This window comes from Pseudomonas sp. TWR2-1-1 (assembly GCF_049897045.1).
Classification (GTDB): domain Bacteria; phylum Pseudomonadota; class Gammaproteobacteria; order Pseudomonadales; family Pseudomonadaceae; genus Aquipseudomonas; species Aquipseudomonas versuta.
In genome coordinates this window covers 570816-626704 of the sequence record NZ_JAFCVM010000001.1, presented here as the reverse complement: position 1 = coordinate 626704, position 55889 = coordinate 570816, and the positions used below count along the sequence as shown (strand labels likewise).

Sequence of the window (55889 nt, the reverse complement as noted above, 5' to 3'; positions counted from 1 at the left end):
GACCATCACCTACGACCGCAACCAGGCGCTGTCGCGCGAAGACATGCAGTTCATCACCTGGGAACACCCCATGGTGCAAGGCGGCATGGATCTGGTTTTGTCGGGGTCGATGGGCAACACCGCGGTCGCACTGATTAAAAACAAGGCACTCAAGCCCGGGACCGTACTGCTCGAGCTGATTTACGTCAGCGAAGTGGTTGCCCCGCGGGCGCTGCAATTGGGCCGTTACCTGCCGCCTGCCGCCCTGCGCTGCCTGCTCGATGCCAACGGCAACGACCTGTCATCACGGGTGGCTTTCGAAACCCTGAACGAACAGCTGGAAAGCGTGCCTCGCGCCAGCGCCAACAAGTTCATTCAGGCGCAGCGTGACAACCTCACGCCGAAGATCAACGCCGGTGAAGCCAAGATTGCGCCACGCCACGCAGAACGTGTGGCCGAAGCACAGCGCCGCCTGGCCGCCGACACAGAAGAAGAACTGGCACGCCTGACCGCCCTGCAAGCGGTTAACCCGAGCGTGCGTGACAGCGAACTGGTTGCCTTGCGCAAGCAACGCGAACAAAGCCTGGCCATGCTTGAGAAAGCGGCCCTGCGCCTTGAAGCAATTCGTGTATTGGTCGCTGGCTGATTGAAAAACCCGCTTGCGCAACGCAAGCGGGTTTATTAACGCTTCAATCCCTGTGTAGCGATAGCATCGCCACTCAACGTGCTTAAGCCTTGTGATCGTTACTGCGAGACGGGGCTTATGCGGATATAACGTTAACGGGAATAACGACTGTTCCCCTAATAACAAAATGATAAGCATCATCTTGCCATCACTGCTGCACCCTAAAATCCAGCTTCTATACTTGAGACCGAGCTAGCGCCTGACGACTAGCAAATCTGGACTCAGTGCCGAGGCGCGCGATGGAATGGCTGGGCTTGCAGTTTTTTGCTCCGCACCTGGATAACGGACAACAACTGCTTAACAGCAGTCATAACCCGTATTTGGTATTTCTCGCTTGGCTGGTGGCCTGTGCAGCTGTTTTAGCTGTACTGCACATGGTTGAACGTGCCGCCAATGGCGAAAAAACAGTCGCCAAAAACGTATGGCGATGGCTTGGGGCCAGCTGCCTGGCGGGCGGTATCTGGGCCATGCACTTCATCAGTATGCTGGCGTTTGAATCCCGGTCCGAGACTCACTACGACCTTGGCATCACCATCGTCTCGCTGCTCGTTGCATGGATTGGCGCCCTGATTGCCATGCAAATCCTCAATCGCCCAGCGTCCACCCGTACTCGGCTGCAACTCTCGGCGCTGGTTTTTGGGGTGGGTATTTGCAGCATGCACTATGTCGGCATGTCGGCCATGCATTCCAACCATCTGACGCATTACCAACCGCTATTGATCGCTCTTTCATTGCTGACGGCAATCGCGGCAAGCTATGGCGCGCTGTTGATGACCTCTTGCCTGCGTTCAGCCAGTGGCGTGTCCCACCAGCTTTGCATCGGCGCCATCAGCGTTGTTGCAGGCGCCGCTCTGATGGGCGTGCACTTCATCGGCATGTGGGGGATGCACCTCTACTCGCCGACTGGAGAAACCAGCCAGGTGCTGATTGAAAACAACCACTGGCAATTGGCCTTGATGGTGGCCCTGATCAGCCTGTTACTGATTGGCTGCAGCATCAGCGCAGCGCTGGTGGACAAGAAACTGCAGCACAAAGAGCATGACCTGAAACGGGTCAACGCCCTGCTCTCCCAGCTTGATCAGGCCCGTATGTCCTTGCAGCAAGTAGCGCATTACGACCCATTGACCAACCTGATCAACCGGCGCGGCTTTAACCAGATCTTTGCCGAAAAGCTGATTGAACACACCGCACAGAACGGCAAGCTGGCGGTGATGTTTCTCGACATCGATCACTTCAAGCGCATCAACGACAGCCTGGGCCACGATGCCGGGGACCAGCTGCTCAAGACCATCGCAACTCAAATCAAAAGCGCCACCCGCAGCCATGATGATGTGGTCGCACGATTCGGCGGCGATGAGTTCTGCATTTTGGTCGGCCTCAAACACCGTGATGAAGCACAGACCATGGCCCAGCGCATCATGCACAAACTCAAGGAGCCTATCGAATTGGCCGGCAGACGCATGGTAATGACCACCAGCATCGGTATCAGCGTATTTCCGGACGATGGCACCACCAGCACCGAATTGCTCAAACACGCGGATCTGGCGCTCTACCAATCCAAAGGTAATGGTCGTAACGGCCTGACCTTTTTTAGCTCGAACCTGAAAGCCCGTGCGTCACTGGAACTTCAGTTAGAGGAAGAACTGCGTAATGCGCTAGTGGATGGTGCTGGATTACTTGTGCATTACCAGCCCATCTTTGATCTTAAAACGGGCCGCGTCGCCAAGCTCGAAGCCTTGGTCCGCTGGCAGCATCCCGAGCATGGCTTGCTCGCCCCGGACCGTTTTATCGGTATCGCCGAAGCCAACGGACTTATCGCCGAACTGGATCACTGGGTGTTACGCAAAGCCTGCCAGGACCTGGCCGCCTTATCCCACTTGGGCTGGCAGCAACTAGGGGTCGCGGTAAATTGCTCGGCACTGAATCTTGGACGAGTAGAGCTGGCCGACGAAATTGAAAATGCCCTGCGAACATCCGGCATTGCCCCGTATCGACTGGAACTGGAAGTCACAGAAAACGCACTGATGGGTAATATCAACACTACCTCGCAACTGCTTCGTCAAATCCGCGCCCTTGGCGTATCGCTGTCAATTGATGACTTCGGCACCGGGTATTCATCCCTCGCCTATTTAAAGCGCTTGCCTCTCAACACGTTAAAAATCGATCGTTCATTTATTCAGGAAGTCCCGGCCTCCAGCCAGGACATGGAAATCGTCCAGGCCATTATCGTCATGGCCCATACACTGCATTTACAGGTCGTTACCGAAGGGGTTGAGACCCATCAGCAATTCGAATTCCTGAGCCAGTACGGCTGCGACTATATCCAGGGTTTCCTGCTAAGCCGCCCGGTGCCTTTTGAGGCCCTGCACGAGTTGCTAGAGGAGCTGAACCGGCGCCCGCTGTCTGAGCCCGGTTACGCGACACTTCAACTTTCGGGCCAGTAGGTCAGGGGCTGTCTGCAGACAAAAAAAAGCCACAGCGCAGACTGTGGCTTTTCTCTACGGCAACTGGCCACTATGCCGGGGCGAGTTACTGCCCTACACACTCACGGCCGAAATCAGCCAGGGCTAAAACGCTCTTATTTGGTGCGCGAAATTAATTTCCTGCCCTTTCCTGGACCATAACCCAAGGCGAAACAACCACTGCCCACAACTGCGGGTCACGTTCAAGAACGTCTAGCGCCTGCGCCTCAGTCATCTTGCCAAGCACTCCGGATGCCATCCAGCCGGCCACTTTCTCTGCATCATCCTGAGTCACCGCCTGCGCCGCTTCGATCAGGTCCAGTGCAGGATCAACCCACAACAGATCGCCTTTGGCGAAGAACGGCTGCAACGCTTGCCATTCAATTGTTGAGGTCTCGCCAAGCAGCTTGGCATAGAGGGTGCTAGGTTCTTGGTTCATGGGATTCACCTGGTAAAAAATCGGCGCAATGATAGCGCCGCTCACCCGGTAGAAAAACCCGAATAAAGGTACAGGCGCCAAGAAAGCGGAAGGAGACAAGGACAGCAAGGCTGAGCTGGCAACATTCTGATAAAAAACATCAGTATATTCCGCCGCCATTCTGTCTCTTTCTTTCGTTTAGGCGACATTTCCTGCTTTTTCCCTCGGATACACGCTATTCAAGCGCTAAACCGGCGCTCTACACTGTACCGGTACAGTTGCAGGGGGGATTGGCCGGGAATTTCGCTAGAAAACACCCGGTCCGGCTGCCTTGGCTTCCAGGACTATAAAAATTACAACAGAAGAGTGGAGCACCAATAGAGATGGCTACTAAGCAAATTACCAAATTGTTTGCCGCTATGGTTTTGGCCGGGGTTGCCAGCCATTCGTTTGCAGCAGACACCATCAAGATCGGTATTGCGGGCCCTAAAACCGGCCCTGTAACTCAGTATGGCGACATGCAGTTTACCGGCGCCAAACAAGCTATCGCAGACATCAACGCCAAAGGCGGAGTAGACGTCGACGGCAAAAAGCTCCTGCTTGAAGCCAAAGAATACGACGATGCCTGCGATCCAAAACAAGCGGTTGCCGTAGCCAACAAAATCGTCAACGACGGCGTCAAATTTGTAGTCGGTCACCTGTGCTCCAGCTCCACCCAGCCTCCTTCGGACATCTACGAAGACGAAGGCATCATCATGATTACCCCCGCCGCTACCGCGCCGGAAATCACCGCCCGTGGTTACAAGAACATCTTCCGCACCATCGGTCTGGATAGCGCTCAAGGCCCTGCAGCCGGTAACTACATCGCCGATCACGTCAAACCGAAAGTTGTCGCTGTCCTGCACGACAAGCAGCAGTACGGTGAAGGCATCGCCACCGCTGTAAAACAGACTCTGGAAAAGAAAGGCGTCAAAGTCGCTGTCTTCGAAGGCGTCAATGCTGGCGATAAAGACTTCGCTGCCGTCATTGCCAAACTCAAGCAGGCCAATGTCGACTTCGTTTACTACGGCGGCTACCACCCTGAGCTGGGCCTGATCCTGCGCCAGGCCAAGGAAAAAGGCCTGAACGCCAAGTTCATGGGCCCGGAAGGTGTGGGTAACGACTCCATCTCGCAAATCGCCCAAGGCGCTTCCGAAGGTTTGCTGGTGACCCTGCCACAAGCATTCGACCAACAGCCTGAAAACAAGGCACTGGTAGCGAAGTTCGTCGCAGACAAAAAAGACCCGACTGGTCCGTTTGTATTCCCTGCCTACACCGCAGTTGAAGTCATTGCCCAGGGTATTGAACAAGCCAAAAGCGAAGACACTGCAAAAGTGGCCAAAGCCATCCATGACGGGACATTCAAGACCCCGATGGGCGACCTGACCTTTGATGACAAAGGCGACCTGAAGAACTTCAAGTTCGTGGTCTATGAATGGCACTTCGGCAAGCCTAAAACAGAGGTTAGCCCTCAGTAAGTAGCGGTTCTTGATCTGATAACAAAGCCCACTGCGCAAGCAGTGGGCTTTGTTTTACGAACCTTAGGTTCACAGAAAAGGGGCCGCACTTTCGTGATCCGAAAGTCTGCCCACCTGAAAATCTTTAAAACCGTCACCAGCGGTTCGCTGGCAGAAGACTTGCGCTCAAAGCGGGTAAAAACCCCTGCAGCCCAGGCCGGAAAATGACTCCACCAGTGAAATGCGTCTCAGGTTTTTAGGAGCTTTGTAATGCCTGACATCTATCACTTCTTCCAAATGCTGGTTAACGGCCTCAACGTTGGCAGCACGTATGCCCTGATCGCCATCGGCTATACGATGGTCTACGGCATTATTGGAATGATCAACTTCGCCCACGGCGAGGTGTACATGATTGGTTCCTATATTGCGTTTATCGCCATCGCCGGCCTGACCATGATGGGTCTGGACAGCGTGCCATTACTGCTGACCGGGGCGTTTATCGCCAGCATCGTGGTCACCAGTGCATATGGCTACAGCATTGAACGGGTGGCTTACCGTCCTCTGCGTGGCAGTAATCGCCTGATCCCCTTGATTTCTGCCATCGGCATGTCGATCTTCCTGCAAAACATGGTGCTGTTGTCCCAAGACTCGAAAGACAAATCGATCCCTAACCTGATCCCTGGCGGTTTCACATTCGGTCCGGGGGGGGCTAGCGAAGTCGTTGTCTCCTACATGCAAATCGTCGTCTTCGTCGTCACTCTCCTGGCAATGCTCGGCCTGACCCTGTTCATCTCCCGTTCACGCCTGGGTCGCGCCTGCCGCGCCTGCGCCGAAGACATGAAGATGGCCAACCTGCTGGGCATCAACACCAACAACGTGATTGCCCTGACGTTTGTGATCGGCGCCGCACTGGCAGCCGTTGCAGCCGTACTGATCAGTGTGCAGTACGGTGTGATCAACCCCGGTTCAGGCTTCCTTGTGGGGCTTAAAGCCTTCACTGCTGCAGTATTGGGCGGGATCGGCAGTATCCCCGGCGCAATGCTCGGTGGGCTGGTGCTCGGTGTGGCTGAAGCCTTTGGTGCCGATATTTTTGGCGACCAGTACAAAGACGTGGTGGCTTTCGGCCTTCTCGTATTGGTACTGCTGTTCCGTCCGACCGGCATTCTGGGACGTCCGGAGATTGAAAAAGTATGACTAGAAATCTTAAATCGGCGTTCTTCAGCGCCCTGTTGGTCTGGGCCGTCGCCTACCCGGTACTCGGTCTGAAACTGACTATCGTCGGGATCAACATCGAAGTTCACAACACCAGCACCTTTACGCTGAGCGTGATCGCGATCTGTTCGCTGCTGATGTTTGTGCGCGTGTTGTTCAACCAGCAACTGAGCGAGGCGTGGAAGGCTTCGCCCAACATGCCAAAAGTACCGTCCAAAGCCACTGAGTTCCTGACCCTGCCCAGCACACAACGCTGGATCATTCTCGGTCTGGTGGTCGTTGCCCTGATCTGGCCGTTCTATGGTTCACGGGGTGCAGTAGACATTGCCACGCTGATCCTGATCTACGTGATGCTGGGCCTTGGCCTGAACATCGTGGTTGGCCTGGCCGGCCTGCTCGACCTGGGTTACGTGGGCTTCTATGCCGTGGGTGCCTACACCTATGCATTGCTGGCGCACTACTTCGGCCTGAGCTTCTGGATCTGCTTGCCGCTGGCCGGCTTGATGGCTGCCACTTTTGGCTTCCTGCTTGGCTTCCCGGTCTTGCGCCTGCGCGGTGACTATCTGGCCATCGTGACCCTGGGCTTTGGTGAAATCATCCGTCTGTTCCTGCGTAACCTGACAGACATCACCGGCGGGCCAAACGGCATCAGCAACATTCCGAAGCCGACGCTCTTCGGCCTGAGCTTCGACAGAACCGCAGCCGAAGGCGTGCAGACGTTTCACGAATACTTTGGCATCGCTTACAACTCGATCAACAAGGTGATTTTCCTTTACCTGATCGCGCTGGTACTGGTGCTTATCGTACTGTTCGTGATCAACCGTCTGCTGCGCATGCCGATCGGTCGTGCGTGGGAAGCCCTGCGTGAAGACGAAATTGCCTGCCGTGCGCTGGGCTTGAATCCGACCATCATCAAGCTTTCGGCCTTTACCCTGGGTGCCACCTTTGCAGGCTTTGCCGGCAGTTTCTTTGCCGCTCGCCAGGGCCTGGTGACCCCGGAGTCGTTCACCTTCCTCGAGTCGGCGATCATTCTGGCCATCGTGGTATTGGGGGGCATGGGCTCGCAACTGGGCGTGATTCTGGCTGCCGTGGTCATGATCCTGCTGCCGGAAATGATGCGTGATTTCAGTGAGTACCGGATGCTGTTGTTCGGCGCCCTGATGGTGCTGATGATGATCTGGCGTCCACAAGGACTGCTGCCAATGCAACGTCCTCATCTGGAGCTGCGAAAATGAGCCGCGAGATACTGAAAGTCAGTGGCCTGTGCATGCGCTTCGGCGGCTTGTTGGCGGTGAACGGCGTTGCGCTGACCGTCAAGGAAAAACAGGTAGTGTCAATGATCGGCCCTAACGGCGCCGGCAAAACCACGGTGTTCAACTGCCTGACCGGTTTCTACAAGCCATCGTCGGGCAGCATCCTGCTGGATGGCGAACCCATTGAAGGGCTGGCAGGTCATGAAATTGCCCGCAAGGGCGTAGTGCGCACCTTCCAGAACGTGCGCCTGTTCAAGGACATGACCGCGGTTGAAAACCTGTTGATTGCCCAGCATCGCCACCTCAACACCAACTTCCTGGCAGGCCTGTTCAAAACCCCGGCGTTCCGTAAAAGCGAGCGCGATGCCATGGACTACGCAGCGTATTGGCTGGACAAGGTCAACCTGACCGAGTTTGCCAACCGCCCGGCGGGGACCCTTGCCTACGGCCAGCAACGACGCCTGGAAATCGCCCGCTGCATGATGACGCGTCCGCGCATCCTCATGCTCGACGAACCTGCAGCCGGGCTTAACCCCAAAGAAACCGAAGACCTCAAGGCGCTGATCAGCGTTTTGCGCAACGAGCACAACGCCACGGTGCTGTTGATTGAACACGACATGAAACTGGTCATGAGCATTTCTGACCATATCGTGGTGATCAATCAGGGCACACCTTTGGCCGACGGGACCCCGGAGCAGATCCGCGATAACCCTGAAGTGATCAAAGCCTATCTGGGGGAAGCGTAAATGCTGCAATTTGAAAACGTCTCTACCTTCTACGGCAAGATCCAGGCGCTGCACGGCGTGAATGTCGAGGTGCGTCAGGGCGAGATCGTGACCCTGATCGGTGCCAACGGCGCGGGTAAATCGACCTTGATGATGACTCTGTGCGGCTCGCCCCAGGCACACAGCGGCAGCATCCGCTACCTGGGCGAAGAGCTGGTCGGGTTGAGCTCTGCGCAAATCATGCGCAAAAGCATTGCCGTGGTGCCGGAAGGTCGGCGGGTATTTGCCCGTCTGACCGTGGAAGAAAACCTCGCCATGGGCGGGTTCTTTACTGAGAAGCACGAATATCAGGAGCAAATGGACAAGGTCTTGCACCTGTTCCCGCGCCTGAAGGAACGCTTCAACCAAAGGGGTGGCACCATGTCCGGTGGCGAGCAGCAAATGCTTGCGATTGGCCGGGCGCTAATGAGTAAGCCCAAGTTGTTGTTGCTAGACGAGCCATCACTGGGGCTTGCCCCGATCATCATTCAGCAGATTTTCGATATTATTGAACAACTGCGCGATGAGGGCGTGACCGTGTTTCTGGTGGAACAAAACGCCAATCAGGCGCTGAAAATTGCTGACCGCGCCTACGTGCTGGAAAACGGCCGTGTAGTGATGCAAGGCACCGGAGAGCAATTGCTCAACGATCCAAAAGTACGTGATGCCTATCTGGGCGGCTGATACTGCCTGCGACATGGAACGGCCCTTCGGGGCCGTTTTTAATTGGCGTTAACGAAGGCTGCATGGCTCCACGTGGGCTGTCATCCCTTCGGTTCGCGTGTCACCACCGAAGATCAACAACCCTTGATAAATCGAAATTTTATTTAGTCGCCTGTAACAAACCCCCGCCTCCCCTCTCTAGTGGAATAAGCCGGCAGCAATCCGCTGCAGCCTTACCAAATCCCCCCTGGAGATTCACCATGAACAACAACACCAGCCGCACTCTTTGCACCGCTGCCCTGGCTCTCGCACTTGGTTCTGCCTTGACTGTTGCCGCTTTGCCCGCCCGGGCTGCGGGTGATATGGATAAGTGTTTCGGGGTTGCCTTGAAAGGCCAAAACGATTGTGCAGCAGGTGCTGGCACCACCTGCGCGGGCACCGCTAAAACCGACTACCAGGCTAATGCCTGGAAACTCGTCCCCAAAGGTACCTGCAATAAAACCGCCAGCAGTACCTCACCTACCGGCTTCGGCCAACTGACAGCCTTCACGGCCAAATCCTGATCTCCTCCCTTGAGTCCTGATGATGAACAGTTCAACTGCTTCGCTCATCGCGCCTCATTCGCCCCTGCTCCCGCCGCGTGCGGGGCTGGGGCTCAAGGCCGAACACTTTAAGGAAGTACTGCAGACCCTGCCTGACGTCGGGTTCTTTGAAGTACATGCCGAAAACTACATGGTGGCAGGAGGCCCTTTTCATCATTATCTGGGTCTGATCAGTGAGCGCTACCCGTTGTCCATCCATGGAGTCGGCCTGTCAATTGGCAGCGAAACCCCACTCAATATTGAGCACCTGCAACGTTTGAAAACATTGCTTGCGCGCTACCAGCCCAAGATGTTTTCAGAACACCTGGCCTGGTCCAGCCACGGGCCGTACTTTCTCAACGACTTACTGCCTTTACGCTATGACGCGAGCACGCTAGAGCGAGTCTGCAACCATATAGACCAGGTGCAAAACACACTACAGCGCCAAATACTGCTCGAAAATCCCGCGACCTATATCGAGTTCGACCAAGCTCATTTCGACGAAGCCAGCTTTATTCACGAAGTCATTACCCGTAGTGGCTGTGGCCTGTTACTGGATGTGAACAATGTCTACGTTACCTGCGTAAACCATGGCCGCGATCCCTTGGCCTACATCAACGCACTGCCCTTGCACGCGGTGAGCGAGCTTCATCTGGCTGGTTTTGCAGAAGATGTCGATAAATCCGGACAGCGCTTGTTGATCGACAGTCATGGAGCACCCGTCGACCAAGCTGTGTGGGCGCTGTATCAACAGGTGCTGGAATGTATTGGCCCTGTGGCTACTTTGATCGAGCGCGACAATCAACTGCCCGTGTTCAGCGAGCTCCTTGCGCAAGCCCGGCTCGCTGACAGTTACCTGCTGACGGCTCAGGTGCAGCCATGAAACTACAAGAAGTATTCAGCTCAGCCGTACTTGACTCGCAACAGCCATGCCCCGGAGGGGTGGTATCCCGTAACGGGCACGTTGAGAGCCGTTTCGCGGTGTATCGCAACAATGTTCAAAGAGGGTTAATCAATGCGCTGGCATTCAGCTACCCCGTTGTGTCCATGCTGGTGGGCAAAGATTTTTTCCAGGAAATGGCACGCTTATTCATTAAACACAGCCCGCCCGACAATCCGGTCATGAGTACCTACGGCATCCGCTTGGCCGACTTCATTAGCAATTTTGCTCCCGCCAGTAGCCTGCCCTACCTGGCCGATATCGCACGTCTGGAACGTTTGTGCGTGGACGCCTATCACGCAGCAGACGCCAGCGCAGTGAACCCGCAGGCACTGGCGCAGATGCTCCACGTTCCAGAAAGTCTCGAGCAATTGCACCTGCAACTGCACCCCAGCGTAGCAACCCTGGACTCCCCTTACGCCGTAGCCGACTTATGGGCCACACATCAAAGCGAAGGGCAGTGCCATGGATTTGACCTGAACCTCCCACAAAGCACGGTGGTGCTGCGTTACGGATTGTCCGTAGAGGTGTTTGCAGTCAGACCGGGTTACACGGCCTTTATCAACCATCTGCAGGGCGGTTATGCCTTGGGGCCTGCTGCTGAACACGCCCTGCACGTCGATCCTTATTTTGACTTGAGCAAGGCCCTGGCGCTGCTGATTGCACATGGCGCCATCACTGATTTATCCCTGCCCCCAGAGATTTCGCCATGAACACCACCGCCGCAACTTCATGCTTGCTACGCCGTGGGGTCGAGTATGCAGTTGGACTCATGAAACGCATCCCCCAAAGTTTGATAGCTTTTATCGCCCGCTTTTCCATTGCCGCCGTATTCTGGAAATCAGGCCAGACCAAAGTCGAAGGTTTTTCTATCGATTTGGTTGGCGGCACGTTTCAGTTCGGCATCCCGCACTTGGCCGGATCCACGGTGTACCTGTTCCACAACGAATACCCGCTTCCACTGCTGTCTCCTGAGGTGGCTGCATATGCAGCGACTGTCAGCGAACACCTGTTCCCGGTGCTGATCCTGCTGGGTTTCGCTACCCGCTTTTCGGCGCTGGCCCTGCTAGGGATGACGCTGACCATTCAGTTTTTCGTCTACCCCGATGCTTACCCGACCCACGGCACCTGGATCGCAATTCTTTTGTATCTGATGGCCAGAGGTCCGGGCACGCTCTCAATTGACCATCTGATTGCCCGGCGCTTTTGCTAAAGCAGGTCTATTGCCTCACCGCTACGCCGGAACCAGCCCACTAGATAATCGGCCAGAACCTGCGTGCGTCTGGGCAGCCCGCCCTGATAAGGGTGCACCAAATACATCGGATTGCTTCGGGTTTGATAATCGCGCAGCAGCCCGCGTAAACGCCCATCCGCCAATTCGGCCTGGAGCATGTAAGAAGGCAGGCGGGCGATACCCGCACCTATCACGGCGGCCTTTTTCAGCAGACTGTAATGATTACTGGCAAACGGCCCCGATACCCGCACCCGATGCAGCTCATGCTGGCGGTGGTACAGCCACTCCTCGCGACCACTGTAATGACTGTTGAGCAAACACTGATGCTCGACCAATTGCTGCGGCGTACTCGGCTCGCCGTGTTGCTCAAGGTAGGCAGGGCTGGCGCAAGTGATCTCGTGCCAGTTCAGAACGGGCTTGGCCACCAGCCGCTCGTGATTGCCCACTTGTGAGCGGATAGCCAGGTCAAAGCCGTCCCGGGCCATATCGCGATAGCTGTTATTGAGTTCAAGTTCAATCTGCACCTGCGGGTAATCGCGGGAGAACTCCAGCAGCAGTGCATCAAAAAACGTTTCGCCCAGCGACACGGGTACGGTCATACGCACCGGGCCCGCCATGTCGTCCTTGAGCCGGGCCAGCGCCTGACGTGCATGCTCCACCTGTACCACCAGCGCCCGGGCTTGTGGCAATAACGCAGAACCGGCGGCGGTCAAGCTCAGGCGCCTGGTGGTGCGGTGCAGCAACACCACCGAAAACTGGGCTTCAAGCTGGCTGATACGTTTGGACAACTGCCCCTTGCTACAGCCCAACTGCTGCGCCGCCAACGTAAAACTACCGGCATCGATCAACACTGCGAACGCCGCCAGGTCATCCATTTCGCTCATCGATTGTTTCCATATGAAAACCAAAGGTTGCCTATTAGTGCGCTTATCGCTTTAAAAAACCAGCACTAGACTCAACCCACACCTCATCACTGTAGGAACTTGGGAATGAAGATTCTGTTGATCGGCGCAACGGGCACCATTGGTTCAGCCATTGATCGCGAGTTGTCACCCCGCCATGAAATCGTGCGTGTTGGCCGCAAAAGTGGCGATTTTCAGGTGGATATCAGCGACAGCGCCTCGATTCGAAACCTGTTTGAACAAACCGGGCGTTTCGACGCCCTGATCTGCGCGGCAGGCAACGTCAACTTCGTCGCACTGGGCGAGATGAGCGAAAAGGACTTCGCCCTGGGCTTGCAGGACAAACTGATGGGCCAGGTCAATTTGCTGCTGATCGGTCGTGAATTTGCTAACGACGGCGCTTCGTTCACCTTTACCAGCGGCGTCATCAACCGCGAGCCGATTCGCACTGGCAGCTCGGCAGCTCTGGTGAACGCCGCGCTGGATGGATTCGTAAAAGCCGCAGCCATCGAACTGCCACGCGGGCTGCGGGTGAACTCGGTGAGTCCTACCGTGCTGACCGAAGCCATGGGGAAATATGCGCCGTACTTCCGTGGATTCAAGTCGGTAGCCGCGGCGGACGTTGCATTGGCCTACGCCAAAAGTGTCGAAGGCCTGCACACAGGACAAACCTATCAGGTGGGTTGACCGACGAGTCCCCTCCGGCAGGAACGAGCTTTGCCGATCAAAAGATTGCGGGCAAGCTCGCTACGGCAGGAAGTCCCCGGCCAAAAAAAAGATCGCCCCTTGTGCGGCACTTCGCGCCTAAGTAACGTGGCGGCACTAGTCAGGAGTCTCAATGATGCGTGCTGCTCGTTCCTTGGTTTTGTTCGCTCTGCTGCCCGTTTTCGCGGGCTGCCAAATGTTCAACAGTAAACCCGCTGACAGCAACGCCGGCTTGACACGCTTGCAGGGAGAGCTGGTCTCGGCCAATGGCCAGCTGGTTTTTCAACCGTGCGTCGGACAACAGCGCTATGTGGTGCGTGACAGCGCCAGCACTACGCTGGTGCAAGACGCTGCGGATATGCCTGACAAGCCAGGCAAGTTGTTCGCCGACATTCGCGGCAGCTTTACCAGCGCCAAAGTGCCCGGCACTGATGGCGAAGTTCAGTTGCAACAACTGTATCGCCTGGAGCGCAGCAGCTCAGCCTGCCAGGACCCCAACTTCAAACAAATGACGGTACACGCCAACGGTAACGGTCCCGCTTGGGAAGTTCAGGCAGGTGCCAAGGGCATGATGCTCAAACGCGATGGCCAGCCTGAACTGGCCCTGCCTTTTGTTGAAGAACAAGTCGGTAACGGTCGCTTTTCCCTGTCCACAGAGGCCAACAATCAACACATCGAACTGTGGGTGGCCCCTCAACGTTGCACTGACAGCGCCAACGGCAGCATCCAGCACCTGGGTGCAGAACTTCGGGTCAATGGTCAGGTACAGCGTGGTTGTGGTTACTTCGGTGGCGCACGTAACGACTAAACGACGAATGTTGCTGACGGTCTGACCTCCAGGCAGCTTATAATCGCCGGTTCGCGTTAAGGCTGCCGGGGTTTGCCTGGCCCCTATATTGGACACTGTCATGTTACGAATTACCGAACTCAAGTTGCCGATCGACCATCCCGAAGAAGACCTGCGCCCTGCCATCCTGCAGCGCCTGGGCATCGCCAGCGATGACCTGCTCGATTTCACCTTGTTCAAGCGCAGCTACGATGCGCGCAAAAAAACCTCCGAATTGTGCTTCATCTACACCATCGATCTGAGCGTGCGCGACGAAGCGCCACTGTTGATCAAGTTCTCGGATGATCGCAACGTCAATCCTGCGCCGGACATCAGCTACAAAGTGGTCGGACAGGCCCCCCAAGACCTGAACGAACGCCCGATTGTGGTCGGCTTTGGACCCTGCGGTATTTTTGCTGGATTGCTGCTGGCACAAATGGGCTTCAAGCCGATCATTCTTGAGCGCGGCACTGAAGTTCGCCAGCGCACAAAAGACACTTGGGGCCTATGGCGCAAAAACGTCCTGAACCCGGAGTCAAACGTGCAGTTTGGCGAAGGCGGTGCCGGTACGTTCTCGGACGGCAAGCTCTACAGCCAGATCAAAGACCCGAAACACCATGGTCGCAAGGTGCTGCACGAGTTTGTCAAAGCCGGTGCGCCAGAAGAAATCCTCTATGTCAGCAAACCGCACATCGGGACGTTCCGTCTGACCGGCGTCGTCGAAAACATGCGCCAGCAAATTGAGGCGCTTGGCGGTGAGGTGCGTTTTCAACAGCGCGTGACCGACGTTTTGATCGATGACGGACAATTGACCGGTGTGGTGCTGGCCGATGGCGAGCAACTGAAATCACGCCACGTGATCATGGCCCTGGGCCACAGCGCCCGTGACACATTCCGCATGCTCCACGACCGTGGTGTGTACATGGAGGCCAAACCTTTCTCGGTGGGTTTCCGTATCGAACACCCGCAATCGTTGATCGATAGCGCACGCCTGGGCAAATACGCCGGTCACCCGAAACTGGGTGCCGCCGATTACAAACTGGTCCATCACGCCAAAAACGGCCGCTCGGTCTACAGCTTCTGCATGTGCCCGGGCGGCACCGTAGTCGCAGCCACCAGCGAACCTGGCCGCGTCGTGACCAACGGCATGAGCCAGTACTCGCGTAATGAACGCAATGCCAACTCAGGCATCGTGGTCGGCATTACCCCCGAGGACTATCCGGGTGGACCATTGGCCGGTATCGAGTTGCAAGAGCGTCTGGAGGCTCACGCCTATGTGTTAGGCGGCAGCAACTACGAAGCACCGGCGCAATTGGTTGGCGACTTTATTGCCGGCAAGCCGTCGACGGCACTGGGCAGTGTTGAACCTTCCTACAAGCCGGGCGTGTCCCTGGGTGATTTGGCCCTGGCGTTGCCGGACTACGCCATTGAAGCCATCCGCGAAGCCTTGCCGGCCTTCGAGAAACAGATCAAAGGTTTCTCGATGCATGACGCGATCCTCACCGGGATCGAAACTCGCACGTCATCGCCACTGCGCATGACCCGCGACGGGTCGATGCAGAGCCTGAATGTCAAAGGGCTGTTCCCGGCTGGCGAAGGCGCAGGTTATGCCGGTGGAATTCTATCGGCTGGTGTGGATGGCATCCGCATTGCCGAAGCAGTGGCCCGCGATATTCTCGGTATCGAAGCCTGATCTTTTAGCCGCTGCTGGCTGGTCTTGTACCTTCAGGCAGCGGCTACAGACTTTGATTCGCATGACACTCCTGCAGTCTGTTCTGACTCGATACGCTCTGTTTGACACGCAACTGCTAGGCTCCTTGTCGATGTGAGATCAAAAGGTTGTTTATTACAAAAGCTAATATGGCTTTTGTAGTAATAACCATGCTCACAATTTAGGGTATTGCCCCCTATAACCACCCGATGGAGAGCCCCCTTGCTTCTGCGTAGCACTTTCACTCGTTTCTTTCAGTTGGAAGCTGCCAGCGGTCTGTTATTGATTGCGGCTGCGGCTCTGGCATTAATCATCAACAACTCACCGCTGTCCCACTACTACACAGCCTTCCTTGACGTGCCGGTGGCCGTGCAGATCGGTGCCTTGCAGATCGCCAAACCTTCGCTGCTGTGGATCAACGATGGTCTGATGGCCTTGTTCTTCCTGCTGATTGGCCTGGAGGTCAAACGCGAATTGCTCGATGGACAACTGTCCAGGCCTTCCCAGGTGATACTGCCCGGCGCAGCCGCCATCGGCGGCATGGTAGTGCCCGCACTGATCTACTGGTACATCAATAAAGACTTCCCGGACGCCCATGGCGGCTGGGCAATCCCCATGGCCACTGACATAGCCTTCGCCCTGGGCGTACTGGCCCTGCTTGGCAAGCGCGTCCCGGTGTCGCTCAAGCTGTTCCTGATGACCCTGGCGATCATTGATGATCTGGGCGCAATCATTGTGATTGCGGTGTTCTACTCCAGCGAGCTGTCAGGCGTTTCACTGATGCTGGCGGCTGCCTGTCTGGTGGTTTTGATCGCGATGAACCGCATGGGCGTGGTCAAGATCGCGCCGTACATGATTGTCGGATTGATCCTCTGGGTCTGCGTACTAAAAAGTGGCGTGCATGCCACTCTGGCGGGTGTGACCCTGGCCTTCTGTATCCCACTGCGGACACGGAACTCCGAACCATCCCCGTTGATGGGCATCGAGCATGCGCTGCACCCTTGGGTGGCTTACGGGATTTTGCCGTTATTTGCGTTCGCCAATGCCGGCGTGTCACTGACGGGCGTAAACCTGCACAGCTTTACTCACCATGTACCGATAGGGATCGCCGCAGGCTTGCTGATCGGGAAAACAGTGGGTGTGTTTGGCTTGACCTGGATCGTCATCAAAACCGGCCTTGCAGCATTACCCACAGGCGCTAACTGGGGCCAGTTATTTGGCGTAGCAATTCTGTGCGGTATAGGTTTCACCATGAGCCTGTTCGTGGGCTCGCTGGCATTTGTGTCGGGCAGTAGTGATTACGTGGGGATGGACCGTATGGGCATTCTGACCGGTTCAATTCTGGCAGCGCTGATTGGCTACGCAGTAACGGCATTCTTTAGCCGTAAGCAACAGGCTGCCTGATTGAGTGGAGTCCGCCTTGCCGACGATGAAACCGGCGCGTAGGTCAGGCTGGCAAACCAGTTCCCACCGGGATGTCATAGATAAATAAAAACCCCGGCCAGTTCGCACTGGCCGGGGTTTTGTTTTTAGCGCTGTTGCACAAACTTACTGGGTAACGCGGCTAGTACCGTCAACGGTCATGATGCGTACACGCTCGCCGGTACGGAACACCTGGTTCGGCTCGACTTGCTGTACATAGGCACGGGTGCTGCCGTCGTCTTCACGTACGGTGATTTCTACACCTTGGGTCTTGGTCAGGCCAGATTCGGCTGCCGAGCCCAGCAAGCCACCGGCTACTGCACCGATTACCGCGGTTACGATGCTGCCACGACCGCCGCCGATTGCGCTGCCGCCAACACCGCCGATAACTGCACCTGTTGCAGCACCGATTGGTGTCTTGGTGCCTTCAATCTGTACCGGGCGCAAGGCAACGATGGTGCCCATGCGAACGGTTTGTACACGGCGCGCTTCATCGCGCGAGTAGGTGTCGCCGGTCAAGCTTGAGGTGCAGCCGCCCAACAGAACTGTCATGGTCGAAAAAGCAGCAACTAACAGTACGGACTTACGCATAGAATCAACTCCAAAAGATCAGGGAAACATTAAACTCCGCTGCCGGGGGCCTGTCACCGCACGGCGCAGATAAACAGCCTTTCTTCAGCACCTGTACAGCCTGGACAGAACTGATAGCCATCTAAAAACTTCTGTAAAGGGTAGCGTGTAATTGCTGTTTTGCATTGCATGCCATCAGCCGCTGTCGAAGTTAGGGCGCCAACCGTTCACGGGTCCAGCGAGTACCATCAAAACGATAGTTAAGCCGGTCATGCAAACGGCTTGGGCGGCCTTGCCAGAACTCGATACGCTCGGGCAACAGCCGGTAGCCGCCCCAGTGTTCAGGGCAGTGTGGCTGGGTATCACTGAAGCGCAACTCTGTCGCTTCAAGCAGCTCGGCCAACGCTTCACGGTCAGCAATCACCTGACTTTGCGGCGAAGCCCAGGCACCAATCCGGCTACCCAAGGGGCGAACCTGATAGTAGGCATCGGACTCTTTAGCCGAAACCTTGACCACCCGGCCCTCGATACGCACCTGACGCTCCAGGGTTGGCCAGAAAAAGGTCATGGCAGCAAAAGGACGTGCTGCCAGTTGCTGCCCCTTGGCGCTGGTGTAGTTGGTGAAAAAGGTAAAACCCTGTTCATCCAGCCCTTTAAGCAAGAGCACCCGGCAGTGCGGGCGACCTTGCTCATCAACCGTTGCCAGGGTCATGGCATTGGCCTCGACCGGTGGCTGTTCGGTGCTCACCGCATCGTTGAACCACTGGTGAAACAGCGCGAAAGGCTCGCCCGGGGCCTGAGCCTCGGCCAGCCCGTCGCGGGTGTAATCACGGCGCATATCTGCCAGCGCTTGAGTCATGCCCCAATCCTTTCCTGAATCAATCAGTTCTTGGCCTGATCGTTAGCAACCACTTTTTTAGCGGTGTTCGCTTTGGCCACTACCGGTTTTTTGGCTGGAGCAGGCTTCGCTGCTTTTTTAGCCGGTGTGCCTTTTTTAGCGACAACCGATTTTTTGGCAGGAGCAGCGGATTTTTTGATAGCCGATGGCGCAACAGCCGGTTGCACCGCAACCAGATCTGCAGGGGACAAGGCAGGCTGGCTGTACTTGCTGACCAACGCGACCATGGTGGCTTGAGGCGTCATCAGGATTTCAACCCGGCGGTTCAGTGCACGACCTTCATTGCTGTCGTTAGCCGCACGTGGCATTACCGAACCCATGCCACGCAGGGTCAGGCGATTACTTTGCAAACCGCTCATACGGAAGATCGCCGCTACTGATTTGGCACGATCCAGGCTCAAGCGTGTATTGGCAGCCATGGCGCCAGTGGCATCCGCATGACCCAGTACCAGTACGGCAGTCTTGGGATCACCTTCAACCACTTTAGCGACACGGGTGAACGGGCCAAGCATGGATGGCATCAACAAATCCGGGCGCGTCGCCTTGAAAGAGCTGTCTGCCGAAGCCACGATTACCAGCAAGCTTTCGCGACGTTCCAGTTGCAGGTTGGTGTCCTTGATTGCTGCACGCAGGCGAGGTTCGTACTCGTCCAGCCAGGCCTGAGTGATTTTCGGGTCCGGCATTGGAATCACGCCGACCGTTGCGGCCTTGGTATCTTTGGCATCGCTACCAAACGGCCACCACCAGTTCTTGGTAGAGGCCGCAGCCGGAGCCACAACCGCGGCGGCCACAACTTTGTCTTTATCCGCCGGCGCATCTTTTTTGGCCGAGTCAGAACCAAATGGCCACCAGCTGGAACCGCTGTCTTTGGCTTCGGTCACGACTGGAGCACCAGCATGGGAAGCAGGAGCAGGCGCTGCGGCGACTTTGGCAGCCGGCGCAGTTACTTTAGTGTCTGCAGGCTTGGAAGGTGCGCTAACGCTTTTATCGGAAGGCGTCGACGCTTGGTCGGAAGAGCCCAGCTGCCACCATTTGTGGCCACCTGCGGCGTCATTCTGTGGAGTTTGTGCGCAACCGGTAATAGCCAGGCAAAGAGCCAGAGCGAGGGTCTTATTAGATGACATTGAATATCCACACAATGAATTAAGAATAAAAAGGCGCTATGCCCATATAAAAAAACGTATTGAACGCATAAAAGCTACAGGGTTCCGACCTACGGCCTACTAAAACCCGGTCATAGACACTGTGCCAAGACTTTCACCAGCTTTTGCGCCCGAGGATCCATCAATACATAAGGTCCCAGTGTATTGGTAACAAATCCAAAAGCCACATCCCTATCCGGGTCGGCAAAACCTATCGACCCGCCCGCTCCTGGATGACCAAACGCCTTTGGCCCCAGGCCATAGGTCGCGTTGGCCACATCCGGCTGATCCAGCATGCAGCCCAGCCCAAAGCGGGTCTGGGTCAACAAGGTTTTATCCGGCCCAACACTGTGCTCGCGGGTCAGTTGCTCGAGCATTTCGGCTTCGAGCAAACTGCCATCCAGCAAACCGCTGTAGAAACCCGCCAGACTCCTGGCATTGCCGTGGCCATTGGCTGCTGGCTGCTCCATCCGGCGCCACTCCGGTTTATTGGTACTGGTCATGATAGACGGTGGGTTGGTGAATGCCCGAGTGCTGATTGAAGCGGGTTCATTCATCATCGCTTTCAACAGACGCTGCGCTGCCGCATCGCCCATCGTGCCCTTGCTGCGAGCGATATGGGCCACCCGATAAAACTCTTCATCCGCCAGCCCGACATGAAAATCCAGCCCCAAAGGCCTGGCGGTACGCGCCATTATCGATTGGCCCGCACTGCGCCCGTCGGCCCGGCGAATCAACTCGCCCACCAACCAGCCATAAGTGATTGCGGCGTAACCGTGCCCTTCGCCAGGCGTCCACCACGGGGCTTCAGCAGCAAGTGCATCCGCCATGGTCTGCCATTCATACAAGGCAGCCGCCGGCATTGACTCACGCAAGGCTGGCAAGCCGGCACGATGGCTCAGCAACTGACGTAATGTGATCGCGTCTTTGCCCGCAGCAGCGAACTCCGGCCAGTACCGGGCTACCGGCACATCAAGCTCCAGCTTGCCTTCCTCCACCAATTGCAATGCAGTCACGGCAGTGAAGGTTTTGGTACAGGAAAACAGATTGGCGATGGTATCGGTGTGCCAGGGCTGCTCGCCATCCTTGTCAGCCGTTCCGGCCCACAGGTCGAGCACGGTTTCACCACCGATCTGGATACACAGTGCCGCACCGCGCTCTTGCGGATCACTGAACAGATCGGCAAAAGCCTCACGCACTGCTTCGAACTTAAGGTCGTGAAAACCCTGAATCTGCACCCCTACCTCCTGGATCAAGCATGGCTCTACAAGGCATGCATTGTTCCAGTCCCTGTGAGATTTTGAAACAGAGCAAACCGCTACGAACGCACAATTTTTGTGCATTACGCAGTCGGCGCAGAAGGTATCAGCCCGAGAGTGGATTTTTTGTGAAATTCCTCGAGATCTACGGCAGCACGTTTGCTCGCGATAACAGGCTGCGCCCGGGCGGAGTTCACATAATTAGTGGCCTTTACCCGAATGACCGCCTGCATGACCCGGGCCAGAGCCTCCGGCACTCCCTTCCTGAGGAGTATGCACCGGAGCCCTGGTGGCTTGATCTGCATCAACCTGCGCCTTGGCGGCTTCTTGGGCGAGCTGATCGAGGGCCTGCAAGTTGGTCTTGCGAACGCTGTCGACAAAGCCGGTAAACGGCAGGTCGGTGATACCGATCATGCCGAAGTGGCCATTCTCGCCATCAAGCAGGCGGCCGGTCACAGGCTGATCCAGGTACTGAAACCAGTGCACGCCGACAATCGAAGGTTCAACTACTGCCTGCTTGAGAAACCTGGCGTAGGCCGGCCCGCGAGCTTCTTCGTTGGCCACCTCGGTCATGCCCCCCCAGAACGGACCACGGTCGCGGGAGCCAAAGTTGAACTCAGTGATCATCACCGGCTTGTCCAGTTCGCGCAGTTTGGCGAAGTCATAGCCGTCCTGCGGCTGCAGGGTGTAGAAGTTGAAACTCAGCACGTCGCAGTACTTGGCGCACGAAGCGACTGCTTCGGGCGTGCTCACGGCAAAGCGTCCGCCCAACAACAAGTGGTTGGGTGCATGCCACTTCAGCGAGTCGGAAATGGTCTTGAAATAGGTATCGGCGAAGACTTTCTGGAAGTACTGATAGTCCGCTTCAATTTCCGGATGTTCGGCGTTGGGCAGCGGCGCCTCGAAACCCGGGTCTTCCATTAACTCCCACGCCGGGATCTCGACACCCCAGGCTTTGGACAGGCCTTGCTGGTTACGGTACTTGTCGCGCAACTGCTTGAGAAATGCGCGCTTGGCCGGCACGTCAGTGGTCAGGCGCAAGGTGCCCAGGGCCAGTGCATAGCGCGATGCAGGATCATTACCGGGGCCGGCCCAGGCCAGTTCGTTGTCAGCAAAATAGCCGATCAGCCATGGGTCATCCCGGTGATCACGGGCAGCAATGGCCACGGCACGCTCGGTGGCCATGGCAAAGCGTGGATCAAACGGATCAGGCATGCCGCCCCACCAGTCGGCACCGGTGCTGATGCTGGCATAGTCACCGACAATCGACAGCGGCAAGGTATAAGGCACGCGATCGTTGAGCCCCAGTTGCGGGTCGCTCCAGTTGCCAATGGTGTTAAAGCCCCAGGCTTGCAGGCGATCCAGGGCGTGCTCCTGCCAGCGCTTGGCATCAATGACTTCTGGCGCACACGGCATAACAGGATCAGCACCGGGAACTGTTTTGCCGCCAACGCAGGGCTCAGCATAAATCCGTTGCAGGTTGGCGCCATAGAAGTTGTACCAGCGCCCTACGTTGTAACCTCGCCCCTGCGCGGAGCCATTACCGTTGTTACTGTTCGATGAACCGTAATAACCAGCCAGAGGAGCGCCTTGTTCAGGCAGATCGGTGAACATCCATTCACGCCCGGCAACGTAGGTCTGGCTGTCGTTGGCCGTCACGGCATTGAGCCCCAACGAATAGAACGGATGACCTTCAGGCGTCACCAGGTTCCAGCGACCATTGCGTTTTTCGGTATAAAAAAAGCCGGTTGCCTTGAACGCTGGACCTTTCAGCGAACCACCAAATTTGTCCTGATCCGCCCGCTTGGCCAGCCAGCCCTTGAGAAGCTGCTGTTCTTTGGCAGCGGCGGCCTTGAGCTGTTCGTCATTGGCTACCCGCTCCGGCCATTTGGCCCGGGTCGACTGGCCGTAACCATCCACGATCGAGCCGTACACCGTTTTGATCACCCCGGCGCCGTCCTGCACACCAAAGCGCTCGAGCAAAATGCTTTGCGCGGCGTTCGGTTGCGGGATCGACAAGGTGACCGATACCACCTGGCTGCGATCAATTTCACCCTGGGTGGTAGCCAGCAAGATACGTTGCCCGTCGACCGTCATTGGCATCGGCGGCCCCGCACGCATCCCCTGAGTGTGCGGCGAGTTCGCCTGCAACGGCAGCAACAGGGTCTGCGCCGGCCCGGCAGGCAAGTCGACCCGGCTGGTGAGGGTCTTGCCGTTATTGCTTTGCACGGTCACATCAAGGGTAAGCGCCCAGTTCATCGCGTTCTGGATACGCAGGGTCATCATCCCCGACTGTGACCAGTCCCACGCGCCGGCTTGCGGGGTTAAACGCAGGCTTGGTGCCGCAGCGGGGTTAAAGGTCACGCGCCGCAATACTTCGCCTTCCGCCGTTTGCTCCGCATTGTATTGCGGCAAGCTCGCATCCACGGTCACCACTTGCACCACATCGGCAGGGCGAACGAAGTTGAACAAGGTTTGTTGACCGGCAGGTGCCGCCAATAGCGGGGTGGTGACCAGCAACGCAAAAACAGCAGACAACGAACGGCGAATCATATGGATCAGGTTCTCCCAAACGGCCGAAAACAAGCCTGTGAGGTGTTGAAGAAACAGCATAGACAGCAAAGCCGGCGAAGACGCCGACTTGTGCTTAAGAAATCTCGCGACGGAAAGGTGGCAAGGCATTGAGGATCGCCTTGCCATAGCGCTGGGTGACCAGCCGCCGGTCGAGCAATGTAATAGTGCCGCGATCCTGTTCGGTGCGTAGCAGACGCCCGCAGGCCTGAACCAGCTTGAGTGAAGCGTCCGGCACCGAGATCTCCATGAATGGATTGCCACCCCGTGCTTCGATCCACTCGGCCAGGGCTGCTTCGACGGGGTCATCAGGTACCGAGAACGGGATTTTGGCGATCACCACGTGCTCGCAATAGGCGCCGGGCAAATCCACCCCCTCGGCGAAGCTGGCCAGGCCGAACAGTACGCTCGAGTCCCCACCATCTACCCGCGCCTTGTGCTTGTTGAGGGTTTCCTGTTTGGACAGGTTGCCCTGGATAAACACTTGCTTGCGCCAGTCGCGCTCCAGGCCGTCAAACACGTCCTGCATTTGCTTGCGCGAGGAAAACAGCACCAGCGTACCCCGCGAACCTTCTACCAGACCGGGCAGATCACGAATGATCGCGGCGGTATGGGCCACCGCATCCCGCGGATCGGCTTTAAGGTCCGGCACTCGCAAGACACCGGCATCGGCGTGATGGAACGGACTCGGGACCACCGCCGTAACAGCGGCCTTGGGCAATCCGGCGCGCATGCGGAAGCGGTCGAAGGTACCCAACGCAGTCAGGGTGGCCGACGTCACCAGAGCGCCGTAAGCCACGTTCCACAAGTTGCGACGGAGCATTTCGGCCGCAAGGATGGGGCTGGCATTGACCTCAATATCAAACAGCGAACCACTTTCAGCCAGGGTCATCCAGCGCGCCATGGGCGGGCTGTCCTGGGGGTCTTCGGTGGTAAAGGCCGTCCAAAGCTCCCAGTTGCCCTGGGCACGGGACAGCAGGCTGCCGAACAGCGGATACCATTCTTCGGCCTGGTTGCTGGTGATGCCAATATTGACCTCGCCGTCCATACCGTCCTTGAGGATTTCCGTCAGGCGGGTGAACAGGTCGGTCAGACGCGAAAAACCTTTTTTCAGCTCGATCCCCATTTCACGCATGTGATCGGGGATCAAGCCGCCGATAAAGCGATGGCGAGGGCGCTCACGCCCCTCTGGCTCTTCGCCTACCTTGAAGTCGGCGATTTGTTCACAGGCGGTGAACATGAACTGCTGCTGGGCCTTGATCTCTTTCGCCAGCTCCGGCACCTGTTCCAGCAAACGCCCCAGGTCACCCGGCAGCGGATGCTGGGCCAGCAGCTTGGTGAGGTTTTTGGCTGTTTGCTCAAGCCAGTCGGCAGTTGAGCGCAAGCGGGTGTAGTGGGCGAAATGGCCAATGGCCTTGTCCGGCAAGTGGTGCCCTTCGTCGAACACGTACAGCGTGTCACGCGGGTCAGGCAGCACTGCACCGCCCCCCAGCGCCAGATCTGCAAGCACCATGTCATGGTTGGTGACAATCACATCCACCTTACTCATGCCTTCGCGGGCCTTGTAAAAGGCGCACTGGCCGAAGTTCGGGCAATGACGATTGGTGCACTGGCTGTGGTCGGTGGTCAGGCGCGCCCAGTCCTGATCTTCCAGAGCCTGGGGCCAGCTGTCGCGATCACCGTCCCATTTATTACCGGCAAGCTTCTCGATCATGCTGGTGAACAGTTTCTGACTGGCCTCATCGACTTCAATCTTGAAGCCTTCTTCCTCGAACAGCTGCGCCGTCGCGGTTTGCGCGTGGCCTTCTTGCAGCAGCATGTCGAGTTTGGACAGACACATGTAGCGCCCGCGCCCCTTGGCCAGCGCAAAGCTGAAGTTCAGCCCGCTGTTACGCATGAGGTCGGGGAGGTCCTTGTAGACGATCTGCTCTTGCAGCGCGACGGTGGCCGTGGCGATGACCAGGCGTTTGCCGGCGGCCTTGGCCGTAGGAATGGCCGCCAGGCTATAGGCGACAGTCTTGCCGGTACCGGTACCGGCCTCAACAGCGACCACAGCCGGATCGCCACTGCGGTGGCCTTCTTCATCGGTGTCGATATCGCCCAGCACTTTGGCCACTTCGGCGATCATCAAACGTTGGCCGTAGCGCGGCTTGAGGCTCTTGGCTTCGAGAAAACGCGAGTAAGCGCCCTGGATCTGGGATTTTAGTTCGTTACTAATCATGGTTCTTCGGGCGCGAGAAACGCTGGATAAATTTTCAGTGGTTCGAATGGCCGCTATCATACCCCGCTAATTCATCCTGCGCCGAACGGAGTACCCCAATGACCGCCTTTAGCCTCGCCTACAGCCTGCATTTACTGGCCGCCCTGACCTGGGTAGGAGGTATGTTTTTTGCCTGGATGATCCTGCGCCCGGCAGCTGTGACGGCCCTTGAAGACCCGGCCCGGTTAAAACTGTGGGTAGAAGTGTTTCAACGGTTTTTTGTCTGGGTGTGGGTGGCCGTGGTGATTTTGCCGATAAGCGGTGTAGGCCTGTTGCAGTTGCGCTTTAGCGGTTTCGAAACGGCCCCGCGTTATGTACAGATCATGATGGGCTTGTACATTGTGATGGTGGCCTTGTTTATCCGGGTCCAGTCGTTGCAACTGCCAGAGTTGCGCAAGGCGGTGCTGGATGAACAGTGGGCGGCAGGCGCGGCAGTGATGGGCCGGATCCGGCGCCTGGTGGGATGTAATTTGATTGTGGGGCTGGTCGTGGTGGGGATTGCAGCAGCGCGCCCCATGTTTTGACGGGTGGCCAGCCGTGCCCGGTTCAGCGGATCCCGGGGCACGGCAATAAGGTTACAAACGCTGAATCGTCACCTGGCCGGCGCTCCCGGCCTCTCCCGGTTGCCCGGCAATTCCGGCACGACCGGATTTACCGCCATCAGTGCGGTACACAAAGCAGCCTTTGGATTTACCGCCTGCCCCCGCACGTCCGGCTTCACCTGGCTTGCCCCCGGCTCCGCCATCAACCCGCACGCTGATCAGTTCGCCAGGATAACTGGCGGGCAACTCAAGACGCACATTCGCACCGGCTGCACCGGCCTGGCCATTACCGCCGTTGTCGCCATTGGCTCCGGCACCCGCAGCCCCCCAGGTACAACCCGGCGCCTCGCCATTACCACCGTCGAGCCCGGCAAAACCCGGTGCACCCGTGCCGCCACGGGCATCAATGACTAATTGCGGCGCTTGCAGCGATTCGATACGTACATTCAAATCACGTGCCGGCCGCGCAGGCTTCTCGAAAGTGCCCGGGGCTCCCCGCGCATTGATTTGACTGCCTTCGTCGAGTTCAGCCTGGGCCACCCGCAGTTCAATGCCGCCCTCGGCCGGTACCAGGGTGATGCGTGCCTCGCGGCCCAAATGCAACTGGTCGATGTTGACCCGGGTAACGCCGGCCGGAATCAGCAGCGTGCCGTAGTCAGCCACTTCAAGTCTTTCCAGTTGCAGGACACTGGCGTTAGCCGGCAGGCGCATCATGGAATTGGCTTCAACCATCACCACGTCAGCATGGGCAAAAGGGCTGCACATAGTGGCCAGCAGGCAAATCTTACGCATGGCTGTCGTCTCGTTTGGAAGAATTGCGAAGGGTTTGCACGTGAAGTATTCCAACCACAAGGATGTAAAGGCGATCTCGCCAGGCATGCGGGCGATCGCGCAGGCTGCTGTTGAACAACAGCAACTCAAGAACATGGGTCAGCAGCAACAGACTGCCAGCCAGATTAATCAACAAATCGAACGGGTTGATCAGCGGTTTAAAAATGTTGATCAACGCAACGGCCCAAAACAACAACGTCAGAACTTTCCCCAGCCCCCAAAGCACCTTCATACCACTGACCTTTTGTGTTTTTCTTTGAGCGCACATTAACGGCTCGCAGGAGGCAGACGCCAGTGAACTTTGCAAAAAAAATACGTCGCAGGTTTGATCTGTCTGATTAAACCTGCGACTCCTGCGAACGCATGAAATTGCGCTCTGGCCCGAGGTTTTCGCCAAAGCGCGCGAGCGACTTTAACGAATGATCTGAATCTCGGTACGGCGGTTCAAGGCTCGTCCTTCCGGGGTTTGATTACTGGCCACCGGATTCGATTCGCCACCACCGGCTACGGATACAAACTGATTGCGCGGCACACCACTGCTGATCAGGTATTCGACTACCGATTTCGCCCGTTCTTTGGACAGCTTGAGGTTGTAGGCATCGTTACCGACGCTGTCGGTGTAGCCTGTAACTTTAAGCTGAGCATTGGCGGCGTCCTTTTTCAGGCGCGCCGCAATCACATTGAGTTTTTCCTTGTCAGCGGCGGTCAGCCTGGCCGAGTTGAACTCGAAGTGCACATCGCGCACCACGATGGTTTCTTCCTTGACCACTACCACCTCTTCAACCACCACTACCGCGACTATCGGGCAGCCCACGGCATCGACCTTCACCCCTTTTGGCGTGTCCGGGCACTTGTCGCGGCTATCAGGAACGCCATCGCCGTCGGCGTCGCCATCACCATGCACCCAGCAATAGGCCGCGGCCATACCGGCACCGAATACCGCGCCACCACCCGCCCAGGCCGTGCTGTTTATTGCACCAAGCGCCGCTCCGCCCACGCCCCCGACAGCTGCACAGGTAGGCCAGTCGGTTTTTTGCAAGCCGGCGCAGCCCGTCAATACACTGGTGAGAACAATCAAAGGTACTGCTGTCCTGATGATGCCCATACGGGGTCTCTCCTGAGGGTCGGCGTTGGGCCGATGCCCCGAAAGTAAAGACCCCGCCGGGGTTATACGCCAGTAAAGCCACTGCACGGGCAAGTGCCCACTAGGCCCCGGGGCTTCAGCGCGCTAGTCTTGGGGGCTCTGATTGAGGACTTTCGATGACGTCTGGTATTTCTACACGTACACCCCAGCAAGCACTGGCGGCGCTGCTTGAGCGTTATGCGCCACAACGCCTGCTCGTGGTCGGCGCCAGCCAGTTTCCGGCGCTGGCAGCGTTTCAGGAGACGCATCCCGAAGTTGTTGTCGCCCACGCAGCCCCCGGCGCTTTACCGGCAGAGCTGGCCGCACAGCGTTTTGACCTGGCACTGGTGATCGACTGCCTGGAGCATATGCCCAAGCGCGACGGGCTGGAGCTACTGGGCGGGATTCGCAATCTCAACGCCAGCCGCATTGCGGTATTGGCGGATCTGAGCGCCTGTAACTGGAAAGACACCGATTTCTTTGCGCTGGCCTTGCAAAGCAGTGAGCGTTTTCAGCGCGATGAACAGGTGTTGACCCTGTTCACTTACGACTTGCGCGAGTACAAACAAGTACCCGACTGGCTGAATGCCAGGTTCTGGGCCAATCCGGAAAATTTTGGCAAGTATTGGTGGTAAGCCGATGAGTACATCCATTTGCCCATGTGGCAGCGGCAATTTGCTCGACGCCTGCTGCGGGCACTATCACGCCGGGCATCCGGCCCCAAGCGCCGAAACCCTGATGCGTTCGCGTTACAGCGCCTATGTCCTGGGGTTGATTGATTATCTGGTCACTACCACGCTGCCAGTGCAGCAGGCCGGCCTTGATCGTCAGTCCATCGGCGACTGGAGCGCACAAAGCACCTGGCTCGGACTTGAGGTTGAAAGCAGCGAAGTATTCGGCGGCCAGCCCGAACATGCCTTTGTCACCTTTACCGCACGCTGGCACGATGCCAATGGCGAACACAGCCATCGCGAGCGGTCATCTTTTGTACAAAGTGCTGGACGCTGGTACTTCATTGATCCCACAGTGCCACTGAAGGTCGGGCGCAACGATGCCTGCCCATGCGCCAGCGGGCTCAAGTTCAAAAAGTGCTGCGCCAGTTACCTGGGTAGCTAAAGCGACAAAGGGGAATAAGGAATGGATTCTCGGGCCCGAATAACAACTATTGCCCTGATGATGATTCTGGCGCTTACAGGTTGCGCATCCTGGTTTGATTCAGGCGAAAAAGACCCGGACGTGCACTTGGTGCGTGTAGAGCTGATCAAGGCCAAAATGCTCGAGCAACGTTTCAAGTTGTACTTCCGGGTCGACAATCCGAATGACTCGACCCTGACTGTGCGCGCTTTGAGCTACAAAATTCATTTGGGTACGATCCAGCTGACTGAAGGTCAGTACGACCAGTGGTTCAGCGTCCAGCCAAACAGCCAGACCGTGTTCGTGGTGCCGGTGCGGACTAACCTGTGGCCACAAGTGCGCCCACTGGTCAAATTGCTTGAATCTCCTGACGTCCCCATCCCTTATCAGCTGGATGGCACCCTCGAAACCGGCCTGTTCTACGGTAACGACGTGCACCTGATACGCAAAGGCGAGATAATCCCTGCCGATTTTATTCCAGAGTGATTAAGTAATGACCCAGCAACCCCACGTTCATGGCCCCGACTGCAACCACGATCACGATCACGATCATCATGATCACGCCCATGACGACCACGGTCACGTGCATGGCCCGCATTGCGGCCACGCCCCCCAGGAGCCGGTGCGTAACGAACTCAAAGACGTTGGCCGCAACGACCCTTGCCCATGTGGCAGCAGCAAAAAATTCAAGAAGTGCCACGGCGCCTGATACTTAAAAGCGCCCTGCACACGCCGCACCTGCCCTGGGCATGTGCGGCGTGTGTGTTTGTGGCCCTGCAAAATCCACCTGCCCCGGCAAACACTTTCATCCGGAGCGCCATTGAGGGTAAAACTGACAGTTCGCAGTGAACTGCTGCGACTGCGTGAACATCCCCTTCTGGAGCCCTTCATGATCGATCTGTATTACTGGACCACCCCCAACGGCCACAAAATATCGTTGTTTCTTGAAGAGGCGGGCCTGCCCTACACCGTGCATCCGGTGAATATCGGCAAGAACGAACAATTCGAACCTGCCTTTCTGAAGATCTCCCCCAACAATCGGATTCCGGCCATCGTCGATCAGGCTCCCGCGGACGGCGGCGATCCCCTGTCGCTGTTTGAGTCCGGCGCGATCCTGCTGTATCTCGCAGAAAAAACCGGCCGGTTCCTGCCCAAAGATTTGCGCGGCCGGCAAATGGCTCTGCAATGGCTGTTCTGGCAAATGGGCGGGCTGGGGCCAATGGCCGGGCAAAACCATCACTTCAATCGTTTTGCGCCCGAAAAAGTCCCCTATGCGATCAAGCGCTACACCGATGAAACAGCCCGCCTGTATGGCGTGTTGAACAAACAGCTGGAGGGTCGTCAGTTTGTTGCGGGGGACGACTACGGCATCGCCGACATGGCCATCTATCCGTGGATCGTGCCCCATGAATTCCAGGGCCAGAACCTGGATGACTTCCCGGCATTGAAGGCCTGGTTCCAGCGTATCAAGGCGCGCCCGGCCACCGGACGCGCTTATGCACTGGTGGATAAAATCAATCCACCGAAGTAAGCAGCCGCCAGGGTTTTGTAGCCGTTGCCACAGGCTGCGACGGAGCACGAAACGGCCCTGAGAATTTGCAGGTCGCGCGGCCCGTATCGCAGCCTTCACCCGCCGCTCCAGCGTTCTCGACAGCGCCGTGAGATAGCGCTTGCGCGGCGTCATCGGCCTCACTAACGTAGCGCCTTTCGATGACACTACCCCCCGCAGGAGCTTTGCCATGGCCTCGCCAGCCCTTACACATTTTCTACCCCGGTTCGGCGTTGCCGCGGCAGTGGTCAGCCTGTTGGGCCTGACGGGTTGCCAGATAAACAACCACGCCTCAGAAAGCCTGGTACCGACCTCCGGTGTACAGCCACTTAAAGGCCTGGCGCAGAATGTATCTGTACGTCGCAACAGCCAGGGCATGCCACTGATCGAAAGCAGCAGCTTTCATGACGCCCTGTTTACCCTCGGTTACGTGCAGGCCAGCGACCGTATCAGCCAGATGGTCCGTTTACGCTTGCTGGCCCAAGGCCGGCTGGCGGAGTTGAACGGTGCCGATGCGCTGGAAAGCGACAGGTTGATGCGCAGCGTCAATCTGAAAAAAAATGCTGACGAACTTTATAAAAGCGCATCCCCGCGCCTTAAAAAATTCTTTGAAGTCTATGCCCGCGGGGTCAACGCCTATCTGTTCCGTTACCGCGACAAGCTCCCGGCCGACCTGGCGCAAGCCAGCTATAAAGTCGAGTACTGGAAACCTGAAGATTCAGCGCTGATTTTCAGCCTGTTGAACTTCTCCATGTCGGTCAATTTGCAAGAAGAGCTCAACTCGCTGGTACTGGCGCAAAAGGTCGGCACCGACAAGCTCCCGTGGTTGACGCCAACCTACCCCAATGAAGCCCTGGCCACAGCCGAGGCAGACAAACTCAAGGGGCTGATCCCGGGGAGCACGCTGCCAGGGTTAAGCGATGTGAGCCTTGCCCTTGAGCAAGTCACCCGCTTGAGCTTGCCCGGGGTCACGGCCTCGAGCGACTGGGCGATTGGTCCACAGCGCAGCCGAAGCGGCAAAAGCCTGCTGGCCAACGACATGCATCAACCCATAGGCGTGCCATCGGCGTGGAGTTATGTGCAAATTCGCGCCCCTAAATATCAGGCCGCCGGTGCATCCATTGCCGGCTTGCCAACCCTGTTCGCCGGGTTCAACGGCAAGGTGGCATGGGGCATGAGCATGGCCATGGGGGATAACCAGGATGTGTTTCTGGAGAAACTCAAACGTCAGGGCAACAGCCTGTACTACCTGGCTGACGGAAAATGGCTACCCGCAACGGTGCGCAACGAAACCTTTTTCGTCAAAGGTCAGCGCCCGATTCGTCAAACCATTTACGAAACACGCCACGGGCCGCTGCTCAACAGTTCCTGGAGCACTCAGACTGATTTAAACGCCAGCCTTGGCCTTGCCCTGCAAACCCCGGACTTGAAGGGCGATAAAACCCTAGATGCATTTTTCGATCTGTCCCGCGCCCAGGATAGCGAGAAAGCCTCTGACGCCAGCCGCGAGATCCGGGCCGTAGCGCTGAATCTGTTGTACGCGGACGCCAAGCACATCGGCTGGCAAGTGACCGGGCTGTACCCCAACCGCCGTGAAGGTCTTGGTCTGTTCCCCTCCCCGGGCTGGGAAGGCCGCTACGACTGGGACGGTTACGCCGATCCAATGCTGCACCCCTATGACCAGGACCCGGCACAAGGCTGGCTGGGCACGGCCAACCAGCGTACGGCTGCCTATGGCTATGGCATGCAGCTGTCCAATTCGTGGTTATCCCCTGAGCGCAGCGAACGCCTTGCGCAATTGGCCGGCACTGGCAAACAGGATGCTCGCAGCATGATCGCGATGCAGTACGACCAAACCACCTTGTTCGCCGCCAAATTAAAAGCCATGTTTGCCGCCCCCGGCATGGCGCAGCCGTTAAAGCAGGCGATCGCAGCCTTGCCCGCGGCTGACCAGGCCAAGGCCCGCGAGGCCCTTGGCCGGCTTATGACGTTTGACGGCAAACTAGCCCCGGCCTCAGCGGATGCGGCGTTGTACGAGTTGTTTTTGCAAGAAAGCACCAAGCAAATCTTCCTTGATGAACTGGGACCAGAAAGCAGTGCCAGCTGGAAGGCTTTTATTGCCAACGGCGGATTGTCGTATTCGGCCCAGGCCGATCACCTGCTTGGGCGCGAGGACAGCCCGTTCTGGGACGATATTCGCACTCCGCACAAAGAAGACAAACCTACGATTCTGGCCCGCAGCCTGGCGGCAGCCATCAGTGCAGGCGACAGCTTGATGGGCAGCGATCACAAGGCCTGGCAATGGGGCAAACTGCATTATTACCTGTGGCGTAATGCCGATGGCCAGACAGTGCGCGGCCCGGTGGCAGCAGGCGGCGACCAGAGCACGCTGAACATTGCGGCTTACAACGTTGGCGGCAACAACTTCGAGACAACGCTGATCCCGGCCATGCGCATGATCGTCGACTTCGGTCAGATCGAACCGATGATGGGCCAAAACAGCACAGGCCAATCCAGCAACCCGTCCAGCCCGCACTACACCGACGGCATCGATCCGTGGCTCAAGGGCCAGTACATCAGCTTCCCGATGCAACCGCAGAACTTCGACAAGGTGTATGGCAATACGCGCCTGACCCTGGTCCCCGGCAAATAAAACGCTGCCATCGGTACCCGGGTTAACGCCATCGCCGGCGAACCGGCTCCCACAGACTGAGTGCCAACCGCACACTCCGGTCTGTGGGAGCAAGCCAGCAAAAGCCCACAGACCAGCCATGCACTCTTTGGGTGCAGCTGTTTTATGGCGCTCTTTTTTCGGGCATAAACACTCGTTGCCCAGACCTCTTTCTCCCTTTAATCCATTCCCTGTCCCACTGTGGTTCGGAACTTGCTACTTCTCTCCCGACGTAGCACTCCAGTAGTAGTCATCACGCGCCACAAGCGCTCATCGGTTTTAGGGATTGAATAATGAAAAAAGCATTTCTGGCCCTCTCTGCACTGACTTTATGCATGGCAGCAGGTACCGCTTTGGCCAAAGACTATAAAGAGCTGCGTTTCGGGGTTGATCCGTCCTATGCACCGTTTGAATCCAAGGCCGCCGATGGCAGCCTGGTGGGCTTCGATATCGATTTGGGCAATGCCATCTGCGCCGAGCTGAAAGCAAAATGCACATGGGTCGAGAGCGATTTCGACGGCACCATTCCGGGGCTTAAAGCCAACAAATTCGACGGTGTGATCTCTTCCATGACCGTAACCCCGGCTCGCGAAAAGGTCATCGACTTCTCTGACGAGCTGTTCTCCGGCCCCACCGCGCTCGTGTTCAAAAAGGGCACAGGCCTGGACACGACGCCGGAATCGCTCAAAGGCAAAAAGGTCGGCTATGAGCAAGGCACTATCCAGGAGGCATACGCCAAGGCAGTACTGGACAAGGCCGGGGTGACCACCCAGGCCTATGCCAACCAGGACCAGGTGTATGCCGACCTGATTTCAGGCCGCCTCGACGCCTCGATCCAGGACATGCTGCAAGCCGAACTGGGCTTTTTGAAAACCCCGCAAGGCGCGGAATATGAAGTCAGCAAACCCGTAGACAGCGAACTGTTACCTGCCAAAACCGCAATCGGCATCAAGAAAGGTAACAAAGAGCTACAAGCTCTGTTGAATAAAGGTATCAAAGCGTTACACGACGATGGCACCTACGCCACGATCCAGAAAAAACACTTTGGCGATTTGAATCTGTACAGCGGCAAATAATGCTCTGGCGCCCACCCTCGGGTGGGCGCTTTTTTGACTGCCATAGGTTCGATCCGATGCTTGAAAACCTTTTACAGAACCTTGGGCTTCCGGCTTTCAGCTTGCAGGGCTTTGGCCCGCTGTTGCTGCAAGGCACATGGATGACCCTCAAATTATCGGTGCTGTCGCTGGCAGTGAGCGTGTTGCTCGGCTTGCTCGGCGCCAGCGCCAAACTCTCCAGTCACAAACTGCTGCGCATACCTGCCCAGCTCTACACCACCCTGATTCGCGGCGTACCCGACCTGGTGCTGATGCTGCTGATTTTTTACAGCCTGCAAACCTGGCTCACCAACCTTACCGATGCAATGGACTGGGAATACGTCGAAATCAACCCGTTCAGTGCAGGCGTCATTACCTTGGGCTTTATCTATGGGGCCTATTTCACAGAAACCTTTCGTGGAGCCATCCTGTCCGTCCCCCGCGGCCAGGTCGAGGCAGCCACCGCATATGGCCTCAAGCGCGGCCAGCGGTTCCGTTATGTGGTCTTCCCGCAGATGATGCGCTTCGCCCTGCCGGGTATAGGCAACAACTGGATGGTGATGCTCAAGGCCACAGCGCTGGTGTCGATCATTGGTCTGGCCGATCTGGTCAAGGCGGCTCAGGATGCGGGCAAAAGCACTTACCAGCTGTTTTTCTTTCTGGTCGTCGCAGCGCTCATTTATCTGGCGATAACCAGCGCCTCGAACTTCGTTTTACGCCGGCTTGAACGCCACTATGGCGCAGGCGCCCGGGAGGCAGTGCGATGATTGAGTTATTGCAAGAGTACTGGCGACCGTTTCTGTACAGCGACGGCTACCACATCACTGGCCTGGCAATGACATTGTGGCTATTGAGTGCATCGCTGGTGATTGGCTTTGTGGTCTCGATCCCGCTGTCCATTGCACGGGTTTCATCCCGAGGCTGGGTACGCTGGCCGGTGCAGTTCTACACCTGGCTGTTTCGCGGTACGCCCCTGTATATCCAGTTATTGATCTGCTACACCGGGATCTACAGCATCGCGGCAGTCCGCGCACAGCCCGAGCTCAATGCGTTCTTTCGCGACGCCATGAATTGCACGATTCTGGCGTTTGCGCTCAATACCTGTGCCTACACCACGGAAATTTTTGCCGGGGCCATTCGCAGCATGGCCCATGGTGAGGTGGAAGCGGCCAAGGCCTATGGGCTAAGCGGCTGGAAACTCTACGCTTACATCATCATGCCTTCAGCCTTGCGTCGCTCATTGCCGTATTACAGCAATGAGGTGATTCTGATGCTGCACTCGACCACTGTTGCCTTCACCGCAACTATCCCGGATGTATTGAAAGTCGCACGGGACGCAAACTCGGCGACTTTTCTGACATTTCAGTCTTTCGGGATCGCGGCAATCATCTACTTGTGCGTCACCTTCATTCTGGTCGGCCTGTTTCGGCTGGCGGAACGCCGCTGGTTAGCCTTTCTGGGCCCTGCACACTAGGATTTTCACATGCAACGACATCAAATCCATCCCTTGCTGGCACCCGTGCCGGGCACCGAGCGGCATATTCACAGCTTTCACTACGGCCCCTCGAAGCCACAGGGCAAGGTCTACATCCAAGCCTCGCTGCATGCCGACGAGCTGCCCGGCATGCTGGTTGCCTGGCACCTCAAGCAGCGCCTGGCGGCCCTGGAAAGCGAAGGCCGGTTGCGCAGCGAAATTGTGCTGGTGCCAGTGGCCAATCCCGCGGGGCTGGAGCAAGTATTAATGGACATCCCGCTGGGCCGGTATGAACTGGAAAGCGGACAAAATTTCAATCGCCACTTCCTCGATCTCAGTGCACAAATCGGTGATGAGCTCGAGGGTTTGTTAAACCACGATCCCTTGCATAACCGGCAACTGATCCGTGGCCACTTGCGCGAAGCGCTGGCGGCACAAGTGCCGACAACGCAACTGCAGTCGCAACGCCTGACCCTCCAGTCTCTGGCCTGCGACGCGGATATGGTGCTGGACCTGCATTGTGACTTTGAGGCCGTGGCGCACCTGTACACCACACCAGAGGCCTGGCCGCAGGTAGAACCGCTGGCGCGCTATCTCGGGGCACAAGCCAGCCTGCTGGCGACAGATTCAGGCGGGTTGTCATTTGATGAGTGCTTCACGCTGCTGTGGTGGCAATTACAACAACGCTTTGCACATGACTTCGCCATTCCACAGGGCAGTTTTTCCGTCACTGTAGAATTGCGCGGCCAGGGTGATGTCAGCCATGCGCTCGCCGAGCAGGACTGCCAGGCACTGATTGATTATCTGATCGGGTTTGGCGCGATTGAGGGCGAGCCCGGGCCTCTTCCCCCTCTGCCCTACCCCGCAACTCCGCTGGCCGGCGTGGAACCCGTTGCGACGTCTGCGGGAGGAGTCCTGGTGTTTTGTGCAAGCCCCGGAGATTACCTGCAGGCAGGCCAGCTGATTGCCGAGGTCATTGACCCTGTCAGCGACCGTGTGACCCCGGTTTACTGCACCGCAGCAGGCTTGCTCTACGCCCGCTCACTGCGGCGAATGGCAACTGCCGGCATGGTGATCGCCCATGTAGCCGGGCAGCATGCCTATCGTAGCGGCTATCTTCTTTCCCCTTGAGGTCAGCATGTACAAACTTACCGTCGAAGGCCTGCATAAAAGCTATGGCGACAACAAAGTCCTCAGAGGCGTGTCACTCAAGGCTAAAACCGGGGATGTTATCTGCCTGATCGGTGCCAGTGGCTCAGGGAAGAGCACCTTCTTGCGCTGCATCAATTTTCTAGAGACACCCAACGATGGCGCCATGACCCTTGATGGCCAGCTGATTCGCATGGTCAGTGACAAACACGGCATGCGGGTGGCCAGCGAGGACGAGTTGCAGCGCTTGCGCACCCGTTTGGCCATGGTGTTTCAGCACTTCAACCTGTGGAGTCACCTGACGGTGCTGGACAACATCACCCTGGCACCGCGTCGTGTACTGGGGGTCAGTAAAAAAGAGGCTGAAGAGAGTGCTCGGCGCTACCTGGACAAGGTCGGCCTGCCTGCCCGGGTTGCCAGTCAATACCCGGCATTTCTGTCCGGCGGCCAGCAACAGCGGGTGGCTATTGCCCGGGCACTGGCAATGGAACCGGAAGTCATGCTGTTCGACGAACCCACATCGGCGCTGGACCCCGAACTGGTTGGCGAAGTTTTACGGGTAATTCAAGGCCTGGCCGAAGAAGGCCGCACCATGATCATGGTGACCCACGAGATGAACTTCGCCCGCAACGTGGCGAGCCAGGTGATGTTCTTGCATCAAGGCCTGGTAGAGGAACAGGGCACGCCACTGGAGGTACTGGATAATCCAAAAAGCGAGCGCTTGCGCCAATTCCTTAGCGGCAATCTGAAATAGACCATCCCTTTGTGACACCTGTGTCCTCACAGCCACGCACTTTGAGTGCCGTCCCTGGCGAGTGCGTACGCTCACCTGGCCATTGCATGACAAAGGGATACCGCAAGAGAGGTCAATATGGGACCGCTCCGTACGCCTGTATGTCTGAATACAGGCCCGATACGGCCTGAGATCAGGCCACAGGAGCGGGTGGTGGCTCATCCGGAATGGTGGGTACACCAGGCTCGTTAGGGAGCGGGGTATCTTGGTCAGGCTGGCCGGGAATGCCACCTGCATGCACCTGGGGCTGAGCGAGCAGCGACCAGGCCAGCACGCCCACCTGATTAGGCTCAAGACTGGCCAGTTGGGCGCGGATACTCGGATCGATCTTCATAGGGCAACTCCTGAGCGATGATCCGGCTCGCTGGGTGCGTAACCGGAAATACACTCAATAGAGTGTCAATTCGCTCAGGAATTCCCTCAGTTCGTCAGGTGCGAGGCAAGGTTACGCCGCGCTGCCCTTGATACTTGCCGCCACGGTCCTTGTAAGACACTTCACACTCTTCATCTGACTCGAAGAACAGCATCTGCGCCACACCTTCATTGGCGTAGATTTTGGCAGGCAATGTTGTGGTGTTGGAGAACTCCAGCGTGACGTGACCTTCCCACTCGGGCTCTAGCGGCGTCACGTTAACGATGATCCCGCAACGTGCGTAGGTGCTTTTACCCAGGCAGATGGTCAGCACGTTGCGCGGAATACGGAAATATTCAACCGTACGGGCAAGAGCAAAGGAGTTGGGCGGGATGATGCACACATCGCTGGTGACATCGACAAAGCTGCCTTCATCGAAGTTCTTGGGATCAACGGTGGCCGAGTTGATGTTGGTGAACACCTTGAATTCATTCGCGCAACGAACGTCGTAGCCATAGCTCGACACACCGTAGGAAATCAGGCGGTTTTCGCCCTCACCACGCACCTGACGCTCGACGAAAGGTTCGATCATGCCGTGTTCTTGCGCCATGCGGCGAATCCACTTGTCTGGTTTGATGCTCATGGCGGGTGTCCTGAATAGCGAGGTAGAAAAATTCTGTCGGGCATCTTACCGCCCCCCAAGGTCCGGTTCAAAAGGCTGGGGCAAAAATAACGAAAATAGCTGCACAACCCCTGAATACGGGCTGTCAGGACAACCGCCAGTCACGTTTTTAAAGAAACCTTCGCAAAGACCCTTTGCACGTTCGGCAAAAAGGGTTAAGGTGGCGCCACTGTGCTGCTTGTGTCACTGAGAATCTCTACACGATATGTTGAATTTCGATCCAACCATCTCCAAGAATTTTTCCTGCTCTTTGCACTCAGTCTCGGCCAGGGCTTTTCCTGCGTCGCAGTTTTCTTTGTTCAAGGAGTTACACCATGTCTAATCGCCAAACTGGTACCGTTAAGTGGTTCAACGATGAAAAAGGCTTCGGCTTCATCACTCCACAATCCGGTGACGACCTGTTTGTTCACTTCAAAGCAATCCAATCCGACGGCTTCAAAAGCCTGAAAGAAGGCCAACAGGTTTCTTTCATCGCTACCCGCGGTCAGAAAGGCATGCAAGCTGAGGAAGTTCAAGTTATCTAACTTGTACTGATCCAGTAAAAACCCCGCCCTTAAAAGCGGGGTTTTTTTATGCCCGTAATAAAAGCCCCCAGCAACCCCTTGTACCGCCTGGCTTGCCAGCGATACAGGCGATGCGGTTCAAATTCAGACCATGTAGATGTAATCGCTGGCGAGCCAGCTCCCACAGTTACTCAGTGCTTCAGCCAAACTGCATCCCCTGCTGCGGCTAACCGTCAGTCGTCGCTGCTGGTGATCGTAGGCATGGCCTGCGAAGCAGCCTCAGACAAGACTATCCGCGCACCCACATGCCGGGCCAACTCCTGATAGATCAACGCAACGGGGCTATCCGGATCTGCAATCGCGGTTGGTTTGCCATTGTCGGCTTGCTCACGAATGGCCATCGACAGTGGCAGTGACGCCAGTACTTCTACGCCGTATTCAGTGGCCAGCTTCTCACCACCACCTTCGCCGAACAAATGCTCCGCATGGCCGCAGTTCGAGCAAATGTGCACCGCCATGTTTTCCACAACGCCCAATACCGGAATGTTCACCTTACGGAACATCTCGACACCTTTACGCGCATCCAGCAATGCCAGATCCTGCGGAGTGGTCACAATCACCGAACCGGTCACCGGGACTTTTTGTGCCAGAGTCAGCTGAATATCGCCCGTACCAGGCGGCATATCGATGACCAGGTAATCCAGGTCATTCCATGCAGTCTGCGTAACCAGTTGCAGCAATGCGCCCGATACCATTGGACCGCGCCATACCATTGGCGTGTTGTCGTCGGTCAGAAACGCCATCGACATGACTTCAACACCGTGGGCCTCAATCGGCACAAACCACTTTTGATCGCGAATTTTCGGACGGGTACCTTCAGCAATGCCAAACATCACGCCCTGACTCGGGCCATAGATATCCGCATCAAGAATACCGACCCGCGCACCTTCACGCGCCAGCGCCAGCGCCAGGTTGGCGGCTGTAGTCGACTTGCCGACACCACCCTTCCCGGAAGCAACCGCGACAATGTTTTTCACATTGGCCAGGCCAGGGATTTGCGCCTGGGCCTTGTGCGCAGCAATCACACAACTGACATCCACCTTGGCCGAAGACACCCCGTCCATATTGCTGATAGCCATTTGCAGCATTTGCGCCCAGCCGCTCTTGAACAGACCGGCGGCATAACCCAGCTCTAGCTGAACACTCACGTGCTCACCCTGAACTTCAATGCTTCGTACGCACCCGGCAGTGACCGGATCCTGATTCAAATAAGGGTCGGTGTATTGGCGAAGGACAGCCTCCACCGCTGCGCGATTGACTGCGCTCATGGGCAACTCCCGAAAAGACTGAATAAAACAGCCCGCTATCGTACCTACAAAAACACTGTAAACGATCAGATACACGCCGACGGGGTGAAATAAATTGCCCGGCGCTTTATAGTGGCCGACCACCGTCTCATCAAGTAGCCGAGCCCCATGTCCGAGCCACGCAAGATCCTCGTCACCAGCGCCCTGCCCTATGCCAATGGTTCAATTCACCTTGGCCATATGCTTGAGTACATCCAGACCGATATGTGGGTGCGCTTCCAGAAGCATCGCGGCAACCAATGCACTTACGTCTGCGCAGATGACGCCCACGGCTCGGCAATCATGTTGCGTGCCGAGAAAGAAGGCATCACGCCAGAACAACTTATCGCCAACGTCCAGGCTGAACACAGCGCCGACTTTGCCGAGTTCCTCGTCGATTTCGATAATTTCCATTCGACCCACTCCGAAGAGAACCGCGAGCTGTCGAGTGCGATTTACATCAAGTTGCGCGAAGCAGGCCATATCGCCACCCGTTCTATCACCCAGTATTTCGACCCGGAAAAGAAAATGTTCCTGGCCGACCGCTTCATCAAGGGCACTTGCCCTAAATGCGGCACGGATGATCAGTACGGCGATAACTGCGAAAAATGTGGTGCGACTTATGCGCCAACCGACCTGAAGAATCCCAAGTCCGCAATTTCGGGGGCTACCCCGGTACTCAAGGATTCGCAGCACTTCTTCTTCAAACTGCCAGACTTCGACGCCATGCTTAAAAGCTGGACCCGAAGCGGCGCACTGCAAGATGCAGTTGCTAACAAAATCGCCGAATGGCTGGATGCCGGATTGCAGCAGTGGGATATTTCCCGCGACGCACCGTACTTCGGATTCGAAATTCCGGACGAACCTGGCAAGTATTTCTATGTGTGGCTGGATGCGCCAATCGGCTACATGGCCAGCTTCAAGAACCTTTGCGCACGCCGTCCGGAACTGGACTTCGACGCGTACTGGGCCAAGGACTCCACCACCGAGCTGTATCACTTCATCGGCAAGGACATCGTCAACTTTCACGCCCTGTTCTGGCCAGCCATGCTCGAAGGCGCAGGCTATCGCAAACCGACAGCGATCAACGTTCACGGCTACTTGACCGTCAACGGTCAAAAGATGTCCAAGTCCCGCGGCACCTTCATCAAGGCTCGCACCTACCTTGATCACCTGTCACCTGAATACCTGCGCTACTACTATGCATCCAAGCTTGGCCGTGGCGTCGACGACCTTGATCTGAACCTGGAAGACTTCGTACAGAAGGTCAACTCGGATCTGGTCGGCAAAGTCGTGAACATTGCCAGCCGTTGCGCCGGCTTCATTCACAAAGGTAACGCCGGGGTAATGGTCGAGGGCAATGCTGCCCCCGAGCTGACCGATGCGTTCCTGGCTGCTGCACCGAGCATTGCCGAGGCTTATGAAGCCCGCGACTTCGCTCGCGCCATGCGTGAAATCATGGGCCTGGCCGATAGGGCCAATGCCTGGATTGCAGAAAAAGCGCCGTGGGCAATGGCCAAACAGGAAGGCAAGCAGGACGAAGTTCAATCTGTTTGCGCATTGGGCATCAACCTGTTCCGTCAATTGGTGATCTTCCTCAAGCCGGTTCTGCCAGTGCTTGCAGCTGACGCCGAAGCCTTCTTGAACGTTGCACCTCTGACTTGGGCAGATCACAGCACCTTGCTTGCCAATCATCAGTTGAATGCATTCAAACCGCTGATGACGCGCATCGACCCGGTAAAAGTACAAGCCATGAGCGATGCCTCAAAAGAAGACCTGGTGGCCAGCCAGACGGATACCGGTGACGCAGCCCTTCAAGGCAACGGTGAGCTGGTAAAAGAACCGTTGGCAGCCGAAATTGAATTCGATGCCTTTGCTGCCGTGGATCTGCGAGTTGCTCTGATTCTCAAGGCCGAAGCCGTTGAAGGAGCAGATAAACTGCTGCGCCTGACACTGGACATCGGTGATGAGCAACGCAATGTGTTCTCCGGAATCAAAAGCGCTTATCCGAACCCGGCTGAACTTGAAGGTCGCCTGACCATGATGATTGCCAACCTGAAGCCACGAAAAATGCGCTTCGGAATCTCTGAAGGCATGGTGATGGCTGCGGGCCCTGGCGGTGAAGAAATTTACCTGCTGAGCCCGGACAGCGGCGCCAAGCCAGGTCAGCGCATCAAGTAACACACCTCCCCCATCCACTAACGGCCAACTAGCCGTTAGTGGATATTGATCTGTAGCCGCCCTCCTTGTCTTCTCGGATAATCAGCGCCGCTCGTAAAACCGCCTCACACCTATTATTCACTGCGCATGATGAGTGTCGCCCGGGTGCGGCCCGCCGTCGCTGGACTGATAACACCATGAGCCTGACTCAACGTATTGATGCATTATTGCCACAAACCCAATGCGGAAAATGCGGCCATCCCGGCTGTAAACCCTATGCGCAAGGCATTGCCCAGGGCGAGGCCATCAATAAATGTCCGCCCGGCGGGACCGAAACCATAGCCGCACTGGCCGACTTGCTTGGTATTGCTGTAGTGGCGCTCGACACTGGGCGTGGTACAGCCCCGGCCCAAGTAGCCTACATTCGCGAAGCTGAGTGCATCGGCTGCACAAAGTGCATCCAGGCCTGCCCCGTCGACGCGATCCTCGGCGCAGCCAAGCTGATGCACACTGTAATCATTGATGAATGCACCGGTTGCGACCTCTGTGTGGCACCCTGCCCCGTCGACTGCATCGAGATGCGTCCACTGCCCACCAATATAATCCCGATTGTTGGCGGACTTGCCCGCGAAGCTGAGCAATACAAGGCTCGCCATCTGAAGCGCGAGCATGCACGTAGCCGCTATGAACGACGTGCCGAACGCCTGCGCCGTGAGGAGCAACACAAACAGGCAGAACGCCTGGCACGCGCCCAACGCCCACCTGCAGTCGCCCCCCTCCGTCAACTCAAAGGGCAAACAAACGCCCCATCCAGTTTCGACGAGATGGCGCTGAAAAAAGCCAAAGTCACACTGGCAATGGCACGCGCCCAGTTAAACAAATCGCTTAAAGCCTTTGGTCATCCTCCAACGGCACAGCAGCAATCGCAGTTGGTCATTCTTCAACAACAGTTTGAAGCAGCTGAACAGGCACTCGCCCAAATGGAGCCGGGCCCTGAATCCTCCGCCAGCGCGCCTGTTATAAATAACGCAGAGCTTAAACGTGCAAAAATTCAGCTCGCCATGCGCCGGGCTGAACTTAAAAAAGCTATCACCGAAGAACAACACGGTGCACAACTGGCGCTTTTAAATGACGCGGTTTCACAGGCAGAATTGGCAGTCAGTACCTTGGAAGAACCCAAAGCCTGATAAATTTTAGCCATGAGATAACGGATCGCCCTCCAGGAATTGTTTTTACCCATGAACGCCGCAAAGCGCCTTGAAATATTTCGTCGGTTTCACGAAGACAATCCCGAGCCTAAAACCGAACTGGCCTACACATCACCCTTCGAATTATTGATTGCCGTGATTTTGTCCGCGCAAGCCACTGATGTGAGCGTGAACAAGGCAATGGCCAAGTTGTTCCCGGTCGCGAATACGCCAGAAGCCATCTACGCTCTGGGAGTGGAAGGGCTTTCGCAGTACATCAAGACCATTGGCCTGTATAACAGCAAGGCCAAGAACGTGATCGAAACCTGTCGCTTGCTGATTGAACGGCATGCCGGTCAGGTGCCACAAACCCGAGAAGAGCTTGAAGCCCTTCCCGGGGTAGGTCGTAAAACCGCAAACGTTGTGCTCAACACCGCCTTCAGACAGCTGACCATGGCCGTAGATACCCATATATTCAGGGTCAGTAACCGAACCGGCATTGCACCAGGCAAAAATGTGGTTGAGGTCGAAAAGCAATTAATGAAATTCGTGCCCAAGCCTTACCTGCTGGATGCCCATCACTGGCTCATCCTGCATGGTCGTTACGTTTGCCAGGCGCGCAAGCCGCGCTGCGGGAGCTGCCGCATAGAAGACCTGTGCGAATTCAAGGAAAAGACCTCTGACGATTGAGTGATAGAGCGTTTATGTACTGATCGATTGAGAAAATCTTTTTTACCCGCGCAGCGATTATCGCTATAAGGGGCGCCATTGAACGTCTTAGCCTGGAGTGAACTGAATGAGCACTGGCAAAGAACAACTGGATGTGGAAGTAGAAGAAGATTTTCCTGTCTCAGATAAGGACGAGATCGCTGAGCCTGTAGTCGAGGTCGCTAAAACCAATTTGGCCAAGCGCAGGACGATTGATGCGCTTCTGGCAGATAAAAGGCTGCAAAAGGAGCTGGAAGATTATCCATACGATCTTTAAATTTTAAGCTTGCGACATCAAAAGCCTCCATTAGCGGAGGCTTTTTGTTTTCAGGGGCTGTCGAAGATCAGCGAATCACGTGTATTTCACTCCAGACCATTACGCTGGGCCAGCTCAATGAGATCAACCAGTGATCGGGCATTGAGCTTCAATAAAAGACGTGTTTTGTATGTACTCACCGTCTTGTTACTGAGAAATATGCCATCCGCTATTTCCTTGTTGCTCTTACCACGCGCCAGTTGCTGCAGCACCATCATTTCTCGCCCCGAAAGGCGATTGACCATCTCGGCTTCGCTGGCATTTCCCAAGTTGGAACGCACAGCGTGCAAAGCTTGATTGGGGAAATAGCTGTACCCTGAAAGCACGGCCCTGATAGCGCTCAGCAGTTCGGTCAAATCCTGCTGTTTGCAGACATAACCTGCTGCTCCCGCCTGCATGCAGCGCATGGAGAAATGGCCCGGGGTTTGCGAGGTCAATACCAGTATTTTCATCGGCGCATCAGGTGTTGACAAACGGGTGATGACTTCAAGCCCGTCAAGCTTGGGAATCCCGATATCCAAAATTACAATGTCAGGCGTATGTTCCCGAGCAAGTTGCAATGCATCTACTCCATTATCCGTCTCTGCTATGACCTCGTAGCCATGTCGTTCCATAAGCATACGTACAGCAAGACGAACCACAGGGTGATCATCCACGATCAGCACTTTATTCATGGGTAATTCCATTTTCCACTGTTCTAATTTTTAGAGGCCGCACAATAGCCTAGTTGTCCAGCCCTGGGGATAGCATCTAACCCTCCAACAACAATTAAAGAAATATCCTACAAAAAATAAAGAGTTATCCTAAAAACGTTTCTAAACATTAAACACTTGTTACATCCTTTCGCTACATGACTGCTTTTACCAGGTATACAGCCCAATCCGTAGTGAACGCCCATCCAATAATACTTATGCTCATAACCGGCATTTAAAATGGCGACAAGATTATGCGCCACTTCAACAACGGCAACTCTCGAAGGCATATGCCTGGATCTCTAGTGGATAAAACCTCCACGGTTAATTCAGACACTTGAGGATGGGGTTAATGAGATCCGATACATCCGCCATGACGTGGCAGACGGACAAAAAAAAGCCCGACCTGCGGGTCGGGCTTTTCTATCTGCAGGTATATCAGAACAGCTTACGACCCTTGTTCGCGGCAATACGCATGCGCAAGGCGTTCAGCTTGATGAATCCGGCAGCATCAGCCTGATTGTAAGCACCGCCATCTTCTTCGAATGTCGCAATATTTGCATCAAACAACGATTCGTCAGATTTGCGACCAGTAACAATCACGTTGCCTTTGTATAGCTTGAGGCGAACGACACCGTTCACATGAGCCTGGGAAGCATCAATCATTTGTTGCAGCATGATGCGCTCTGGGCTCCACCAGTAGCCGGTGTAGATCAGGCTGGCGTACTTGGGCATCAACTCGTCTTTCAGGTGAGCAACTTCACGATCCAGGGTAATCGACTCAATGGCACGGTGAGCCCGCAGCATAATGGTGCCGCCTGGTGTTTCGTAGCAGCCACGGGACTTCATGCCGACATAACGGTTCTCAACGATGTCGAGACGGCCAATACCATGCTGGCCACCAATGCGGTTCAAGGTCGCCAGTACAGTCGCCGGCGTCATTTCAACGCCGTCCAGCGCAACGATATCGCCGTTGCGGTAGGTCAGTTCCAGATACTGCGCAGTGTCAGGCGCGTTCTCCGGAGAGACGGTCCAACGCCACATGTCTTCTTCGTGCTCGGTCCAGGTGTCTTCCAGCACGCCGCCCTCGTAAGAGATGTGCAGCAAGTTGGCGTCCATCGAGTACGGGGATTTTTTCTTGCCGTGACGCTCGATCGGAATGGAATGCTTCTCTGCATAATCCATCAGCTTTTCACGCGAGAGCAAATCCCACTCACGCCATGGGGCAATCACCTTGACGCCTGGTTTCAGTGCGTAGGCACCCAGTTCAAAACGAACCTGGTCGTTACCTTTGCCCGTCGCGCCATGGGAGATGGCATCGGCACCGGTTTCGTTGGCGATTTCGATCAGACGCTTGGCAATCAACGGACGTGCGATGGAAGTACCCAGCAGGTACTCGCCTTCATAAACGGTGTTGGCACGGAACATCGGGAACACGAAGTCTCGAACAAATTCTTCGCGCAGGTCATCGATATAGATTTCCTTGACGCCCATGGCTTGCGCCTTGGCGCGTGCAGGCTCGACCTCTTCACCCTGCCCCAGATCGGCGGTAAAGGTTACGACTTCACAGTTATAAGTATCCTGCAGCCACTTGAGGATCACCGAAGTGTCCAGGCCGCCCGAATAAGCCAGAACGACCTTGTTTACGTCCGCCATGCCATCACTCCACGGGTTGTTCGAAAAGCCGAACAGTCTACCGCCCAAGTGCATAAATTTACAGAGGCGCGACACGTTATGACGACAAGGCGACAGTAAGTTTCAACAAGGCGACCAATGGTTGCAACTCAGGACACTGTCCCCGAGCTCTTCGCAGGCGCAGGAGGAGCCGTTCTTTCAGGCTCGGGCACGCGCTCCAGACGTACGCTGACGCGACGGTTTTTAGCGCGGTTGGCAGCACTGTTGTTAGGTGCCAGGGGGTATTGCTCACCATGGAAGCGCAGTGTCATCTGCGACTCCTGCAGGCCGTTCTCCTTGAAGTAACTCATCACAGCCATGGCGCGGCGCCGTGACAGCTCGCGATTGGTCAAACGATTGCCGCTATTGTCAGAATACCCCTCAAGGATGAGGTGATTGACTGTAGGGTCTGCTTTTAGATAGTCGAGCATGACTTGCAAGGTGAACCGGGCCTTGATGTCCAGCTCGATCCCACCACCAGGAAACCCGATCTGACTTTGACGTACCTGTTCAAAGTTTTTGGCCAATAGCTTTGTAGTACAGGCTTCGTAATCGCTGTAGGCCTGGCGAAATTTGACCGGCAATAAACGTACCTCCGACAAACCGCCCGTAGGTGAGTAATGCCTCACCAGCGGGCTGCGTCCCTCCAGCAACCCACGAAACAAGCGCCCTGCCTGAGCCTGCGAACTATTAAAGAGTACTTGCCCACGCCCTATGCGTACCGTGCCCAGATCAATGTCACCCCGCCCCGGCTGCCATGGCGCAGCTGCGGCCAGCAAAGTAGCAGCCCCCTCGCCCAGCACTGAGTTGTAGGCATTGAGGCGAAAAACAGCTTGTTCTCCCGCACGACGTACGAAAGCTCCAGAACCGAAATCGGTAATCGGTTGAATCAGGCGGCATTCGAATTTATCGCCTTCGACTTTCCACTCAATGTTCTCCAGTCGAGTCTGAAAAGTCATGGCCATGGCAGGCAGGCTGGCAAACATGCCAAACAGGATGAGATAACACTGGCGCACCGCAGCCTCCACAGGCTTGTACCGCAAAAAAACAGTCCGTCGGTTTACCGCAGACCTTACGTATATCGGTTAGCCACCACAAAACTTGATAGCGAGTGCCTGAGAGAGTCTTTTCCGGTAGCATTCGCATCAGTTTGACCCGCCTGGAATCCCCAATGTCTGACCGCCTGACCCTGCTGCGTCCCGACGACTGGCATATACATCTTCGCGATGGTGCTGTGTTACCCCACACTGTCGCAGATGTTGCGCGCACTTTTGGCCGCGCCATCATCATGCCAAACCTGGTACCTCCGGTGCGTAATGCTGCCGAAGCCGATGCCTACCGACAGCGCATCTTGGCTGCTCGCCCGGCTGGTAGCCGTTTTGAGCCGTTGATGGTGCTTTACCTCACTGACCGAACACAGCCGCAAGACATTCGCACTGCCAAGGCCTGTGGTTTTGTGCACGCCGCCAAGCTGTACCCGGCTGGCGCCACGACCAACTCCGATTCTGGCGTAACCAGCATCGACGCGATCTTCCCCGTCCTTGAAGTCATGGCCGAGGTCGGCATGCCATTGCTGATACACGGCGAAGTCACCCGCGCCAATGTGGATGTGTTTGACCGCGAAAAAATCTTTATCGACGAGCACATGCGCCGTGTTGTTGATCGCTTCCCGACTTTGAAAGTCGTGTTCGAGCACATCACAACCGCTGATGCAGTGCAGTTCGTCAATGAAGCTTCGGCAAACGTAGGTGCAACCATTACGGCTCACCACCTGCTGTACAACCGTAACCACATGCTGGTTGGCGGTATTCGCCCGCACTTCTATTGCCTGCCGATCCTCAAGCGCAACACTCATCAGGAAGCCCTGCTGGATGCGGCCACGAGCGGCAGCGAGAAGTTCTTCCTGGGCACCGACTCGGCGCCGCATGCCCAGCATGCCAAAGAAGCAGCGTGTGGATGTGCCGGTTGCTATACGGCCTATGCGGCCATCGAGATGTATGCCGAAGCATTTGAACAACGCAATGCCCTAGACAAACTGGAAGCTTTTGCCAGCTTGAATGGCCCGCGCTTTTACGGCCTGGCCCCCAGTACCGAAAAAATCACCCTGGTTCGCCAGGAGTGGACTGCCCCAACCAGCCTGCCATTCGGCGAGTTGACCGTAATTCCGCTGCGCGCCGGTGAAAAACTGCGCTGGCGCCTGCTGGAGGAACAGCTGTGAGCGACGACCATTATGATGACGAACACGAAGGCGGTCATGGCGGCGGCTCACGCCACCCGATGGCTGAGCGTTTTCGCGGCTATCTGCCGGTCGTAATCGATGTTGAGACTGGCGGCTTCAACAGCGCCACTGATGCCTTGCTGGAAATTGCAGCAGTCACCATCGGCATGGATGAAAGAGGTTTTGTGTACCCGGAGCACACCTATTTCCACCGTGTCGAGCCGTTCGAAGGCGCCAACATCGAAGCCGCAGCCCTGGAATTTACCGGCATCAAGCTTGATCACCCGCTGCGCATGGCGGTAAGCGAAGAAACAGCCCTGACCGACATTTTCCGTGGCGTGCGTAAAGCCCTGAAAGCCAATGGCTGCAAACGCGCCATTCTGGTAGGTCACAACAGCAGCTTCGACCTGGGCTTCCTTAACGCAGCTGTCGCGCGCCTGGACATGAAACGTAACCCGTTTCACCCGTTCTCCAGCTTTGACACCGCAACCTTGGCCGGCTTGGCATACGGCCAGACTGTATTGGCCAAAGCCTGTCAAACAGCCGATATCGATTTTGACGGCCGTGAAGCACACTCAGCACGCTATGACACCGAAAAGACCGCTGAACTGTTTTGCGGCATCGTTAACCGCTGGAAACAAATGGGCGGTTGGAAAGACTTCAACGACTGATACTGTCGTTATGGCTTGCATCACGCCATAAAAAAACCGGACATTGAGTCCGGTTTTTTTATGCCTGAACTAACCGTTACAGCTGGTCAGCGTTCTCAGTCAGGTAAGCAGCAACGCCGGCAGTCGAAGCCGTCATGCCTTTATCGCCTTTCTTCCAGTTGGCCGGGCAAACTTCGCCGTGCTCTTCGTGGAATTGCAGGGCGTCAACCAGACGCAGCAGTTCGTCCATGTTACGACCCAGTGGCAGGTCGTTCACGATCTGGGAGCGAACAACGCCTTTGTCATCGATCAGGAATGCGCCACGCAGAGCAACGCCGCCTTCGGTTTCAACGTCATAAGCCTTGCAGATTGCGTGATTGATGTCGGCAGCCATGGTGTATTTCACCTGACCGATGCCGCCATTGTTCACTGGAGTGTTGCGCCATGCGTTGTGAGTGAAATGAGAGTCGATAGACACTGCAACCACTTCAACGTTACGAGCCTGGAACTCAGGAATGCGGTGGTCCAGAGCAATCAGCTCGGACGGGCAAACGAAAGTGAAGTCCAGCGGGTAGAAGAACACCAGGCCATATTTGCCTTTGATGGCAGTGGACAGCGAGAAGCTGTCAACGATTTCGCCATTGCCGAGTACGGCTGCGACGGTGAAGTCAGGGGCTTGTTTGCCTACGAGTACGCTCATTGGATATCTCCTGGTGTGCAACGTGAAGAACGGGCTCCGGTCTGGCTGCTATTGCAAAAATCAGCCTTGGACCAGCTCCCGCGTAAAAAGACCGGCCATCATACACCGCTCGTCCGGACCGGCCTTAACCCTTTTTAATGACCGGGAAACTGTCGACTCATACCGTTCGTCACTGGAGTGGCATCGAGGCCTGATTGAGACTCAAGGTACTTTGACAATCATTCTCGTTAACATTAAGATCCCTCGCATTGAATCCCAACCAGCGATGGTTCTTATTTATGTACGTTTGCCTTTGCACTGGCGTTACCGATGGGAAAATCCGCGACGCAATCTATGACGGTTGCTGCAGCTACCGTGAAGTGCGTGAAGCGACCGGCGTCGCAAGCCAATGCGGCAAATGTGCTTGTTTAGCCAAGCAAGTGGTTCGTGAAACCCTCTCCTCGCTGCAAGCCAGCCAGGCAGTAATGAGTTACCCGGCGGAATTTTCCGTCGCCTGATGACCGAATTTTAAAGAGCCGGACTTAATGTCCGGTTTTTTTATGCCCAAAATTCAAGCGCTTAGCACCAAGACGCGGAACTCAAACATTCTTATTCCGATTAATTTTCATTTATTATTCAAACACTTAGGTTTGACAGTCTTTAGTACGCGGATCAAACTCTGCCTTATATACGGTTACTTAAGGCAGGCCCTAGCCATGAAAGGCGATATTTCAGTCATCCAGCACCTCAACAAAATTCTCGGCAACGAGCTGGTCGCTATCAACCAATACTTCCTGCATGCACGCATGTATCAGGACTGGGGCTTGGAAAAGTTGGGGGCACACGAGTACCACGAGTCCATCGACGAGATGAAACACGCGGACAAGCTGATCAAGCGCATCCTGTTCCTTGAAGGCCTGCCAAACGTGCAGGACCTGGGCAAGCTGCACATCGGCGAACACACCAAAGAAATGCTGGAGTGCGACCTGCGCATTGAGAAGACCGGCCACGCCGACCTCAAGGCAGCAATCGCGCACTGCGAAGTTGTAGGTGACTTTGGTAGCCGTGAACTTCTGGAAGATATTCTTGAATCTGAAGAAGAACATATCGACTGGCTGGAAACACAGTTAGGCCTGATCGATAAAGTCGGTATTGAGAATTACCTGCAGTCGCAAATGGGTGAGTAACTAACACCCTGAAGCGCCATAAAAAAGCCCCGCCCTGTTTAATCAGGAGCGGGGCCTTTTATGCGTGGTCACTTAATTAAACAGTGAACACGGCGACTGTCATTACGCTTCAGTCTTGGTCGCGGCAGCTTTTTCTACAGCCGCTTTGATCGTCGACTGCAAAGAACCATCTGCTGCCATCTCGGTCATGATGTCGCTACCACCGATCAACTCACCACCTACCCACAGCTGGGGAAAGGTTGGCCAGTTAGCGTATTTCGGCAGGTTGGCGCGGATTTCAGGATTCTGAAGGATGTCCACGTAAGCGAACTTCTCACCACAGGCCATCACAGCTTGCGCAGCTTTAGCCGAAAAGCCGCACTGCGGGGCATTCGGGGAGCCTTTCATGTAGAGCAGAATGGTGTTGTTGGCAATCTGTTCTTTAATAGTTTCGATGATATCCATGGAGCACCTCGGCTGAACTTTCCGACTCAGTTGTCGGCACGGTGGCGCATTGTAGCGGAAAGCCGAGCACGACGCTCGGTCTCCCCGACAGACAATGGTCTCAATTCCTGCCTGCAGAGCAGCGGCTACAAGGCCCACAATTGCCAAGCAGCGTGAGGGCAGTGTACAAATGGTCAGCTGAGGTGAGGCAAACCACTCAATGGTGGTTCCAGCCTGGTGCTCATACAGCGCAAGTCTCGCTCGAACCTCTAAAAATATGCCCCTTATTGGCAAGACGCGACATTTCCTTATAAGATCGCGCCTTCCCCTATTTCCGTCGCCCCGTGCGGCTTACGCCGCAGGTCTCGCCCGTTTTTCCGAAAAACCTGGCTTTGAGCATCTGCGATCGTTGCAAAAAAGGTAGTTAATGATGAGCGCAAGGCACTTTCTCTCCCTGATGGATTGCACGCCCGAAGAACTACTCAGCGTGATTCGTCGCGGTATCGAGCTCAAGGACCTGCGCGAGCGCGGCGTACTCTTCGAACCCCTGAAAAACCGCGTACTGGGCATGATTTTCGAAAAATCATCGACCCGCACCCGACTGTCTTTTGAAGCCGGCATGATTCAGCTCGGTGGCCAGGCCATCTTCCTGTCGCCACGCGACACCCAGCTGGGCCGTGGCGAGCCGATTGGCGACTGTGCCATTGTCATGTCGCGCATGCTCGACGCGGTCATGATCCGCACCTTCGCCCACAGCACCCTGACCGAGTTCGCAGCCAACTCCCGGGTACCTGTCATCAATGGCCTCTCGGACGATCTGCACCCGTGCCAACTGCTGGCCGACATGCAGACCTACCTTGAGCATCGCGGCTCGATCAAAGGCAAAACCGTGGCCTGGATCGGCGATGGCAACAACATGTGCAACAGCTATATAGAAGCGGCAATCCAGTTCGACTTCCAGCTACGTGTTGCCTGCCCTGAAGGGTATGAACCCAACCCCGAATTCGTAGCCCTGGCCGGTGACCGCGTAACCATCGTTCGCGACCCTCGTGAAGCCGTAACCGGCGCCCATCTGGTGAGCACTGATGTCTGGACCTCAATGGGCCAGGAAGAAGAAACCGCCAAGCGCTTAAAACTCTTTGCGCCATTCCAGGTAAACCGTGCCCTGCTCGACCTGGCCGCCGAAGACGTGCTGTTCATGCATTGCCTGCCCGCACACCGCGGAGAAGAAATCAGCCTCGACTTGCTGGACGACAAGCGCTCGGTCGCTTGGGACCAGGCCGAGAACCGCCTGCACGCGCAGAAAGCATTGCTCGAATTCCTCGTTCAACCGGCGTACCAACCCGTATGAGCCAGCCGCTATTGCTAAACCTGCGTGATCTGGCCTGTGGATACCAAGGCCAGAGCGTCGTGCAAAACCTCAATCTGCACCTCAATGCAGGCGATATTGGCTGCCTGCTTGGCTCCTCCGGGTGCGGAAAAACCACCACGCTGCGCGCCATTGCCGGTTTTGAGCCCGTACATCAGGGCGAAATCCAGCTGGCCGGCGAAGTCATCTCCAGCGCAGGGTTCACACTTGCACCCGAGAAGCGTCGCATCGGTATGGTGTTTCAGGACTACGCACTTTTTCCGCACCTGAGCGTGGCCGATAACATCGCGTTCGGCATCCGCAAACACCCTGACAAAGACCGCGTAACCCAAGAGCTGCTTGAACTGGTCAACCTCAGGAACCTTGGCAAACGCTTCCCCCACGAGCTTTCCGGCGGCCAGCAGCAACGAGTTGCTCTGGCCCGTGCACTGGCACCCGAACCGCAGCTGCTGCTACTGGACGAGCCTTTCTCCAACCTGGATGGCGAACTACGGCGCAAACTCAGCCATGAAGTGCGCGATATCTTGAAAGCCCGAGGCACCAGCGCAATTCTGGTAACACATGACCAGGAAGAAGCCTTCGCTGTCAGCGACCATGTCGGGGTTTTCAAGGAAGGTCGCCTGGAGCAGTGGGACACACCCTACAACCTGTACCACGAGCCTCTGACGCCGTTTGTGGCGAGTTTTATTGGCCAGGGGTACTTCATTCGCGGCCAGCTATTGAGCCCTGAGTCAGTGCAAACCGAGTTAGGTGTACTGCGCGGCAATCGAGCCTACACCTGGCCTACCGGTGGTGCTGTGGATGTGTTGTTGCGCCCGGACGATATCGTTTACGCCCCGGACAGCGAATTGAAAGCGAAAATTATTGGCAAAACCTTCCTCGGTGCCTCGACCCTGTATCGCCTGCAACTGCCCACTGGCAGCCAGCTGGAATCGATTTTCCCGAGCCACGCCGACCACTTGCCAGGGGCTGAAGTCGGCATTCGCGTTGCTGCTGAACATCTGGTGATGTTCCAAACCAGCGGCAGCACGGCAGCGCAAATTCAACACACTGAATCTGGGGTAAGACGCTTCAGCACAACTGACTGAGCTGCGGCTGCTAATTTCTGGACGGCAAAAACCTGTAGGAGCGAGCTCGCTCCTACAGGGTCGGTTTTTTTGAACGAAACACCTCAAACCCGCCCCACAGGCGCAAAAATCGCCTGCGTATGCTCTGCCAGCACTGCAGGCGCCAGCTCGACTTCCAGCCCGCGTCGACCGGCGCTGACAAATATCGTCGCAAAACCCTGTGCACTTTGATCAATAAAGGTACGCAGACGCTTTTTCTGGCCCAGCGGGCTAATCCCACCCAGCAGATACCCCGTCGAACGCTGTGCTGCCACCGGGTCAGCCATTTCGACTTTCTTGACGCCGGCCGCCTGCGCCAGGGCT

58 protein-coding genes (2 of these 58 cut by a window edge) are annotated in these 55889 nt (G+C 56.3%); 38 read left to right on the top strand and 20 right to left on the bottom strand.

Annotated elements, in window-relative coordinates; all coding sequences use genetic code 11:
• Together rapA and ACP7BO_RS03000 are read left to right on the top strand one after the other, a co-directional pair.
• Nucleotides 1–625, top strand: partial view of an RNA polymerase-associated protein RapA gene (gene rapA / locus ACP7BO_RS03005; RefSeq protein WP_397455888.1) — the 3' end only. 2222 nt of this gene lie to the left of the window's left edge; the window shows 625 of its 2847 coding nt (coding positions 2223–2847); the start codon falls outside the window, past its left edge; it ends in the stop codon at nt 623–625.
• A 278-nt stretch (nt 626–903) separates the two neighbouring features.
• Nucleotides 904–3108 carry a putative bifunctional diguanylate cyclase/phosphodiesterase gene (locus ACP7BO_RS03000; protein WP_426208545.1) on the top strand — a complete coding sequence of 735 codons (2205 nt, stop codon included), beginning with the start codon at nt 904–906 and terminating at the stop codon, nt 3106–3108.
• Between the two features lie 151 nt (nt 3109–3259).
• Here ACP7BO_RS03000 and ACP7BO_RS02995 read toward each other — a convergent pair whose 3' ends face one another.
• Nucleotides 3260–3565 (bottom strand): DUF2288 domain-containing protein, encoded by a 306-nt coding sequence (locus tag ACP7BO_RS02995; protein ID WP_060696847.1) that lies wholly within the window; start codon nt 3563–3565, stop codon nt 3260–3262.
• Nucleotides 3566–3921: 356 nt separating this feature from the next.
• Between ACP7BO_RS02995 and ACP7BO_RS02990 the strand changes: the two genes are divergently transcribed.
• The 9 genes from ACP7BO_RS02990 (at nt 3922) to ACP7BO_RS02950 (ending at nt 11666) form a co-directional block, all read left to right on the top strand.
• Complete coding sequence (locus ACP7BO_RS02990; protein WP_269465023.1) at nt 3922–5061, top strand: branched-chain amino acid ABC transporter substrate-binding protein; 1140 nt, start codon at nt 3922–3924, stop codon at nt 5059–5061.
• 249 nt (nt 5062–5310) lie between these two features.
• Nucleotides 5311–6234 (top strand): high-affinity branched-chain amino acid ABC transporter permease LivH, encoded by a 924-nt coding sequence (gene livH, locus ACP7BO_RS02985; protein WP_003443109.1) that lies wholly within the window; start codon nt 5311–5313, stop codon nt 6232–6234.
• Nucleotides 6231–7487 (top strand): high-affinity branched-chain amino acid ABC transporter permease LivM, encoded by a 1257-nt coding sequence (locus ACP7BO_RS02980; RefSeq protein ID WP_426208543.1) that lies wholly within the window; start codon nt 6231–6233, stop codon nt 7485–7487. Before livH ends, ACP7BO_RS02980 begins: the two co-directional genes overlap by 4 nt.
• On the top strand, nt 7484–8251 hold the full coding sequence (gene livG, locus ACP7BO_RS02975; RefSeq protein WP_003443113.1) for a high-affinity branched-chain amino acid ABC transporter ATP-binding protein LivG: 768 nt from the start codon (nt 7484–7486) through the stop codon (nt 8249–8251). The genes ACP7BO_RS02980 and livG overlap by 4 nt, the downstream gene beginning before the upstream one ends.
• Nucleotides 8252–8953: an ABC transporter ATP-binding protein gene (locus ACP7BO_RS02970; protein ID WP_060690927.1), complete on the top strand. Its 702-nt coding sequence runs from the start codon at nt 8252–8254 to the stop codon at nt 8951–8953.
• A gap of 239 nt (nt 8954–9192) precedes the next feature.
• Complete coding sequence (locus tag ACP7BO_RS02965; protein WP_060690926.1) at nt 9193–9495, top strand: BufA1 family periplasmic bufferin-type metallophore; 303 nt, start codon at nt 9193–9195, stop codon at nt 9493–9495.
• Nucleotides 9496–9517: 22 nt separating this feature from the next.
• Nucleotides 9518–10396, top strand: coding sequence for a DUF692 domain-containing protein (locus ACP7BO_RS02960; protein WP_426208541.1), 879 nt, complete (start codon nt 9518–9520; stop codon nt 10394–10396).
• Nucleotides 10393–11166 carry a putative DNA-binding domain-containing protein gene (locus tag ACP7BO_RS02955; RefSeq protein ID WP_426208539.1) on the top strand — a complete coding sequence of 258 codons (774 nt, stop codon included), beginning with the start codon at nt 10393–10395 and terminating at the stop codon, nt 11164–11166. Before ACP7BO_RS02960 ends, ACP7BO_RS02955 begins: the two co-directional genes overlap by 4 nt.
• The gene (locus ACP7BO_RS02950; protein ID WP_426208537.1) at nt 11163–11666 is read left to right on the top strand and encodes a DoxX family protein; all 504 of its coding nucleotides are present in this window, start codon (nt 11163–11165) and stop codon (nt 11664–11666) included. Before ACP7BO_RS02955 ends, ACP7BO_RS02950 begins: the two co-directional genes overlap by 4 nt.
• Here ACP7BO_RS02950 and ACP7BO_RS02945 read toward each other — a convergent pair.
• Nucleotides 11663–12571: a LysR family transcriptional regulator gene (locus ACP7BO_RS02945; protein ID WP_426208535.1), complete on the bottom strand. Its 909-nt coding sequence runs from the start codon at nt 12569–12571 to the stop codon at nt 11663–11665. The genes ACP7BO_RS02950 and ACP7BO_RS02945 overlap by 4 nt on opposite strands.
• 105 nt (nt 12572–12676) lie before the next feature.
• Here ACP7BO_RS02945 and ACP7BO_RS02940 point away from each other — a divergent pair, with 105 nt between their 5' ends.
• From ACP7BO_RS02940 to nhaA, 4 genes are all read left to right on the top strand, one after another.
• Complete coding sequence (locus ACP7BO_RS02940; RefSeq protein ID WP_060690921.1) at nt 12677–13276, top strand: short chain dehydrogenase; 600 nt, start codon at nt 12677–12679, stop codon at nt 13274–13276.
• 154 nt (nt 13277–13430) lie between these two features.
• The gene (locus ACP7BO_RS02935) at nt 13431–14102 is read left to right on the top strand and encodes a COG3650 family protein (protein WP_060696846.1); all 672 of its coding nucleotides are present in this window, start codon (nt 13431–13433) and stop codon (nt 14100–14102) included.
• Nucleotides 14103–14202: 100 nt separating this feature from the next.
• Entirely contained in the window at nt 14203–15813 is a 1611-nt protein-coding gene (locus tag ACP7BO_RS02930) for an NAD(P)/FAD-dependent oxidoreductase (protein WP_397455882.1), read from the top strand.
• A 240-nt stretch (nt 15814–16053) separates the two neighbouring features.
• Nucleotides 16054–17235, top strand: coding sequence for a Na+/H+ antiporter NhaA (gene nhaA / locus ACP7BO_RS02925; protein ID WP_397455881.1), 1182 nt, complete (start codon nt 16054–16056; stop codon nt 17233–17235).
• Between the two features lie 144 nt (nt 17236–17379).
• Here the strand turns inward: nhaA and ACP7BO_RS02920 are convergent, their stop codons facing one another.
• From ACP7BO_RS02920 to dinG, 6 genes are all read right to left on the bottom strand, one after another.
• Entirely contained in the window at nt 17380–17844 is a 465-nt protein-coding gene (locus tag ACP7BO_RS02920) for a glycine zipper 2TM domain-containing protein (RefSeq protein ID WP_003443142.1), read from the bottom strand.
• 190 nt (nt 17845–18034) lie between these two features.
• Nucleotides 18035–18682 (bottom strand): pyridoxamine 5'-phosphate oxidase, encoded by a 648-nt coding sequence (gene pdxH, locus ACP7BO_RS02915; RefSeq protein WP_426208531.1) that lies wholly within the window; start codon nt 18680–18682, stop codon nt 18035–18037.
• A gap of 23 nt (nt 18683–18705) precedes the next feature.
• Nucleotides 18706–19845 carry an OmpA family protein gene (locus tag ACP7BO_RS02910; RefSeq protein ID WP_060690917.1) on the bottom strand — a complete coding sequence of 380 codons (1140 nt, stop codon included), beginning with the start codon at nt 19843–19845 and terminating at the stop codon, nt 18706–18708.
• Between the two features lie 110 nt (nt 19846–19955).
• Nucleotides 19956–21101 carry a serine hydrolase domain-containing protein gene (locus tag ACP7BO_RS02905; protein WP_397457192.1) on the bottom strand — a complete coding sequence of 382 codons (1146 nt, stop codon included), beginning with the start codon at nt 21099–21101 and terminating at the stop codon, nt 19956–19958.
• Nucleotides 21102–21323: 222 nt separating this feature from the next.
• Nucleotides 21324–23675 (bottom strand): beta-galactosidase, encoded by a 2352-nt coding sequence (locus tag ACP7BO_RS02900; protein WP_426208529.1) that lies wholly within the window; start codon nt 23673–23675, stop codon nt 21324–21326.
• Nucleotides 23676–23769: 94 nt separating this feature from the next.
• Complete coding sequence (gene dinG, locus ACP7BO_RS02895; RefSeq protein ID WP_060690914.1) at nt 23770–25914, bottom strand: ATP-dependent DNA helicase DinG; 2145 nt, start codon at nt 25912–25914, stop codon at nt 23770–23772.
• A 98-nt stretch (nt 25915–26012) separates the two neighbouring features.
• Here dinG and ACP7BO_RS02890 point away from each other — a divergent pair, with 98 nt between their 5' ends.
• Entirely contained in the window at nt 26013–26477 is a 465-nt protein-coding gene (locus tag ACP7BO_RS02890) for a CopD family protein (protein WP_426208527.1), read from the top strand.
• Nucleotides 26478–26528: 51 nt separating this feature from the next.
• Here ACP7BO_RS02890 and ACP7BO_RS02885 read toward each other — a convergent pair whose 3' ends face one another.
• The 3 genes from ACP7BO_RS02885 to ACP7BO_RS02875 all read right to left on the bottom strand — a co-directional run bounded on the left by ACP7BO_RS02885 (nt 26529) and on the right by ACP7BO_RS02875 (nt 28431).
• The gene (locus tag ACP7BO_RS02885) at nt 26529–27287 is read right to left on the bottom strand and encodes a collagen-like protein (protein ID WP_426208525.1); all 759 of its coding nucleotides are present in this window, start codon (nt 27285–27287) and stop codon (nt 26529–26531) included.
• Nucleotides 27280–27558: a DUF1145 domain-containing protein gene (locus tag ACP7BO_RS02880; protein WP_060690911.1), complete on the bottom strand. Its 279-nt coding sequence runs from the start codon at nt 27556–27558 to the stop codon at nt 27280–27282. The genes ACP7BO_RS02885 and ACP7BO_RS02880 overlap by 8 nt, the downstream gene beginning before the upstream one ends.
• A gap of 180 nt (nt 27559–27738) precedes the next feature.
• Nucleotides 27739–28431, bottom strand: coding sequence for an OmpA family protein (locus ACP7BO_RS02875; RefSeq protein WP_426208523.1), 693 nt, complete (start codon nt 28429–28431; stop codon nt 27739–27741).
• 155 nt (nt 28432–28586) lie between these two features.
• Here ACP7BO_RS02875 and ACP7BO_RS02870 point away from each other — a divergent pair, with 155 nt between their 5' ends.
• From ACP7BO_RS02870 to ACP7BO_RS02820, 11 genes are all read left to right on the top strand, one after another.
• Nucleotides 28587–29084: a DUF6231 family protein gene (locus tag ACP7BO_RS02870; RefSeq protein ID WP_397455875.1), complete on the top strand. Its 498-nt coding sequence runs from the start codon at nt 28587–28589 to the stop codon at nt 29082–29084.
• Between the two features lie 4 nt (nt 29085–29088).
• Nucleotides 29089–29565 carry a YchJ family protein gene (locus ACP7BO_RS02865; protein ID WP_060690908.1) on the top strand — a complete coding sequence of 159 codons (477 nt, stop codon included), beginning with the start codon at nt 29089–29091 and terminating at the stop codon, nt 29563–29565.
• Nucleotides 29566–29586: 21 nt separating this feature from the next.
• Entirely contained in the window at nt 29587–30069 is a 483-nt protein-coding gene (locus ACP7BO_RS02860; RefSeq protein WP_426208520.1) for an LEA type 2 family protein, read from the top strand.
• A gap of 7 nt (nt 30070–30076) precedes the next feature.
• Complete coding sequence (locus ACP7BO_RS02855) at nt 30077–30292, top strand: SEC-C metal-binding domain-containing protein (protein WP_426208518.1); 216 nt, start codon at nt 30077–30079, stop codon at nt 30290–30292.
• Between the two features lie 180 nt (nt 30293–30472).
• The gene (locus ACP7BO_RS02850; protein ID WP_426208516.1) at nt 30473–31114 is read left to right on the top strand and encodes a glutathione binding-like protein; all 642 of its coding nucleotides are present in this window, start codon (nt 30473–30475) and stop codon (nt 31112–31114) included.
• Between the two features lie 208 nt (nt 31115–31322).
• On the top strand, nt 31323–33785 hold the full coding sequence (locus ACP7BO_RS02845) for a penicillin acylase family protein (protein WP_426208514.1): 2463 nt from the start codon (nt 31323–31325) through the stop codon (nt 33783–33785).
• A gap of 311 nt (nt 33786–34096) precedes the next feature.
• Nucleotides 34097–34879, top strand: coding sequence for a transporter substrate-binding domain-containing protein (locus ACP7BO_RS02840; RefSeq protein ID WP_397455871.1), 783 nt, complete (start codon nt 34097–34099; stop codon nt 34877–34879).
• 56 nt (nt 34880–34935) lie between these two features.
• The gene (locus ACP7BO_RS02835) at nt 34936–35664 is read left to right on the top strand and encodes an ABC transporter permease (protein WP_073508901.1); all 729 of its coding nucleotides are present in this window, start codon (nt 34936–34938) and stop codon (nt 35662–35664) included.
• Entirely contained in the window at nt 35661–36371 is a 711-nt protein-coding gene (locus tag ACP7BO_RS02830; protein WP_397455870.1) for an ABC transporter permease, read from the top strand. The genes ACP7BO_RS02835 and ACP7BO_RS02830 overlap by 4 nt, the downstream gene beginning before the upstream one ends.
• Before the next feature lie 9 nt (nt 36372–36380).
• Nucleotides 36381–37502, top strand: a complete 1122-nt coding sequence (locus ACP7BO_RS02825) for a succinylglutamate desuccinylase/aspartoacylase family protein (protein ID WP_426208511.1) — start codon at nt 36381–36383, stop codon at nt 37500–37502.
• Between the two features lie 7 nt (nt 37503–37509).
• Nucleotides 37510–38274, top strand: coding sequence for an ABC transporter ATP-binding protein (locus ACP7BO_RS02820; protein WP_060690899.1), 765 nt, complete (start codon nt 37510–37512; stop codon nt 38272–38274).
• Between the two features lie 172 nt (nt 38275–38446).
• Here the strand turns inward: ACP7BO_RS02820 and ACP7BO_RS02815 are convergent, their stop codons facing one another.
• Nucleotides 38447–38647, bottom strand: coding sequence for a hypothetical protein (locus tag ACP7BO_RS02815; protein WP_060690898.1), 201 nt, complete (start codon nt 38645–38647; stop codon nt 38447–38449).
• A gap of 94 nt (nt 38648–38741) precedes the next feature.
• Nucleotides 38742–39308 (bottom strand): dCTP deaminase, encoded by a 567-nt coding sequence (gene dcd / locus ACP7BO_RS02810; protein WP_003443164.1) that lies wholly within the window; start codon nt 39306–39308, stop codon nt 38742–38744.
• A gap of 353 nt (nt 39309–39661) precedes the next feature.
• Between dcd and ACP7BO_RS02805 the strand changes: the two genes are divergently transcribed.
• Nucleotides 39662–39871, top strand: a complete 210-nt coding sequence (locus ACP7BO_RS02805) for a cold-shock protein (RefSeq protein WP_002554837.1) — start codon at nt 39662–39664, stop codon at nt 39869–39871.
• 212 nt (nt 39872–40083) lie between these two features.
• Here the strand turns inward: ACP7BO_RS02805 and apbC are convergent, their stop codons facing one another.
• Nucleotides 40084–41178, bottom strand: coding sequence for an iron-sulfur cluster carrier protein ApbC (gene apbC, locus ACP7BO_RS02800; protein WP_397455868.1), 1095 nt, complete (start codon nt 41176–41178; stop codon nt 40084–40086).
• A gap of 147 nt (nt 41179–41325) precedes the next feature.
• Here apbC and metG point away from each other — a divergent pair, with 147 nt between their 5' ends.
• From metG to ACP7BO_RS02780, 4 genes are all read left to right on the top strand, one after another.
• Complete coding sequence (gene metG / locus ACP7BO_RS02795; protein WP_426208508.1) at nt 41326–43377, top strand: methionine--tRNA ligase; 2052 nt, start codon at nt 41326–41328, stop codon at nt 43375–43377.
• A gap of 65 nt (nt 43378–43442) precedes the next feature.
• Complete coding sequence (gene rsxB / locus ACP7BO_RS02790; RefSeq protein ID WP_426208506.1) at nt 43443–44543, top strand: electron transport complex subunit RsxB; 1101 nt, start codon at nt 43443–43445, stop codon at nt 44541–44543.
• Between the two features lie 51 nt (nt 44544–44594).
• On the top strand, nt 44595–45233 hold the full coding sequence (gene nth / locus ACP7BO_RS02785) for an endonuclease III (protein WP_397455866.1): 639 nt from the start codon (nt 44595–44597) through the stop codon (nt 45231–45233).
• A 106-nt stretch (nt 45234–45339) separates the two neighbouring features.
• Complete coding sequence (locus ACP7BO_RS02780; protein ID WP_397455865.1) at nt 45340–45528, top strand: PA3496 family putative envelope integrity protein; 189 nt, start codon at nt 45340–45342, stop codon at nt 45526–45528.
• 86 nt (nt 45529–45614) lie between these two features.
• Here ACP7BO_RS02780 and ACP7BO_RS02775 read toward each other — a convergent pair whose 3' ends face one another.
• From ACP7BO_RS02775 to ACP7BO_RS02765, 3 genes are all read right to left on the bottom strand, one after another.
• Nucleotides 45615–46241 (bottom strand): response regulator transcription factor, encoded by a 627-nt coding sequence (locus tag ACP7BO_RS02775; RefSeq protein ID WP_060690892.1) that lies wholly within the window; start codon nt 46239–46241, stop codon nt 45615–45617.
• A 456-nt stretch (nt 46242–46697) separates the two neighbouring features.
• Nucleotides 46698–47915 carry an argininosuccinate synthase gene (locus ACP7BO_RS02770; RefSeq protein ID WP_060690891.1) on the bottom strand — a complete coding sequence of 406 codons (1218 nt, stop codon included), beginning with the start codon at nt 47913–47915 and terminating at the stop codon, nt 46698–46700.
• Nucleotides 47916–48043: 128 nt separating this feature from the next.
• A complete protein-coding gene (locus ACP7BO_RS02765) occupies nt 48044–48949 on the bottom strand; it encodes a flagellar protein MotY (protein ID WP_426208504.1) in 906 nt (301 codons plus the stop codon).
• Between the two features lie 155 nt (nt 48950–49104).
• Here ACP7BO_RS02765 and pyrC point away from each other — a divergent pair, with 155 nt between their 5' ends.
• Together pyrC and rnt are read left to right on the top strand one after the other, a co-directional pair.
• Nucleotides 49105–50151: a dihydroorotase gene (gene pyrC / locus ACP7BO_RS02760; RefSeq protein ID WP_397455863.1), complete on the top strand. Its 1047-nt coding sequence runs from the start codon at nt 49105–49107 to the stop codon at nt 50149–50151.
• Entirely contained in the window at nt 50148–50822 is a 675-nt protein-coding gene (gene rnt / locus ACP7BO_RS02755) for a ribonuclease T (RefSeq protein ID WP_003443180.1), read from the top strand. The genes pyrC and rnt overlap by 4 nt, the downstream gene beginning before the upstream one ends.
• Nucleotides 50823–50898: 76 nt before the next feature.
• On the opposite strand, the gene ACP7BO_RS02750 is transcribed toward rnt, so the two are convergent.
• Nucleotides 50899–51501 (bottom strand): peroxiredoxin, encoded by a 603-nt coding sequence (locus ACP7BO_RS02750; protein WP_003443181.1) that lies wholly within the window; start codon nt 51499–51501, stop codon nt 50899–50901.
• 278 nt (nt 51502–51779) lie between these two features.
• On the opposite strand from ACP7BO_RS02750, the gene ACP7BO_RS02745 reads away from it, so the two are divergent.
• Complete coding sequence (locus ACP7BO_RS02745; RefSeq protein ID WP_073508905.1) at nt 51780–51998, top strand: bacterioferritin-associated ferredoxin; 219 nt, start codon at nt 51780–51782, stop codon at nt 51996–51998.
• Nucleotides 51999–52196: 198 nt separating this feature from the next.
• The gene (gene bfr, locus ACP7BO_RS02740) at nt 52197–52667 is read left to right on the top strand and encodes a bacterioferritin (RefSeq protein ID WP_048378033.1); all 471 of its coding nucleotides are present in this window, start codon (nt 52197–52199) and stop codon (nt 52665–52667) included.
• A gap of 102 nt (nt 52668–52769) precedes the next feature.
• Here the strand turns inward: bfr and grxD are convergent, their stop codons facing one another.
• Complete coding sequence (gene grxD, locus ACP7BO_RS02735; RefSeq protein ID WP_060690887.1) at nt 52770–53111, bottom strand: Grx4 family monothiol glutaredoxin; 342 nt, start codon at nt 53109–53111, stop codon at nt 52770–52772.
• A 409-nt stretch (nt 53112–53520) separates the two neighbouring features.
• Between grxD and argF the strand changes: the two genes are divergently transcribed.
• Nucleotides 53521–54441 (top strand): ornithine carbamoyltransferase, encoded by a 921-nt coding sequence (gene argF / locus ACP7BO_RS02730; RefSeq protein ID WP_397457191.1) that lies wholly within the window; start codon nt 53521–53523, stop codon nt 54439–54441.
• A complete protein-coding gene (locus tag ACP7BO_RS02725; RefSeq protein ID WP_397455862.1) occupies nt 54438–55547 on the top strand; it encodes an ABC transporter ATP-binding protein in 1110 nt (369 codons plus the stop codon). Before argF ends, ACP7BO_RS02725 begins: the two co-directional genes overlap by 4 nt.
• Before the next feature lie 83 nt (nt 55548–55630).
• On the opposite strand, the gene ybaK is transcribed toward ACP7BO_RS02725, so the two are convergent.
• On the bottom strand, nt 55631–55889 hold the 3' portion of the coding sequence (ybaK, locus tag ACP7BO_RS02720; RefSeq protein WP_426208499.1) for a Cys-tRNA(Pro) deacylase. 212 nt of this gene lie beyond the right edge of the window; 259 of the gene's 471 nt are visible here — the last part of the coding sequence; its start codon lies beyond the right edge, outside the window; it ends in the stop codon at nt 55631–55633.

Coding starts and splice junctions, on each gene's coding strand:
- ACP7BO_RS03000 (WP_426208545.1), top strand. CDS start 904: ATGGAATGGCTGGGCTTGCAGTTTTTTGCTCCGCACCTGGATAACGGA.
- ACP7BO_RS02995 (WP_060696847.1), bottom strand. CDS start 3,565: ATGAACCAAGAACCTAGCACCCTCTATGCCAAGCTGCTTGGCGAGACC.
- livH (WP_003443109.1), top strand. CDS start 5,311: ATGCCTGACATCTATCACTTCTTCCAAATGCTGGTTAACGGCCTCAAC.
- ACP7BO_RS02980 (WP_426208543.1), top strand. CDS start 6,231: ATGACTAGAAATCTTAAATCGGCGTTCTTCAGCGCCCTGTTGGTCTGG.
- livG (WP_003443113.1), top strand. CDS start 7,484: ATGAGCCGCGAGATACTGAAAGTCAGTGGCCTGTGCATGCGCTTCGGC.
- ACP7BO_RS02970 (WP_060690927.1), top strand. CDS start 8,252: ATGCTGCAATTTGAAAACGTCTCTACCTTCTACGGCAAGATCCAGGCG.
- ACP7BO_RS02965 (WP_060690926.1), top strand. CDS start 9,193: ATGAACAACAACACCAGCCGCACTCTTTGCACCGCTGCCCTGGCTCTC.
- ACP7BO_RS02960 (WP_426208541.1), top strand. CDS start 9,518: ATGAACAGTTCAACTGCTTCGCTCATCGCGCCTCATTCGCCCCTGCTC.
- ACP7BO_RS02955 (WP_426208539.1), top strand. CDS start 10,393: ATGAAACTACAAGAAGTATTCAGCTCAGCCGTACTTGACTCGCAACAG.
- ACP7BO_RS02950 (WP_426208537.1), top strand. CDS start 11,163: ATGAACACCACCGCCGCAACTTCATGCTTGCTACGCCGTGGGGTCGAG.
- ACP7BO_RS02945 (WP_426208535.1), bottom strand. CDS start 12,571: ATGAGCGAAATGGATGACCTGGCGGCGTTCGCAGTGTTGATCGATGCC.
- ACP7BO_RS02940 (WP_060690921.1), top strand. CDS start 12,677: ATGAAGATTCTGTTGATCGGCGCAACGGGCACCATTGGTTCAGCCATT.
- ACP7BO_RS02935 (WP_060696846.1), top strand. CDS start 13,431: ATGCGTGCTGCTCGTTCCTTGGTTTTGTTCGCTCTGCTGCCCGTTTTC.
- ACP7BO_RS02930 (WP_397455882.1), top strand. CDS start 14,203: ATGTTACGAATTACCGAACTCAAGTTGCCGATCGACCATCCCGAAGAA.
- ACP7BO_RS02920 (WP_003443142.1), bottom strand. CDS start 17,844: ATGCGTAAGTCCGTACTGTTAGTTGCTGCTTTTTCGACCATGACAGTT.
- pdxH (WP_426208531.1), bottom strand. CDS start 18,682: ATGACTCAAGCGCTGGCAGATATGCGCCGTGATTACACCCGCGACGGG.
- ACP7BO_RS02910 (WP_060690917.1), bottom strand. CDS start 19,845: ATGTCATCTAATAAGACCCTCGCTCTGGCTCTTTGCCTGGCTATTACC.
- ACP7BO_RS02900 (WP_426208529.1), bottom strand. CDS start 23,675: ATGATTCGCCGTTCGTTGTCTGCTGTTTTTGCGTTGCTGGTCACCACC.
- dinG (WP_060690914.1), bottom strand. CDS start 25,914: ATGATTAGTAACGAACTAAAATCCCAGATCCAGGGCGCTTACTCGCGT.
- ACP7BO_RS02890 (WP_426208527.1), top strand. CDS start 26,013: ATGACCGCCTTTAGCCTCGCCTACAGCCTGCATTTACTGGCCGCCCTG.
- ACP7BO_RS02885 (WP_426208525.1), bottom strand. CDS start 27,287: ATGCGTAAGATTTGCCTGCTGGCCACTATGTGCAGCCCTTTTGCCCAT.
- ACP7BO_RS02880 (WP_060690911.1), bottom strand. CDS start 27,558: ATGAAGGTGCTTTGGGGGCTGGGGAAAGTTCTGACGTTGTTGTTTTGG.
- ACP7BO_RS02875 (WP_426208523.1), bottom strand. CDS start 28,431: ATGGGCATCATCAGGACAGCAGTACCTTTGATTGTTCTCACCAGTGTA.
- ACP7BO_RS02870 (WP_397455875.1), top strand. CDS start 28,587: ATGACGTCTGGTATTTCTACACGTACACCCCAGCAAGCACTGGCGGCG.
- ACP7BO_RS02865 (WP_060690908.1), top strand. CDS start 29,089: ATGAGTACATCCATTTGCCCATGTGGCAGCGGCAATTTGCTCGACGCC.
- ACP7BO_RS02860 (WP_426208520.1), top strand. CDS start 29,587: ATGGATTCTCGGGCCCGAATAACAACTATTGCCCTGATGATGATTCTG.
- ACP7BO_RS02855 (WP_426208518.1), top strand. CDS start 30,077: ATGACCCAGCAACCCCACGTTCATGGCCCCGACTGCAACCACGATCAC.
- ACP7BO_RS02850 (WP_426208516.1), top strand. CDS start 30,473: ATGATCGATCTGTATTACTGGACCACCCCCAACGGCCACAAAATATCG.
- ACP7BO_RS02845 (WP_426208514.1), top strand. CDS start 31,323: ATGGCCTCGCCAGCCCTTACACATTTTCTACCCCGGTTCGGCGTTGCC.
- ACP7BO_RS02840 (WP_397455871.1), top strand. CDS start 34,097: ATGAAAAAAGCATTTCTGGCCCTCTCTGCACTGACTTTATGCATGGCA.
- ACP7BO_RS02835 (WP_073508901.1), top strand. CDS start 34,936: ATGCTTGAAAACCTTTTACAGAACCTTGGGCTTCCGGCTTTCAGCTTG.
- ACP7BO_RS02830 (WP_397455870.1), top strand. CDS start 35,661: ATGATTGAGTTATTGCAAGAGTACTGGCGACCGTTTCTGTACAGCGAC.
- ACP7BO_RS02825 (WP_426208511.1), top strand. CDS start 36,381: ATGCAACGACATCAAATCCATCCCTTGCTGGCACCCGTGCCGGGCACC.
- ACP7BO_RS02820 (WP_060690899.1), top strand. CDS start 37,510: ATGTACAAACTTACCGTCGAAGGCCTGCATAAAAGCTATGGCGACAAC.
- ACP7BO_RS02815 (WP_060690898.1), bottom strand. CDS start 38,647: ATGAAGATCGATCCGAGTATCCGCGCCCAACTGGCCAGTCTTGAGCCT.
- dcd (WP_003443164.1), bottom strand. CDS start 39,308: ATGAGCATCAAACCAGACAAGTGGATTCGCCGCATGGCGCAAGAACAC.
- ACP7BO_RS02805 (WP_002554837.1), top strand. CDS start 39,662: ATGTCTAATCGCCAAACTGGTACCGTTAAGTGGTTCAACGATGAAAAA.
- apbC (WP_397455868.1), bottom strand. CDS start 41,178: ATGAGCGCAGTCAATCGCGCAGCGGTGGAGGCTGTCCTTCGCCAATAC.
- metG (WP_426208508.1), top strand. CDS start 41,326: ATGTCCGAGCCACGCAAGATCCTCGTCACCAGCGCCCTGCCCTATGCC.
- nth (WP_397455866.1), top strand. CDS start 44,595: ATGAACGCCGCAAAGCGCCTTGAAATATTTCGTCGGTTTCACGAAGAC.
- ACP7BO_RS02780 (WP_397455865.1), top strand. CDS start 45,340: ATGAGCACTGGCAAAGAACAACTGGATGTGGAAGTAGAAGAAGATTTT.
- ACP7BO_RS02775 (WP_060690892.1), bottom strand. CDS start 46,241: ATGAATAAAGTGCTGATCGTGGATGATCACCCTGTGGTTCGTCTTGCT.
- ACP7BO_RS02770 (WP_060690891.1), bottom strand. CDS start 47,915: ATGGCGGACGTAAACAAGGTCGTTCTGGCTTATTCGGGCGGCCTGGAC.
- pyrC (WP_397455863.1), top strand. CDS start 49,105: ATGTCTGACCGCCTGACCCTGCTGCGTCCCGACGACTGGCATATACAT.
- ACP7BO_RS02750 (WP_003443181.1), bottom strand. CDS start 51,501: ATGAGCGTACTCGTAGGCAAACAAGCCCCTGACTTCACCGTCGCAGCC.
- ACP7BO_RS02745 (WP_073508905.1), top strand. CDS start 51,780: ATGTACGTTTGCCTTTGCACTGGCGTTACCGATGGGAAAATCCGCGAC.
- bfr (WP_048378033.1), top strand. CDS start 52,197: ATGAAAGGCGATATTTCAGTCATCCAGCACCTCAACAAAATTCTCGGC.
- grxD (WP_060690887.1), bottom strand. CDS start 53,111: ATGGATATCATCGAAACTATTAAAGAACAGATTGCCAACAACACCATT.
- argF (WP_397457191.1), top strand. CDS start 53,521: ATGAGCGCAAGGCACTTTCTCTCCCTGATGGATTGCACGCCCGAAGAA.
- ACP7BO_RS02725 (WP_397455862.1), top strand. CDS start 54,438: ATGAGCCAGCCGCTATTGCTAAACCTGCGTGATCTGGCCTGTGGATAC.